The sequence below is a fragment of the Idiomarina xiamenensis 10-D-4 genome, assembly GCF_000299895.1.
Taxonomy (GTDB): Bacteria; Pseudomonadota; Gammaproteobacteria; order Enterobacterales; family Alteromonadaceae; genus Idiomarina; species Idiomarina xiamenensis.
This window is the reverse complement of record NZ_AMRG01000019.1, coordinates 1-40,810: the sequence shown is the minus strand read 5'-3', so window position 1 is coordinate 40,810 and position 40,810 is coordinate 1. Positions and strand designations below refer to the sequence as shown.

Genomic DNA, 40,810 nt, shown 5'->3' with positions numbered 1-40,810 from the left:
TGAGCTGTATTATTTTAAGGGGCAGTTACAGAATTCACTCATCAGTTCTGTATTCGTCACCTCGGTAAATATGGTTACCAAAGGCTATATATTATTGGAAGTCGACCTCGGGATGAGGAGCGCCCGGGCAGCGACCATGATTTTGTCTCGGTTATAGAAGATGATGCTCCTGCAGGAATCCTTACAGGAAGGAATACAGAATTAATGTTTGAGCTGGATCGTTCGCGAAGGAAACTAGGTTTGGGAAAAATCGATTTAATCGTTGCTAAACGTTACCGCTTTGAGGAGTCAAAGCCTCCGCCGGAGGACCTCGTGCCATATGCTTGTGCACGTGATGGTAGAATACTTTGGGAGCGAGCCGAAGGTTAATAACGTCTGGGAAGTCCAGTCTGAGGATGGGATATTAGTGGAATTCCCAGAGTTTCTAGACATCTTTAACGGTTGTAGGGTAGTGTTATCTAAACATTAGTTTTATTCTTTATTCTATAAAATTATCCGAAATCGTGAACATCACTCGAATTTGTATGATACTTTATTTATTAGTTAAAGAAGATGTGTAATATAAAATCAATGACTTAATCCAAATCTAGTATCAAACTTTATTCCTAAGTAACACCTTTTTATTAGTGTAAATAAATGTACGGCTCTTTGTTTAACGCGTTTGGGCCCGAACTCGCCACCTTAGTATTTTAACTCGCTCACGCTCTTGCCCATTTGACAAATTGAAACATTTTTGCAACATTTAACTGTGTATCATTACGCTGGTTGCGTGGTGTCTTACATTTTACAAAAATGACAAGGAGCAGCTTTATGAAGCTACTTATCGCAACAGTTTTCTCTCTTATGTCGTTCGTCGCTCTAGCCAGCCAAACGTTGCCGCCATGCTCAAATAATGTGTGTACTCAAGTAGAACACAACAAAGACTTAGAAAAGCTCTCGGTGCTGGTCTGGGATGATAAAGGACATATCCTGCATTCAAGCGAAGTGAATTTAGATAGAACCGCAAAATTAGTGCACAGTAACAGTGAAAATGGTCTTTTAAACGCCAATGACATAGATACCTCTAGTTCAAGTAACCCACCTGCTCCTTGTGTTTCTGGTGCTTGTTCGTCGTCGTCATCGACAACTTACACTACCGCTACTCACATTGTGACGGTTACCATCACTTTTACTTATGAAAACGGCGAGCTAGTCGGTGTGAGCACGAGTACGACCCGAGTTCCGCGTCGAGCTGCTGAGATAAGCTAATTGGGGATAGAACGCCAAGACAAGTGCATTAGCCCCTTAATAAAATGGGCACTCGTTAATCAGCGAACAAATTAGATACCCCTGCAATAGGGTATCTAATGTTTTTTTGCTGAAAAGAAGCAGTGATTGCTTGATAAGTTTTAGTGTCGACTGCCCATATCGTCATCTTCTGAGCTGCCTGCCAGCAAACGTGTAAGTTCTACGCAACTGACTATCTTGTTATTTTTTATGGTGAAATTAGCAAAAACCTCAAACGAGCATTGTTCTCCATCACTCTTTTCGATATCTACATGATGCTGAGTAAAAACGGTATCGTCTTCTGATGCCAGCGCGAGAATGTTCAGTATCATTTTCTTTGTATGGCGTTTCAGCAGTGCCATATGCTCGACAAACTGATGGTAATCCAGGCTAACGCCATTCACCCTTTGTTGATACTTTTCAGAAAAGTAATGCTCCAATAACTTTGCGTCGTGCTCTGGGTTTCCGATAACGTGCTGCAATGCGTTGATGACAAAATTGCGTGTGTTCATTTGTTCATACTCCTAATTGATCCAACGCATGCAGTATACAAAGTGAAACGCTAGGCCTATTATCGCTATTAAGACATTAAATATCTTTAAGTGGCCATTTTTGTGCATATCGAAGCGTTAAGCCATGTTCGGCAACATGAAACACCCTGGCATAGTCATTCGGCGGGTCAGTTTTATTGGTTGACGCGCGGAATTTTTGTCATCGAAACTGAGCAGGCACAGTGGACGTTAACGTCGGGGTCTCTGGGGTGGTTTCCTGAAAAGTTGGCTCATAAAGCTCGTGCGTTATCTACTGTGCAGGGCTATATCTTTCGAGTTAACTCGATGGATAATATGGCGTTGCATAATAAGCCTAAGATTTGCCGCATAGATTTTTTTATACAGGCAATTTTGCAAAAATTGACGTCTTTAGCTGTTGACTATCCAACTGAATACTTAGCACACCTCACAGAGTTATTGGCGTACGAAGCTATGCGCACTGCAGAGCTGTCTTTGTGTTTACCGTTGCCCGCTGATCGTCGTGCTCGCCATATTGCCGACGAGTTACTTGAAGAGCCTGCAAGCCAAAAAAGTCAAGCTGCGTTAGCCAACAAGTGGGGGGTGAGTATACGCACGTTAAGTCGATTATTTATGGAGCAAACGGGTTTGAGTTTTAGTCAGTGGCGGCAGCAAGCTAAATTGCTAACGTCGCTGCAATGGATTGATGCGGGATTAGCCATTAGCGAAGTTTCAGCGTTATGCGGTTATGCCACGGTTAGTGCCTACATTAAGGCATTTCGCGAGCGCTTTAGAGAAACACCGAGGCAGTTTCAAGTGAAAGTTAATTGATTTGTAAATAGGAATCAATTGCAATAACATGTGTTGCCTTTATGTTCTACATGGAATTGCTTATGTTTTCGCTATCGTTAAATCAATTTAAACGTGGTTCTCTGTGGCTGGCGATGATGGCTGTGTCGGGGTCGGTTTGGGCACAACAAACTGAAGCCGAACCGTCGATTGAGCGGATTGAAGTATATGCTGACTCTTATCGCACCACGGGTACCAAGTCGGCACTGACACCCTTACAAGCACCGATGAGTTATGAGGTTTACGACAGCGAACTATTACAGCTTAGGGCTGTAGACAGTGTCAACGAAGCGCTGCGTTATGTACCCGGGGTGACGCCTGAAAGCCGTGGTACGGTGACAATTTTTGACCAGTATAGTATTCGTGGTTTTCAAAGTTACCGGAATTATTACGATGGCTTACAATTGCCATATAACAACTTGTGGAACTTGGCTGCACAAGTTGATGCTTATGCGAGTGAGCGTATTGAGGTATTAAAAGGACCAACCTCGGTACTTTATGGTTCAGCACCTCCTGGCGGTATGGTTAATCAGGTCGCCAAATTACCATTGAGCACTGAACAAACCAGTTTGCGCTTACGTGCGGGTACGCAAAGTTTGGCGGAAATTGGTATTGATCATAATGGTATTAGCGATATTGCTGATTACCGTGTGGTCGCGTTAGCTCGTCAGCGCGATGGACAAATGCAAACTACCGAGGAAGAACGCTATTTGTTGGCGCCTTCGGCCACCTTTCAACTGGCAGAACGCACAAGTTTAAACCTCAACCTTTATTATCAGCGCGATCCTAGGGCTATACCGTCGACGCCATTACCTGCTGAAGGTACGGTATTAAACGCTGACTGGGGTCGCTTAGACAGTGATGCCTATGCCGGTGATGGCAACTGGAATAATGTTGACCGGAGCATCGGTATGGTTGGCTATAAGTTTAATCACCAGTTTGCTAACGGTTTAACTTTTTTGCAAAATTTTCGCTATACCGATGGCGAGTTATTACAACGCAATAGCTATCATTTTGCCCCAGCAGGACGCACCTTGACGCGTGCGGCTTATCGCACAGACGAAAGTATGAATGGCTATACCGTCGATAACCAGTTGGCGTTTGAGTTGAGTCATGGCGAGGTGACGCACGCGGTATTAGTCGGTGTTGACTACCAGACGTTAAATTCCGATGTACGCTATCGTGATACTTTTGGTGCGAATACACCCACTATCGATCTTGCTGCTCCCGATCACCATCAATTTGATATAGCGGCGCTAGAGGCCAGTTTTGCTTACGACCAACTGAACGATATAGAACAAACTCAGGTGGGTTATTACTTACAGGATGAGATCAGTGTTGCTAACTGGGTACTGCTAGCTAACTTACGCCATGACCAATACGAGAGTACAGACAAACAACAAGCGGCGGGCGCTGAAACGATAACCGATATCGATCAGAGTGAAACCAGTGTTCGTTTAGCTGTGATTTACAATTTTGAGAACGGTATTCGCCCCTATGTTAACTATGCCACTTCGTACGAGCCGACCTCTGGAGTGGACACCAACACCGGTGCGGCTTTCAAGCCCACTACCGCAGAGCAATTTGAGGTGGGGTTAAAGTACGCTGGAGAGCGAGTTCAAATTACCTCGGCTTACTTTGATATCACACAAGAGAATGTGGTGGTTAACACGCCTGATTTTATGCAATACACACAGACAGGCGAAGTGACTTCGACCGGCTTTGAGTTATCGCTTGCTGGCCAAGTCAGCGAGGATTTGGAGTTATTGGCAACCTATAATCATCAGGATGTCGAGGTGAGTGATAACCCATTAAACCCCAATTTAGTAGGAAAAACGCCTGTTTGGGTGGCCGATAAACAAGCGTCATTGTGGGCGACTTATTACCTTAATGACCGCTTTGATGTCAGCGCTGGTATTCGTTTTGTTGGAGAGAGCGCTCTGGATGCAGAGAATACCGCTACAGTGCCTAGCTATACGTTAGGTGATATCGCTATGACTTACCGGATTAATCCAACTATGCGTATTGGCTTGTCGGTTAATAATGTTACCAATGAGCGTTATGTGGGCGCTTGCTCCGACGCCACCAATTGCTGGATGGGCATGGAACGAACGGCAGAACTCACACTTAACCTTGATTTATAAAAGCGAACGCGCGGATGCCTGCGAGTCATCCGCACGTTTGGTGTTAATTGTCACCACCCGCTATTAGCTATAATCCGACGAAGTTTTCGGCATCTTGGTTGGTGCACCAGTCCCACGCCATTTGTGATAGTTCGGGTGCGCTGTCGGCATCACCGCGCGCCATTTTCCAATGTTCGTCACCTAGCGCTAAAATCTTTGCGTTAATGGTGTCTTGGTAGGTGCCGGTATTGGTTGGAAAGAACTGGTCGAGTTGCTTACGATTTTGTTCTGCGGTGACGTAATAGTCGTCGGGGTTATCTTTTACGCCGGCGATGGTCTTTGCCACCATATTGGTTTTTAGCACCATGTCTGAGCAACTGTTCCAGCGCGCTTGTAGTCGTTCACCGTGTTCAGATTGGTCGTCGTCATGGGGTGTTTTTCCCGGATTATCGTAAATATAATCCCATGGTTTATCCATCGATTGTTCGGGTGCGGTCTGCGCTTGAGCCGCGCCGCAAATGACCACTGTGGTAAAAGCGAGAGTCGTACAAAGTCGTTTCATTGGTCGTTTCCTTACAGGTTTCCTTACGCCTGTTGCTGACAATACGGCTGCTCATCTGGATGTTAATGGACGTCAGCATGCGTTAAGTCACTCTAGTAAAACGCCGAAAAGCCGTCAACGACGGCTTGGTTAAGGTTTGTAAAGTACTGATAACGGTGACCATTTAGTCAATCCCATCAGCCGCCTTGGGCGGCACATCTTTAATATATTGTTTACTCGTTAACGTCGTAACCCAGCGCCCGGAATCGCCTTGCACACGATAGGTTTGCTTTAGTGTGTAACTAAACAGCACGTTATTTTCGATACGCTGCCAAACTTGGGTCCGAATATCGCCATCTTGCGGTTGCACTGGTTTGTTGGCTGGTAATTGATTGATTAGGTTATCTTGCTGTATTTGCATCCACTGCTGCTCATCGGCGCTTACTTGAGCGGTCATTAAAAAAGCAAAAAAGGTTATCAAAATAGTCTTTAATCTCATAAAAATCCCCTGGTTACTGGTCGTTGAAAGCTGTCATCAATGGCGTGTTTAACCTTAATATTGCAGTAGTCGTTTAGGTTTTTGCCTGCGGCTAATTGCTGTCGTATGTCGTTCATCACGCTAATGCGCGCATCGCGTGAGCGCCGCTCGGTGTCACTTGCCGCTTGCCCAACGCACTTTAACCGTCGTGATTTCGCTAAAAAGGAAGGGATCATCGGCAATTAATCCTGTAGCGATCTTAGCCGTGGTCGAACATCCCGATAGGGTTATGATTATGATGAGGGTGGTCATCCGCCAAGTCGTCATCACTCGTTCACAACAAGACTAGCTGAGCGAAAATTGAGTAGCAGCCGTAGTTTGTGTACGCCGTTCACTACGACTGGTTGGCTGATAACGCTGACTGGTTGCGAGAAACTATCGACCAGCTCACGGGTAAACGGCATGATAGATTCGGTGTTGCGAACGGCAAGTGTTGCTGCACATAGCTGTCTATTGCAAGCTATGTTAGTGAGTGCTAACTCGTTATGTATGGTTTGAATATCAAGCAGCGTTTCTGTCAGTGCCAGTGTTTGTTCAAGCCCTGAGTTGTCATTAGCTAAGCGGTCAATTAACGCATTAAAGTCCGCTTGCCGTAAGGCCCGATTAGCCGCATCCAGCGCTAATCCCTGAGGGGCTGATAGCGTTAAGATTAGATTGTCTAAGACTTTATTATCATCAGTTTCTGTGCTTCTCTTTAGTGTTGGTTCAACAGTAATTTCTGCTTGCTTTTGGCCTAGTTTTAATGGGACAGAGATCGTGCTAGCGTTGTTTTTTGATTCATGAACGCTGACATCATTAGGGGCTTGTTCTGGTATAAAGAAAGCCAAAAAAATCGCTACGGCTAGGCACGCCACAATGGTAATTTTCTTCATAACTAATTTGCCGTTTAAAAAAACTTTCAGCACTAGCTAATTTCAATTGCTTCACGTTGCAGAAGAGCCACTGTGCCGCCGCAACAATCTTGAATTGTCATGGGTGGCCCGGTGTTGATACTGCACGAGTTAGAGCACTCGTAAGTCTTTCCATTGACGCTCACCCTGTCGGCGTATATCGCGCCTGAAAATAATGTTGGACCGAGTAAAAGGAATGGAGTTAGATGACGTTTATGCATCTTTAGCCTCTTTTTTTGTGGTGTCTCAAAGAACAACTGACCACAAACTGATTCCCTTCAGGCGCTTTTGACATGAACTAAACGATTAAGGATATAAAGTTGGCATTCTCCATTACTTGCAGTGAAATGGCGTAGCGTTGTTAGGCGATCATTAACGCCAAACCTGCCCTGTTTTTATCCGTCGCAGCGCCCGTTCAGCGGCTAGCTTGGCGGAACTGCGGCTAGCTTGACCACCCATTATTTGCACGCTAATGGTATCGTTTTCAAACCATACCAGTAGCGAGGGTTGTGCGGTGGTTAGCCAGTAAGCTTTATCACCGATGCCTTGCACGGGCTCACCGGCACGGCTGGCGCGCTCAAGCAGATAGTCATCGGTCAAATTGTGTTGCCAAGACAGGGTTAATTGAAACGGCTCTTCGGTGGTGTTGCTAAGGTTGAGGTCGTTTCTCACCCAGACACAGCTTGAATGCGAAGGCTCATCTTTTTCATCGACGATCTGTACCCCTTTTTTAGTGGGTATGTGATCAAGCACTTCTTTTTCGGTCAGTAGTTGGCAGGCGCGCGCCGATGATTGATTGGGTCGCATATCGGCAGATGACGAGACCGACTGTGCGATGGCGGTTGCAGTGAAAAAACCACTGCTGACAAAGACGCCCAACAATAAAACCTTGGCCAACATGCAATTGTCCTCCAGACGCGAGTTATACAGTTAAAGTTATCATTCTACCCTAGGGGCTTATATCGCCACTGGCAAGTTATCGGTGCAGTTTGCAAGCGTCTGCTGTTTGACAACTGCCGGCATTTTTTCGATGCTGTTGAGCCGCAAGCAAGGCAGTCGCCATTGTCGTTATCAGGAGAGTCGTGATGCATCCTAAACAAGGCTTTATGCAGCAATTGGGCATTCAATATCCGATCATTCAAGCGCCGATGGCCGGGGTATCGACCCCTGCATTAGCCGCCGCGGTAAGCAATGCGGGCGGCTTAGGTTCGTTAGGCTTAGGCGCCAGCAGTGTCGAGCAAGTTGAACAGCAATTGCTGGCAACGCGAAAACTTACCGATAAACCGATTAATTTAAACTTTTTCTGCCATCAACCGGCACAAGCCGACGCCGATAAAGAAGCCGCTTGGCTTCGCCACTTGCAACCCTTTTTTGCCGAGTTTGGCGCCACCGCCCCAAGCCATTTAAAACTGCCTTATTTAAGTTTTGATGAGCAACCCGAACTGCTGCAACTGTTATTGCAGCAGCGCCCCGCCGTGGTCAGTTTTCATTTTGGGTTACCGGCACAAGCCGCCATCGACGCGCTTAGCGACGCAGGCATCGTCACCATCGCTTGTGCCACCACGCTCGACGAAGCGCTAGTCGCACAGGCGTTGGGCATCGACGCGGTGGTCGCACAAGGAGCCGAGGCTGGCGGTCACCGCGGCGTGTTTAAGCCCGAAGACGGCGATTTAGAGTTGGGGTTAATGGCATTGCTGACGCAACTTAACGAGCAATTGCAAATACCGCTGATTGCCGCTGGCGGCATCATGAATGGTCAAGCTATCGCCGCGGCGTTGCAATTGGGAGCACAGGCCGTGCAGCTTGGTACGGCATTTATTTTGACCCCGGAATCGGCAGCCAAAGCGGGTCACCGACAAGCATTAACTGGTGCGGCTAGTGGTCGCACCGCTATTACCAGTGCTATTTCAGGGCGTCCGGCACGTGGCATCGTTAATCGCTTTTATCGCGAGGTCGATAGCCAGCAGGCGCCCGCGCTGCCGGCTTACCCGATTGCTTATGACGCCGGCAAAGCGCTGACTGCGGCAGCGCTGGCTAAGGGTAATGAGCAGTTCGGCGCGTATTGGGCGGGTCAGGCCGCGGCGCTGGCGCGGCAACTACCGGCCGCCGAACTGATGGCCTTGCTGGTTAAAGAATGGCATGCAGCGTCGAGGTAATACTAATGCCAATAAAGGTGGCAATAGCATAACCCAACACGCCCACCAGCATGCCGGGACTCACTAAGTGTCGCCAACCCTGTCCGGCGGCAATGGCTGCTGCTGCAGATGGCCCCAAAATGCAGGCGCTGGATGCGATCATCAGTTCTGCTAACGAGAACTTAAAGTAGGCGCCGACCACCACCAGAATAACAATATGCACGATCACCAGTATCGCTAAAAAGCCAACGATAGGGATGGCCGAGGCGGCCATAACGCTTAAATCGGCGCTGGCGCCGATGGCGGCAAAAAAGATATACATAAAGATGGTGCCAGCATGATAGTCAAAGCGCAGTTGGTCGCGCCAACGCTGTGGCGCAAAGTTGGCAAACAATAACGACAATACCGTAATGGCAATGATGAACATGCCCTCGACCGGGATCAGCGCGGCAATTGCGTAACCTATTGCGCAAATTACTGCGCTGAGGGTCAGGCTGGCAACCACGCCGGCTTCGGTGATGGTGCGTGGCACGGCGTCGTCTGGTCGCGCTTGCTGCTGTTGTTCGGTTAAGCTGGCATGGCTAAAACGGCGGCTAATAAAGTTGATGGTGGGCAACAGCATCAACGCGCCCAAAAAGAAAATGGCGCCGATGGCGTCGGCGGTGAGCGTCGATAAATACCAAGAAGAGTCGGTAAACCCCACCGCTTGCGCTGTGGCGACAAAGTTGGCGCTACCACCGATGTAACTGGCGCTGAGAACACCAACGATTTCCGATTCAAAGACACCGAGGTCGAGCACGCTTAAGGCTACGCCGGCGCCGATAATGGTCGCCACCACCGCTAGCGTAAAGGCGCCGAGCATAGCGCGGCATTCGGTTAATGCACGTTTAATATCGGCGCTAAACAGCAACAAGGGTATTGCGAGCGGTACGAGGACACTATTGATGGCATCGTAAACCGGTGTTTTGCTAGGTAAAACGCCGAGGTTGCCTAACGCAAAACTGAGAAACAATATGATCAGCGGTGCCGATATTTTTGCACCCCAACGCGTTTTCTCGCACTGATAACTAAACCAGACAATCAAAAAAATTAGCGCCAGTATTAATAGCACCGGTGGCGAGTCTATCATCACTGCTCCTTATACCGTGTGGCTAGCACACGGTGATTATTGTTATGAATGGCAGGTGTTGCGGGTTTAACTCACTTGCTGTAATTGCGTTAATGCGCTGTCGTCGATAGTCGCACCCAAACCCGGGCTATCGGATAGGCTGATGACGCCACCATCCTCGATGGGCGCATGCATGCCGCCGATAACCGGGTCCTCGGCTAAACAAAAACCGGCATCTAAGTCGATAAAGCAAATATTGCTTTTCGCCATCGCGAAGTGCGCTGCCGCGGTTAACCCTAACCGACTCTCGGCGAAGCAACCTATCATACAGCGAAGACCGGCTGCCTGAGCAAGGTTGTTGATTTTTATCGCGGTATCAATACCACCTGACTTAGCCAGCTTGATATTCAGATAATCGACGGCATCCTGTTTGATTAAGCGCAGTGCGTCGTGGTCGCTAAACACACTTTCGTCGGCGCAAATGGGGATAGGCGAGGCTTTTCGTAGTCGGGCGAAGCCGTCGATATCCCACGCCGCCAGAGGTTGTTCGACGTATTGCAGATTTAGCCCTTGCATCGCGCGAATGTTCGCCATGGCTTCGGCGTAATGCCAACCCTGATTGCAGTCGATGCGGATGGCGACCTCGTCGCCGACCGCCTCGCGCACCGCTCGAACATGTTCAACATCGATTAAGTCGGCGCGGCCGGTTTTGAGTTTGATCGCGCTAAAGCCCTGCTTGACCCAGCCAAGGGCAGCATCGACGGTGTCGCTGACGCGGGCTTGATTACCGATAGTGGCGTCGGTGACTAAACGGCGATGTTCGCCACCCAAGTAGCGGTAAAGCGGCAAGCCAGCGTGTTGCGCGCGCAAGTCATAAAGCGCCATATCAAAGGCGCTACGAATACAGCTTGCGGCGGGACTAAACTGTGTTAGCTGGCGCAGGCGCGCATCGCAGGCTAAGGCGTCCTGCTGTAGCAGCAACGGAGCGATTTCTTGACCTAAGGCATAGCTGCTTTGTTGGCTGTCACCGGTAATCGGCGACATTGGGCTGGTTTCACCCCAACCGCTAAGACCGTTGTCGGTGTGAATACGTACCACCACGTTACGCGCGGCATCAAGTACGCCGATTGGCGTTTTACAGGGTTCGGTCATGGCAATATTGAGTAGAGCCACGTCCACGGCGATGATTTTCATACGGATTACCTGTTGTTTATGATTATTATCGGGTGAAATTTGATTCAGCAATAAAAAACCGTGAAAAACAAAAATAACGCTGCTATATTCTCAAGTAAAGCTGTTTAATTGATTTTTGTCGAGAGGTTAAGCCGGTACTCTCGTTAACAGTTTCACTCACCGATAGCAGCGCAACAGGCTCAGTTCTGCCCGTAGCAAAGGGCAACGAGTGCTGCGCCACGAGGGATATGATAATGACAACAACAATGAAGTATCTGGCTCGCGCAATAGGTTATTCACTGTACAGCCTACCGGTTTTTGCCTTAGCGTCGCCGCTAGCACAAGCACAGCAAGTCAGCGATAACGCCGCCGAACAATCGGTTGAGCGTATCGAAGTGACCACCTCGCGGCGGGTGGAAACCATTCAAGAAGTTCCGGCGGCGGTAGTGGCTGCCGACCCCGATGATTTTTTAAAGCGCGGGATGACCTCGGTGACCGATGTCATCGAGCAGGCTCCAGGCTTTTATTTTAGTAGTGTTACTGGTCAACAAGGCCGCGGTAGCATCAGTGCCCGCGGTGTTACCCAGCAAGATGACTCGGCGGTGACGGCGATTTATCTAGACGATGTACCGCTGACCAGTAACAACAGTTTTGCCGCCGGTGGCCGCTTGTTCTTTGATGGCTTACTGGGCGACATCGAGCGGGTGGAGTTGATCAAGGGACCGCAAGGCACGTTATATGGCGCAACCGCGATTGCCGGTGCGGTAAGATATATTACCAAAGCGCCCGAATTGTACGAAGGTCGGGGACAGATAACAGCTGATTTTTCGCACACCAAGAACGGCGATATGAATCAGATGTATCGCGGCTTTTATAGCTTTCCGCTGATCGAAGATACGCTCGGTCTGACCTTATCGGCGTACTCGCGTGATGACGGCGGTTATGTTGACCAAGTCGATCCTGCTAATGGTAACGTCATCCGGGAAAATGCTAATGAAGCGGATGACCACGGTTATTCCGCCGATTTGCTCTATAAACCGACCGATAAACTCAGTATTCGTGTTAAAGGCTTACGCCAAGAGTCATCATTCGGCTTAAGCTCGGCGGTACGTATTGCTAATGTCGATAAAGAGGAAACCTATGGTGAGTTTAAATCAGACAGTGCTTACGGTAGCGATGAATTAACACAGACCTTATGGTCGGCTAGCTTACGCTATTCAATGGACTTCGCTGACCTTGATATAGTCAGTAGCCGTGCCGAGTACGAGAGTAACAACCAACAAGATGTGGTGTCGTTGTACGGTCCGTTGTTAGAGCAGGTCGAGGGTTTAGATCCGGGTACCATTACCTCAGCGCCGTTAAGCTTGGACGTTGGGTCGGAGAAGACCTCCCACGAGGTGCGCTTAACCTCGGTCAGCAGCGATCAGTTTGAGTGGTTAGCGGGCGCGTTTTATACCCACGAAGAAACTCAAAATAATCAAAACCTAGTCGGTATGCCGGGCGAGATCTTAGCCGTTTATGCTGCCTTTCCGAGTGACTATAAAGAATACGCGGCGTTCGGTAATGTCACCTATTATCTGCGACCCGACTTTGATGTCACCGCGGGCATGCGTATTTCGCGCACCGAACAGTCGTTGGTCTTTATTCAGGATGGTGTGCTGTTAGGCGGCGAGAGCGTGGAGAATTTGGATACCGCCAAAGATACCGTCGAGACGTACTTGCTAACCGCGCGTTATCGGCCGAGCAGCGACACCGCTTTTTATGCTCGGGTAGCCAGCGGTTACCGCCCCGCTTCGGCCAACCTGACGGTGTATAACCCATTCACCAACGAGCAGTTATCGCAACCGGTGGTCGAGCAAGACGACTTGTGGAGTTACGAAGTCGGTGTCAAGGGTTCGGCGTTGGACGATAAGCTCAGTTATGAAACGGCGCTGTATTACATTGACTGGAAGAACTTTCAAACCAATGTCACCTTTTTTGGTGTGACCACCGGTGGTAACGCCGATAACGGTATTACCGTCAAAGGCTTTGAGAATTCGTTAGTCTACCAATTTAACCGTGACTTAAGCTGGAATTTGGGTTTGTCATACAGCGATAGCACCTTAAACGAAGATGAGCCGACACTGTTTGGCGAAAAAGGTGCGCAGGTGCCGAACGTACCTAAATGGACAGTATCGTCGGGCTTACAGTATTGGTATTCGGTGTCTGATAACGTCGATGGTTGGTTATCACTGAACGCGCGCTATAAAGACGAAACGGTGTCGGCCTTTAGCAATGGTGACCCCAGCAATCCGTCGGTTAATGTTAATAGCGATGCGTATACGCTGGTTAACTTAACGGCTGGCTTTGAATGGCAGGATCTGTCGGTCAGCGTGTACGTGAACAACTTGTTTGACCGTCAGGCTTACACGCGCTACAACGCCACCGCGGTGTCTGGAACCGACGTGGTGGATATTACCGCTATTCCGTTACAACCACGTAAAATCGGCGTGTCCTTCAGTTATTCGTTCTGATCCACGTTGGTAGCCGCTATGCCTGCTTGCAGACGTTTTATAAGACTAAATCTTGAGTGTAAAACTTCTTATTCTGGATGATGGCATTGAACATGCGTTCTTCGGTCTGTTCGATCATGTCGTAAGCCGAAGCTTTAATACGCTTTTTGTCGTCGCTTTTGATCAATTCTAAAGCCAGTGTTTGCTGTTCGCCGGAATAGGGAAAAGCGTTTTGGGTTTTGATGTAAATCCAGTAAATGCGCATGGCGGTGTCTTCTAACTGGCGTATCCAGTCTGTCATTAACGGATAGCCAGCCGCTTCGCACAGCGCCATATTCAGTTCTTTGTTAGCTTTTAACAGCTTTAACGACGATTGGTCGTCGCGAATCGGCAGCAACTCTTGGATTTGTTTGTTCAGGGCATCAATTCTAGCAAAATCGGCCTTAGCGCCGGTCATCGAAATCGCTTCTGGCAGCAGCATTTTACGCAGCATGAAGTTTTGGCGGATATCAAACAGCGTTAACGGCGCTACTTGGGTGACCCGGGGCGATAAGGTAACCAAGAAATGCTGTGCCACTAAACGTTCCATCAAGTTACGTGCGATGGTACGGCTAATGCCAAAAGTCTCGCTGAGAATATTTTCTGACACTTTTTGGCTGGGCGGCAGCGTTTGCGTCACGATGGCATCCATGATCAGGCCATAAGGGTCGAGCTCTTCTGCGTTATCCATGAGGTTCTCTTTTTTGCTAAGCATGCGTTACTGATGGTGTTGCTGACTGCCTGCTGATCCTAAACCAGATAGTCAGCTTTCGCTATCAACAGCACCGTTATTAAGTCATTATGGCGGCTTTTTCATTATATTGCAGCCTTAATTTGTATTTTGGCTGTACAATTTGGTGGCGTTGTGCTGTAGTGACTACTAGCAGTACCGATTGATCGTTATGCAGTCGTTAAGCCTGTTGCGTCGCAACGCCAGCGTGGATTTAACGTTAACTCAATCGCCAATCAACAATAACAACAAGCATTTGCAACCTAAGTTGCAAGGAGAACTGCATGCAGATCGCTGATTTTACTGTAAGCACGTTGCCTGCCCGTGCCTGTCGTGCGGTGCTGATGGGGCTGATGTTGTTAACCCCAGCGGTTAGCGCCAACGCACAACAAGACGTGTCTTTTGAAGATATCGAAAGCTACATTGATGGTACCGTCGAGGCGCAACGCGCGGTATTAGAAATTCCTGCGGTGACGGTGTCGGTAGTGCATCAAGGGCAACTGATTTTTTCTAAAGGCTACGGCATTGCCGATAACGACGCCGACAAACCGGTCAACGCGGAAACCTCGTTATTTCGTATCGGTTCTATTTCTAAGTTGTTTACCTGGACTGCAGTGATGCAGTTACATGAGCAGGGTAAGCTGGATTTGGATGCCGATGTTAACCAGTATCTTGATTTTCGTATCCCTGACACCTTCGAACAGCCCATTACTCTGCGCCATATTCTGACGCACACCGCCGGTTTTGAGGACGGTGCGCTGGGTTATTTGATTCAGTATTACCCGAATAAAGGCATTGCCTTAGAACAGGCTATGCAAAAATACATGCCAGCGCGGTTAAATCCGCCGGGCAAAGTGTCGTCGTATTCTAACTACGCGACCGCACTGGCCGGATTGATTGTGCAACGCGTCTCGGGTGAACCCTTTAGCGAATACGTACAACGTCACATTTTTGAACCGTTGGCGATGCATAACTCAAGTTTCGAAGAGCCGTTGCCCGAGACCATTCGCGCTAATATGGTAAAAGGCTATATACGTGAGCAGGGCGTGTTAAGCGAGCAGCCGTTCGAGATGATCGATTCATTTAGCCCGGCTGGCGCCATGTCATCGTCGGCAAACGATATGGCGCGTTTTATGCTGGCGCATTTAAACAACGGCGTGCTAGATGGCCAGCGTATTTTGCAAGCCGATACCGCACAGCTGATGCACTCACCGTTATTTCATGGCGATGAGCGTTTAAGCGGTATGGCTTATGGCTTTTACGAAGAACACATCAATGGTCACCGGTTGATCGGCCACGGCGGTGACACCATGCAGTTCCATTCCAACTTATTGTTGGATGAAGAACAGCAGTTGGGTATTTTTGTGTCTTACATGACCACCACCGATAGTCAGGCTCGTGGTGCTTTTATCGAGCAGTTTTACGACCATTATTTTCCCTATCAAGATGAAAAGCTGACCGCGCCTGCCGACTTTGCCGAGCGTGCCGGACAATATGCCGGTAGCTATATTTTCTGGCGTCGTAACGACAGTACAATCGAAAAAGCGATGGGGTTATTAAGCGGCGGCGTCAGTGTGACACCCACGGCAGATAATACCCTACTAGTCGATGGCCCGTTTGATGCGCGCCAATATGTCGAGATCGACGACAATCTGTTTCGCCAAGTCGATGGTGATGAACTGATCGCATTTGTACCCGATGAACAAGGTCAAATGACGACCATGTATTACGATAGCTTGCCGTTTATGTCGTTACAGCGCACACCGCTGTTGGCGACTACGCCTTTTAAAGTGTTATTGCCGCTACTTAGTCTGTTGTTGTTCGTTCATGTTTTGATCAGTTGGTGCTATAAACGCAAGCATTACAAAACATTGAGCGGCTCGCAGCGTTGGTTGCGTCGCAGTGCACAGCTAACCAGTCTGGCTAACGTCACTTTTGTGGTACTGACCAGCGTGATTTTGATCAGCTATGGCGAAGCACTGTTTACCGGCTTTCCGTGGTTATTCAAAGCCAACTTGATCTTCCCTATCATTGCTAGCTTATTGGCGTTGCTGACGCTGGTGTTGTTGGTTAAGAGCTTAGTTGCTGGTGAGTTAAGTTGGGGGCGCAAGATTTATTATGGTTTGGTCACCCTAGCCGGCCTGTATATGCTGCTGTTCTATTATTATTGGAACATTTTAGGCTGGAATTATATCGCTTAGCCGATAACTTAACGCCGCACACAAAGCTGATACCTATTGCGGTATCAGCTTTTTTTGTTGGCTTGACTTAAGCGCCGGAGGGGGTAGATTAAGGATATTGAGTTTAAGGATATCACTGATGTTTAATCCCGCTGCCCGCAGGGCATTTGCACACACCTGTCCAACTTAAGCCGGTCGTATCAATAGCGCGGATACGGCCGGCCGTATTCGTGTTTTCTCTTCTTGTTGTTCGAATCTCAGAAACACCCTCTATAGCGCCTAGTTAATCTCAGAATTTAGCAGTGTGAAAAGGAAATAATCATGCAACCCTTACCGAGTATTGTGTTGTCCGAGTTGGACGTCTGTCGTATTGAACGTTTACTTGATGAAGATGTGATCAATGAACAAGTCCATGAGTTATTAGAGCAAGAACTCAGCCGGGCATTGGTGTTAGTCCCCAAGGCCATTCCACCCGAACGGGTGTCGATGAACTCGACCTTACGCTTTCGTATTGTGGAAAGCGGCGCTAGCTTTGAGCGCACCTTGTGTTATCCAAAGGATTGGCGCAATGCGCAGCAGCACCTATCAATTTTATCCAATGTGGGTAGCGGATTGATTGGTTTAGCGGAGGGTGACCGTATCTACTGGCCGAACCGCGATAGCCATTTTACGCTGGAAGTATTAGCGGTGCTCAATCAACCCGAGCGCAACGGCGATTATCATCTTTAACCCCGCCATCTTTGTTTTAATCAACACAACCATAGTGATAGCAAATGCAATCACCAGATCTGGCTAAACCTGCTAGATCTGGTTGATGGTGATGCTCGAACGCGATCAACGCTAGCCATCTGCTTATATTTAGAAAGACTAAAAACTCATTCCACTATTGATAATAACTATCATTTTCATTAGCATTTAAAGGTTAGCGCCCAAACTATCTTTTTTGTTGCCTTATAGCTATTAGTCACTGGAATATTTATGAAACGCTTATCTTTTAAAACTGCCATATTATCGGTGTCGGTTGTCAATTTGTTGATGATCACCCCTACTCATGCTGCCGATGAGCCGCAAAATAGTATTGAGAAAATAACCATTACCGGTGAAAAAACACGCCGCTCAGCGCAAGAAACAGCCGCCAGTGTAGATGTCACTACCTCACTGCAGATGGAGCGAGAAAACATTCAATCGCTATATGACATCATCAATAAAACGCCAAACGTATCATCGATGTATGGTAATCGAGGCTTCACGATTCGCGGTATTAGTAATGAATCCGGTGCAGAAAACCCATTAGCGTCTATATATATCGATGGTGTGCCATTACCCAACCAAATGACAGATACTGGCCCGAGCGATTTATGGGATGTTGCGCAAGTAGAAGTGTTACGTGGCCCACAATCAACGATTCAAGGTGAAAATGCGTTAGCGGGTGCGGTGGTGGTTAATACCAATGATCCGACCATGTATTGGGATGGACGTGCGCGAGTGCAATGGTCGGATCCTGATGATAAGCGGTTATCAGTGGCTGTCGGCGGTCCCTTGGTCGAGCAAGAGTTAGCATTTCGTGTCGCTGCCGACAAACGTCTATTTAAAGGTTTCATTTATAACCCGACTCGTGATGAATATATCGACGAAGTAAATTCGTTGTTATTACGCGGCAAGTTGCTGTGGACGCCGAAAGCTCTGGACGGTTTACGGGTGCTATTTAACTATACTCGCGACAAGCGCGATGGACCTTATATGTATAGTTACAATCATTTAAATGAGTCCGATAAAATTAATACATCGAACCGCGATACGAGCTCCGATGCGCTAACAGAAATGCTCTCGTTAAACGTTGATTATCAACTGGATGAGCAGTGGCTATTATCATCGGCGACTTCGTACAGCCGTCCTGACGTACAACGTGTTTATGATATTGATTTAAGCCCAGCAGATAACAACTATGGTTTTCAAGACAACCACTATAAAGTCTTTACCCAAGAGTTCCGGGCTAACTATCAAGGGCAAGCGTTAAACGCGCTGATGGGCGTGTATTTGTCACGACACGATAATCATGCCGCGTTGGCGACGCGCAGTAATATTGAAACCCCTATTCCTACCATTGCTGGTGTACTGCAAGGTTATGGACTGGATAGCGATACCGCTACAGCAATTGCTGTCAATTACGGACAAGCGCTGCCGCAGATACCGGTGGACTATCAATCCCTGAATGACAGTACATCGGAAAATCAGGCGCTATTTGTTGACGTAGACTATCAATTCAACGATGCCTGGACGCTGTTAGCTGGATTTCGCTACGACCATCAGCAGTATAGCTTTGCGTCGGATGTCGACTCTGACTTTGCCGGTACCTTACCCGATCCGACCTTTTTTGGTAGCGAAGGTAGCCAGCTATATCAACTCATTGGCGGTATCAACAATGCGGTTTTAGGATTAGTGGCTCAAGCTAGCGGTAGTAATCCCGAAACCGAGATCAGCACCGATACATTTTTACCCAAATTCGGTGTTCGCTATACGTTTGATGATGATAAATCATTAACGGCGACTTATCAGAAAGCATACCGCTCTGGCGGCAGTAGCTTAAATATTGCGCGTAGCGAAGTGGTTGCCTATGAACCTGAATATACCGACAACTATGAGTTAGCGTGGCGACAATTACTACCCAGCGTGGATGGTGTATTTAATGCCAACGTTTATTACGTTGACTGGAAAGATAAACAAGTTGTCGCTAATTTCGGTTTAAATTCCTATGACACGCATACGGTTAATGCTGGTAATGCGCACTTATATGGCGCCGAAGCGACCTTTAAACAGCAACTCAATAATGACATTAGCTGGTATTTGTCTTACGGCTATTCTCGCACCCAGTTTGACCATTTTGATACGGTTGTTGACGGTTCGATTACCAGCTATGCCGGTGAAGAATTTACCTTTGCTCCTAACCATACCGCTTCAGCAGGTGTTAATGTTTATATTACCGACCAAGTCAGTTGGAACGTTAATGCAAGCTATCGTAGCGAGGTTTATACCGCCATCGGAGCAAACCGTACCGAAGAATCATCACGAACAATCGTTAATACACGTTTAGCTTACGATAGTCAGAATTGGAGCGCGTATCTGTTTTCTAATAACTTATTTGATAACAGTTACATCCAATACCGATTTAGCGACGGCGTCAATGCCATCACCAGCGCGCCTCGCGTTGTGGGGGTTGGCGTAGAAGCGCGTTGGTGAGTAAAAACTAAGTGATCAGCCATAACAACCGCCGATATCGCTTTGTTGGCCTCGGTGAACTCGTCGCGCGTCACCAATAATGCGTAGTGCCGACATCACCACAATGCTAGCGATAGTTAAGGCAATCACCAGATCTGGCCATGCTTGCTGGGTCTGGTTGACGGCTATAGCGGATATAATAACGCCGACGTTCATGAGCATATCGTTGCGCGAGCAAATCCAGCTGGCGCGAATGTTAATGTCGCCGCGACGAAAGCGATATAGCAGGACAAAACAGATCACGTTCACTAACAGCGCAATGAGCGCAACTATTAAAATCATTTGTACTTGTGGTTGGCTACCCAGCAGCCAACGTTTTATCACATCAACGATGACGAGTAAGGCCAGCAGCAGTTGTAGTACACCATTTAAGGTGGCGGCGTTGGCTTTGTGTCGGAGCGTTTTACCAACTGCATACAAACTGACTGCATATACCAAAGTATCGGCCAGCATATCCAGCGAGTCGGCCAACAGTCCACTAGACTGAGCCAACCAACCAGCGACAAATTCGACCACGAACATCACGCCGTTTAACGCTAAGACTATCCATAATAAACGTTTTTGTGCGTTATCCATGGCTGTTTGGTTATTGACGCCACAACAACTACTCATATTTGACCTCGTTGGGATAGAAGTTATGATGGCGCTAGCATAAAGCTTCTAGTTGTTAGAGGGTCAAGCGTATGAGAATTCAGGCTGTGTCAGCGCAAACAGGGTTAACCGATAAGACCATTCGTTATTATGAGGATATTGACTTGTTGCCGACGGTGCCGCGTCAGGGCAATGGCTATCGAAATTATCGGCAGGAGGATGTTGAGCGTTTGCAGTTTATTAAGCGTTGCCGCGAATTACAGATCCCACTGGACGATATTGCAAATCTATTAGCGTTAAAAGCCGACCCCGGCCATTCCTGCCGAGAAGTGGATGACTTGGTGGTCAAACAATTACAGGCGGTCGAGCAAAAAATAGCAGCGTTACAGCAATTACAGCAGCAGTTGCAACAACTGTCGTTAAGCTGCCGGCAGCACCGGGTTGCCGATTGTGAAGTGCTAAAAAAACTATCGTTACACGACAACGAAGTTAAGACTTACTCAGCCGGATAATAATAGACCCGACTAATCAGCCCGTCGCTGAATTCATAAACGGTGACACTTTGTTGCTGCTCGGGTTTGCCGGCTTTTTCCCAACTGGCTTTTTCGATAGTGGTGACACGTTGTTTTGAGGCTTGAATCGATAGTAATTCGGTGCGGCAGCTCGGGCATTCGGTAAAGAAGGTGTTGACCACGTCTAACATGGCTTCTTTATCGGTCACACGCGGCTTTACGCCCTCGCCTTCGATGGCAAGCCATTGCACATCGTCACTCAACAAGCGGCCGATGGTTTGGCTATCGTGTTGATTAAAGGCGGTCAGCAGTTGTTGTACAGCGCGTTTATTGGCGTCGGTACTGGCTTGCGCTAACACAGGGGTGGCGATGAGCATGACCAGACCGAGCATCGCGGCTACAGGTTTAAACATGGTGGTTCTCCTTGCCTGAATAATTCGACCACAACTTGCCTATAAGCCTGTAAAAATAGCGCTTAATGCGCAATCAGTTTTGCACAGTTTAACGTTTAGCTGGTTAACTGGACATTGGATCGAGACTTAACAACAGCCGCTTAGTCGCCTTATTTTGTATGGCTGGAGAGCGATGTACTAAGCCGTTACCAGCGTTGCCCGGCCAAGCTTCGCCCTTCAATAGCATCACCTCGCCGCAGCTCGCATAACGCGGTTGCTCGGTCAATGCGGTCATACTCTGACGAGCGACATCGTCATTGGCTAACCATTCGGTGGCAGCGCCGTGATAGGTGCATAACCAACGACACATCAGTTTATCGACGTGAAATTTAGGGCACATAGCGTTATCTAAAACACGTAAGCGTAAACCAATGTTGTTCGCATCAAACAGTACCATCGCCATTGCCACCAATAACTGTACATCGTCGATAAGTTGGTGGCGCGCAGCGTGCTCGGGTAAGTGTCGTTCTAACAAGTGTCTGACGCTGTGTTCGTCTACTTGACGGTTTAACGATAACGGTGTTGTTTGGCACAGGTACTGAGCATAGTGCTGTAGCGGCGCGGACAATGAGCGCTGCCAACAGGCAGCATTGACACCGTCATCAAAAAACCGTGTGAGTATACTCACGTCTTCGCCGTGTGGGGCGTGCTCGGCAACGGTTTGGTGAGCAAGCATCATTGGATCTCCCAGGCTGGAAAGGGGTCATTCAACTGGCGCCAGCCGCTCGGTCCTTGCGCCAGCTCGTCGTCATTCAATAAGCAGGCGTCTAATTGCGCTATCACTTGTCGTTGATCGAGGTGTTGACCAATAAACACTAGTTCTTGGCGCATATCGCCGTAAGGTTCTTGCCAATCGGACATAATGGCGTTGATTGACGCGGCATCTTGTGGCCAACGGCTATCAGGTACTGCCGCCCAAAAGTAGCCAGCCGCGCCATAGCGCGCGATACCGCCGGCTTGATGCCATTGCCCCACCACTCGTGGGCGTGAGGCTAGCCAGAAGAACCCCTTCGAACGCAGCAAGCGACCTTGTTGCCACTGTTGGTGGATAAAGCGATAAAACTTATCAGGATGAAAAGGACGGCGGGCACGATAGACAAAGCTACTAATGCCGTATTCTTCGGTTTCGGGTGTGTGTTCGCCGCGTAACTCTTTTAACCAACCAGGGGCTTGTTGGGCTTTTTCAAAACTAAACCGTTGCGTGCCCAGTATGGCTTTTAACGGCACTTGACCGTGGCTAATCGGTAAGATTTCAACCGTTGGATTAAGGGCTTTGAGTACCTGCGTGACACGCTGTAAATGTTGTTCATCGACCAGATCGACTTTGCTGAGCAGGATAATGTCGCAAAACTCAATTTGATCGATTAATAAGTCGCTGATACTTCGGTCATCATCATCGCCTAAATGCTCGCCGGTTTCGTGCAACGAGCGAGCTTGTTCATATTCATTTAAAAAGTTGTAGGCATCGACCACCGTTACCATGGTATCTAAGCGGGCAATGTCTGAAAGACTTTGCCCTTCTTCATTACTGAAAGTAAAGGTTTCGGCTACTGGCAGCGGCTCGGAAATGCCAGTCGACTCAATCACCAGATAATCAAACTCGCCGCTGGCAGCTAACTTATCAACTTCTACTAACAAGTCTTCACGCAGCGTGCAGCAAATGCAGCCGTTGCTCATCTCCACCAACTTTTGCTCGGTACGGTTAATACTGACGGTTTTGTTGACCTCGGCGGCGTCAATGTTGACTTCGCTCATGTCATTTACAATCACGGCAACTTTGAGTCCCTCGCGATTACTTAATATGTGATTCAGCACGGTCGTTTTGCCGGCGCCTAAAAAGCCAGAAAGTACGGTCACGGGTAAAGGATTTGTCGCTGCCATGGGAGCCTCACCATATCGAATTGATTAATATGTTATAACATAACACATGCGTCAATGACGAGAGCATTCCTTTTTACTAAAATGCTGCTGCGACAATTTGTCACGTTCTCAGCTCAGCTTAGCCTTCGTATACTGCTATCACTTTGTTAAATCACTTCTATTATCAGGTTCTTATGAGTTCATCGATGTCGTTGTCACGGTCGCTATTGGCCGTGTTGTCACCGCTAGCGGTCGCCGTTAGCGGTGCTTTTTCTGGGGCTGCGATAGCCAATGATGCGGGTATTGATAGCATTGAGGTGATTGAAGTTCATGGTCAACGTCAGCAACGGGCTGACCGTTTGGGCAGCGCTGAGCAGCTTTTACAGCAACAAGGTGTCGACTTTTCGGCGGCGGGTGGTGTGTCTGCGTTACCGGTAATGCGCGGCATGATGGGGGACCGAGTCAAGGTGTTGGTAGACGGAGCCGACATAACCGCGGCTTGTGCGAACCAAATGAACCCGCCGCTATCCTATGTATCGGCTAATCAAATCGCTAACGCAAAAGTGATTGCTGGGGTTTCGCCGGTGAGTATGGCGGGTGACAACATCGCCGGCGTCATCAGCGTCAATAGTATTGCTCCGCAGTTTAATCAAAGTCAGTCGTTAACTTGGCAGTCCGGCTACCTTTCTGCTGGCTACCGAACTAACGGCGATGTGCGTTTGCTGGGGGCTGGATTGCGTATGGCTAGCGATAGCGTGAGTCTGGCCTACGATGGCTCCTATGAAACGGCGAATAGCTACGACGATGGTAATGGCGATAAGGTGTTAGACACGCTGTATCGCGCGCAAAATCATGCTTTAACCGGGGCTTGGCGTGACGATAAACAGCAGATCGCGGTTAAGTTGACGCATCAGTACATTCCCTATCAGGGTTATCCCAATCAATACATGGATATGACTAATAACCGTAGTGTTGGTGTAGTCACACAATATCGCCGTCAATTAACCGAGGGTGGCGATTTTCAGGCGCAATTGAATTGGCATCGCGTGAAACACGAAATGGGCTTTTTTACCGATGAGAAGCCCGGCATGATGCCGATGAATACCGAAGCCGACGATTACAGCTATCAATTACAGTGGCAGTTGCCATTGTCGAGCGCGCCTGGTGAAGAGCGTTGGTTACATCTTGGTCATGAGTTTTATGAATATCAGTTGGATGACTGGTGGCCGGGCATGGCCGATTCAATGATGATGGGGCCCAACGACTATTTGAATATTAATAACGGCAAACGTCGCCGTATCGCCGCTTACGCTGAACTGGAACAGAAATGGTCAAGCGCATGGCGGACGCAGGCCGGTGTACGCGTTGAACATGTCAGTACCGACAGCGACCAAGTGCAACCCTATAATCGTATGCCGATGATGGGGATGCCTAACATGGATGCGGCTGCGGCCGATGTTTTTAATGCCAGTGACCGCTCACAAGCCGATACCTTGGTCGATGTGACCCTAGCGGCTGAGTATCGCATCGACGACTATCAGCAACTGAGCATTGGCTTAGCGCGCAAGAACCGGGCGCCGAACTTGTACGAACGTTATTCGTGGGGACGCGGCGTTATGGCGACCACCATGATCGGTTGGTTTGGTGACGCTAATGGCTATGTTGGGCGTATCGACCTTCAGCCAGAAACCGCGCACACCTTGAGCTTGGGCTATCAGTTGCAAGATGTTAGCAATGGTTGGCAGTTACGCATCTCACCTTATTATACGCGAGTTAATGACTTCATTGATGCCGACGTGATCGGCGAGTTTTCACCCATGGGTGGCGACATGGGTGGTGGCATGGGTGGCAACATGGCGGCGAGCAATCGCAACACGCTGCAGTTCAGCAACTTTGATGCCACACTTTACGGCGTTGATGTTGATGCCAGTTGGCAATTTTGGCAGAGCAGTACCAGCGGCGAGTGGTCATTGCTGACAACAATTGCGGCGGTACATGGTGAGCGCGACCACAGTGACCAACCACTTTATCAAATTAAGCCGCTGCAAACGCAAGTCGCGCTGCAGCAACAACTCGGTGATTGGCAGAATAGTTTGAGCTGGCAGTGGCTAGACAGTAAAACGCGCGTCGATCCGCGTCGTTTAGAGAACCAGACGGCCAGCTATAGCTTACTGAATTGGACCAGCCAATGGCGTTACCAGCAATGGCAACTCTCGTTTGCTGTCACCAACTTGCTGGATGAGTATTATCAACAGCCATTGGGCGGCGTGAGTATTGCCGAGTTTAACCAGGATAGTAGCCAAGGTTTCACACAGCTAGCTGGCGCTGGGCGTTCGTTTAACTTTGCGCTGCGCTACAATTTTTAAGTATGCTAATAGCATTGCCGATACTGCTAGCCATTAGGGAGTGAACTGGGTGTTGCTATTATTGCTGTTAGCTTGGCGGCGTTCAATTAGGCTGCCACATTGGTTGGCGAGTTTGGTATTGATTGCTGAGGTACTGGCATTAAATAGTCTGATAGCCTTGCACGGCGCTGCGAGCAACCCCTTCAGCGCGATACTGCTGGTGCCGGTGGTGTTAGCGTTTATGCTATTACCGCTGGCGCATGCCAGCAGCATTCTGTTGGTTAGTGTGGCGGCACAGAGTATTCAATTAGCGTTACTTCCCGAGCACACGCTACATGGTCCACACGGTGCGGCGATGTTATCGCACTTCCGTGCCATGGTGCTGAGCTTTGTGTTGACCAGCGGCCTGATAGCGGTGGTGATCCGTTACTTTCGTTATCAAGTGTTTAAACGTGAACAGGCTATCGCGACCATGCGCGAACGTCAGTTGCGTGATGAGCAATTGTTAGCCATGGGCACCGCCGCGGCGCAACTGACCCATGATGTTGCTACCCCGACCCAAGCCTTACAGTTGCTAATAGAAGAAGCACGTGAGCAGCATCCGCAAGCTGATTGGCTAATGCCTATCGAACAGCAAACGCAACGCATCACCAACCATTTGCAGAGTTGGCGACGCATTGCCGACGACGTGCGTGAGCGGCGCCAGCGTCATTATGCCTTGACCGAGCTTTGGCCAGCATTACAGCAGGCGCTCAGCTTGGCGCGACCAGAAGCCAACATCGCTTGGCAGGCTAGCATTGACCAATCCAGCGACGCGGGTTTAGGTGTGCGTGCCGACGCGACCTTATTACCCGCGTTGACCAGCGTCATTATTAACGCCTGTGACGCACTGTATGACGGCGAGTATGAGACTACCGAGACTCCTCACCAGCTCGCTCAGGTTAACGTGACGTTACAACCTCATGCACAACAACTTTGGCTGCGGGTGGAGAACCCCTTAACATCGGCAGATGTTCAACAGCAAACACGGCTGCAGCAGTTGGGCCAACGAATGCTGACTAGCGAACACGGTTTTGGCATGGGAGCAGTGTTAAGTAATGCCACGATTGAGCGTTTTGGCGGACAGGTGAACTGGCAGCAGCTGATGAACGACAGGCCGATGTTGCTCACAACGGTGTGCTTACCGTTGGTACCTCACCAGCCGGTAGCTCGGAGTAACACATGACCAGGCTGGTTTTGATTGACGACGACGACGCCTTTCGAGACGTATTGGCGCGCCGCCTACAACATCATCAATATGCGATTCAAGCTTATGCCGACCCCGTGCAAGCATTGGCTCAGCCCGAATTATCAGTGCATGCGGTTTTACTCGATATGCGATTAGCCGATAGCTCAGGTTTAGATGCCATTGCGCCCTTACAACAGCATTTTCGCCCGCGCCACTTTATCATGCTGACCGGCTACGCTAGCATCGCCACCACGGTAGAGGCGATGCGTCGTGGCGCCACCGATTACCTAGCGAAACCGGTAGCGTTAACTGAATTATTGGCGCGCTTACAGCAAGACAGCAGCGTTCAGCGCGAGGCGCAGATAGACGATACCCCGATGACCCCGGCGCAAGTCGAGTGGGAGCACATTCAGAGAGTATTGCTGGCGCATCAAGGTAATGTCAGTGCGACCGCCGAGGCGTTGGGCATGCACCGTCGCAGTTTGCAGCGAAAATTACAGAAACATGCGCCATTTAAACGTTAAATTAACGTTTTTTGCTGAAACTTAGCTAGATTGTTTTATCATGGCAGTCACGTACAACATGGGTGACTTGTTTATGTCTGATCATCAATCTGTTAATCCTATTTTATCGCTCTATCAGCGCTTTCAACGTTATCCGTTTGGCAGCCGGTTATTTTCTTGGGTGTTTTCGCGTAAAGCGCCTTACTTCGCCAATATCAAGCCGTTGGTAACCCAATTACAACCGAACTACTGCGAACTAAAGTTTAACAAGCGCAAGGCGGTGCAAAATCATATCGGTACGGTGCATGTGATTGCCATTTGTAACGGTATGGAAATGGCTATGGGAGGCTTGGCCGAGGCAACCATTCCGAAACATTTGCGCTGGATACCGAAAGGTATGCAGGTGGATTACACCGCCAAATCGACCGGTAAACACATTCGCGTGGTCGCAGAAACGTCGCCTGAACAGTGGCAGCCCGGTGACCTGCCGGTCAAGGTGACCGCCTACCGTGACGATGGTACGGTGGTGGTGCAAGGACACATATTATTGTATGTATCAGAAAAGCCGACAAAGGCGTGAGGCGCAAGCGGATACGACTCAATAACCTTAGTGGCTATCTGGTTATTCTGCTTTGCTCGAGGTTAGCGTATAATTGGCGTTCGTTAACAGTATGGCGGTGACGTTATCAGAGCACCGCCTTGGTAGAAGGTTGTAAAACAATGAGTATACCTGCATGTCCACAATGCCAGTCTGAATATGCTTACGAAGACGGTCAGTTGTTGATTTGTCCTGAGTGTGGTCACGAATGGTCGCCGTCAGAAGTGGCGGCTCAGGCTGAGTCTGATCAGCCCGTTATCCGTGATGCGGTCGGTCATGTGTTAGCCGACGGCGATACCGTAACGGTTATTAAAGACTTGAAAATCAAGGGCTCATCGTCGGTTGTTAAAGTCGGCACCAAGGTTAAAAATATTCGCTTGGTCGATGGCGATCACGATATCGATTGTAAAATCGACGGCATTGGCGCCATGAAGTTAAAGTCCGAATTTGTTAAGAAGGCTTAAATAGCGAACGCTGTTGGCGGCACAAATGGCGATTGCGCCAATGTGCCGCTACCATCAATAAACTACCCGTCACCGTGAGTAGCAGTTCAGCTTCATGATTAATCAGCCCCATCACCAACAACACGATTCCTGTGCCGCCGATCAACGAGGGGTGTAGGCGATGATGGCGGCAATAACCACTGGGTAAGCTAAATATCGCAAGCAGCGCGATGGGAACGATAAGTAACAAGTGAAATCCATGATGATGTTCATCATGCAGAATGGCCACGTCAAAAAACACCACCAGTAGCGGCAACGCTAAACAATGGCATAAGCACAGTAACGATAACCAAGAACCGATTAAATCACGCATAGCAAATACTCCCTTCGTTATTGTTATAATATAACATTTTTGCTTGAGGGTAAATTGCTGCTTGCCCAGCACGCTAGCTTTAAACGCCAACATTGGGCATAGTAAAGTTTTTGTAAAAGCGACGTGGTAACGATGCGCATAGCTCGAATGATCGGTTGTGGCCTGACTTTACTTTGCCTAAGCAGTTGTCAATTAACGCCGCAGCAGGCGATGCGGGTGCTATCCAGTCAAGACCCTAGCGCCGCTGTCGAGAGTTTGGCAAAGCAACGGTTAAGCAGTTATCAGCAAAACCCACAATTATTGCTTAATGATATGCGGCAGTTGCAGCAAGCCATGCAGCAGTTGCAACAAGTTGTGGACGGTATTTGGGGTAAACAGCAAACGCCGGTAGCGACGCCTAAGCGCTATGTGAAATACACTCAAGATTATCATGCGCGGGCCGAGGTCGATTTTGAACAAGGTCGCTTGCGCATCGAAACCATTGCGCTCAAGCAGCCTCGTCAAGCGCTTAAGCAAGCCATAGTCACGACCTTGTTAACCTCGCAAAATTTAACCGCAGTGGATATTTTTACCGACGCCGACCCTAACGCCAGCGGACCGCCATTTTTGCTCGGTCAAGTGCGTGACCATGATGGCGTCGTGGTGCAATACCGGTGGCGTGCCGAGCGCTTTGCCGAGTACTTGATCAGCCAGCAATTGCAGCAATATCGGCAGCACGGCAAGGCGGTTTACCGGGTCGACATTGCGTTGGTTGCCGATCACCAACATTTACGTGAAAAGCAATATAGCGGAGCGGTTTTAACCGCCGCCCGACGTTATCAGATAGAGCCCGCGTTGATTTACGCCATCATTGAAACCGAAAGTAGCTTTAACCCCTATGCGGTTAGCCATGCCAATGCCTATGGTTTAATGCAAGTGGTGCCGAGTACTGCCGGACGAGATGTGTTTCAACGAATTAAAAAGCGTAACGACCAGCCGACGCCACAGCAATTGTTTGAACCTGCGACTAATATAGATATTGGCACCGCGTATCTGCATGTTTTGGATCGCCAATACTTAGTCAGCATTGAACACCCGAAAAGTCGTGAATACGCGATGGTATCTGCTTATAACGGCGGCGCTGGCAATGTGTTTAAAACCTTTGCCGGTAACCGCGCCGCGGCGGTTGCGGCCATTAATCGGATGATGCCGGCGGACGTTTATCAGCGTTTAAGCGCCAATCATCCATTATCGGAATCGCGCCGTTATCTATATAAAGTGATGAACAACAAACAACGTTATTGAGGTGAGTGATGAAATTATACGGCAGTTATACGTCACCCTTTGTGCGCCATTGTCGTATTGCACTGGCCGAGACCGAGCAGGATTACGAATTTATTCTGACCGATCACAGCCAAAGTCAGCAGTTGTCGGCGACTGCCAAGGTACCATTTTTGGATGATGGCGAGTTACGCTTGAACGACTCAGTCAGCATTCTGCGCTACGTCCGTGAACAAGCTGGCGAGAGCTTTTGTGCGGATATTGAAGATTTCAACTTGTTGTTAATGGTCAATACCGCGCTGGACGCGGTGGTCAACACGTTCTTATTGAGTCGCGAGGGTATCGGCGCTGAACAAAGCCAATACTTAGCGCGTCAGTATCAGCGTATCGAGAGTATTCTTGATCACTTGGAGCAACGTCGCTGGTCGCTTGAGCGTAGTAGCGGACGCCCGTTTAGCGACGGTCAATTGCGTTTAGGTTGCTTTTTAAGTTGGGGAGTTTTCCGCGAGCGTATCGATTTAAGCGAACGTGTAAACTTACGTCAGTTTTTACTGCAAATTGAAAAGTACGCCATATTTGCCGACACCGATCCACATAATGACTTCAGTGCTTAGCGACAGACAGCTAGCCGCTGCGTAAATCTTTCGCAAATTAGCCCGATTTAGATCCATATTGACGGTTCCGTGCGTAAGCTTAAGGTGGAGCTGACTGGTTTTTAGGCAGTCGGCTTGTCATTCATAACGCAAGGAGGAAGTCATTATGGCTAAAGCACCACAGACCAAGGAAACCGAACAACGCGCACATGCACGCGTCGATAAGGCTGCTGAGAAAGCACATGCTGCCGTCGACAAAGCTGCCGATGCGGCCGGTCGTAGCTCTGACAAATTACATGATGTTGCCGATGGCTTGAAAGAGCAGGCGCAGCATTTTGCTGAACAAGCCGGTCAACGTTCGCGTGATGTGAGCAATGCGGTTTGCACTTACACTCGAGAGAACCCGTTAAAAACGATCGGCTTGGCCTTTTTAGCTGGCGCCGTGGTCACGTCGCTTTGTCGTCGTAAATAACGGTATTGTCTTAGCCTATGTCTGATTCTTCAGAACCCAGCCTGCGAGGGCTGGGTAAAGGTTATTGGCAATGGCTGGGTAACTGGCTGGAATTGGCGCAGCTAGAGGGGCGTTTGGTCGTTCTGGCTGCGGTAAAAATGCTGGCACTCAGTTGTGCGGTGGCGGTGTTAGCCGTCACCGGTTGGCTATTATTGATTGCCACCATCGCCGTCGCCGCTTGGCAGCTCGGGTTACCCGTGGTGCCAAGTTTGCTTTTGGCTGGCTTGTTGTGTGTGGTGACCGGCTGGTTGTTATGGAATAGCGTCAAACGCAACGCGCAGCGGCTGCGTTTTGATGTGACCCTGCAAGAAGCGGGTTTAAAGCCACGAGAGGCCGAACAAGCCGATAATGCTAAACACGCCGATAGCCAAACCGAAAGCGATGGTGAGGCAAATAAGGAGCGTTATCGTGCTATGGAATAATGGTCGCCGCCAGCTACAACGCCAAGTCGCTCTGCAACAACAAAAGCTGATGATGCAGCGGACCGTGCTAAGTCACCAACAACGCCGTTATTGGTGGCGTAAAAAACGTCAGTTGGCGCGGCCACAAAGTATCGCTACCGCCTTTATTTTGGGTTGGTTGTGGCAGCGTCCGCGACATTGCAGTTCGACAAATAGTGACAGTTCAGATAGTTCATCCGAGCATGACAAACGTAATCAGCTGGGCACTTTGCTCGGCACCATCGCCTTTTCTGTCGCGCGTACCCGTATTATGCAGTGGTTTACGGCCAGTGATAGTAGTGATGATAGTGGTGGTGAGAGTAGTGATGAAAGTGGCGTTGCTGGTAGTGATGCGGCGAGCGACGAGATTTAACGGTTTATCTAATGGTTGATCATACCGGATTAAAAAGGGCGCTAACTTTCGTTAGCGCCCTTTTCAATATTAATTGGCATCCGTGCCAACCACTATCCTTTCATTAAAATGTTGTCGCTTAAGCGTCTTCGCCGGTCAGCTCTTGTAAACGAGCGCGTAATGCTTCATCTTGCTGCGCCTGCTGTACAATCATGTTGTACTCTTGCGGCGTCAAGCCAGCATCGTTGACCGCTGCGATCATTTCTTCCTGCGCTTTTTGCTGAATTTCTTGTGCTTCCTCAGCATTTTCGGCGTTCTGGAACTCATCGGCATATTTACCGGTGATATCACGAACATCTTTCATAGCTTCAGAAAACTTCAGCAACATCGCATCAGAAATCGGCTCAGCTTGCTGCTCTGCCTGTGGCATCGCTTGTTGCTGTTGCTGCGCATCCTGCGCCAATGCGGCGGTTGATGCGGTACCCATAGCGGCAACTGTGGCAATTGCTAATAATGTCTTACGCATAATGAACTCCTTGTTCGTCATGAAAATTGTCTTTCGCTGAAACATAATGCGATGCTCGTGCCAACCTTGGCAAAAAATCTGCAGAGACTCATAAGATCCTGATAGTTTTTAATATTTTCTTTTACTTACAAATATTTACAGAACTATTTTTAGTCCGGTGTATACTTTGGATACAGACAAAAAGGAGTCACTTGTGACAAAAGTATCCAGTCTTTTGCGGCGTCTTAACAATGGATTGCTGTCAGGCTTACAACTCAGCTTGCTGGTTTACGTGGTGCTGCCGATGCTGGTGTTATCGGGGTTAGCCATAAGCTCGGGCTTACAAGTCGCTAATGAGCAAGCCACTGAAAAGCTAAAAAGCGATTTAGAATTGGTTGGTCGTGCCATACGATTACCCATTAGCGACGCTCTGATGCGTGGTGATCTAGCCACGGTTAGCACCAACTTAGAATCGGTGTTTAGTATCGGCCGGGTGTACGGCGCGTCGGTCTACGATACCAACGGTGACTTGGTGGCTGCCGCCGGCATTGCCGAACCCGACTTAACCAATAGCCTGTTGTTTGAGGAGGTCGTGCGCACTGGTCAGCAGCAAGACAGTTATCGCTCGGTCGCTGGGCGTGACGTCTATTCGCATTTTTTGCCGATCATCGATCGTGGCGGGCGTATCAATGGCTTACTGCAAATCACCCGGCGTGCCAGCGATTTCGATCAACAGTTCCGGCAGTTATCGAATATTGCTTGGCTCAGTTGGGGCGTGTTTGCGCTGCTAACTATCGCACTACTGGTCTTCGGCCACTACCGTGGCGTTGGTCGTCACGTCGACCGTTTAGTCGAAACCATGCGCAAAGTCGCACAGGGCCAGCGCAGCGTACGTGCCGCTGAGCAAGGCCCACGCGAATTACGCGAAGTGGCGCGTGGTTTGAACGGTATGTTGGACAGTATGTTGCAGGCCGAGCAGGCGTTGCAGCAAAGTCAGGCACACGAGCGGCGCCTTAATCAGGCGCTGCGTGAAAAAGAGAAAATGGCGGCGATTGGTCGTGTCGCGAGTGGTGTTGCGCATGAACTGGGTGCGCCATTGACCGTTATCGATGGCCGCGCACAGCGCTTACAGCGCCAGCATCCAGACAGCGAAAGTCAGCGCCAACTCACCGCCGTACGCGGACAGGTACAACGCTTAACACGGATGGTGCAGCAACTACTAGCGTTCAGCCGTACACCAACACAGCAATGGCAACGCCTCTCGGTCAAACAGTTACTGTTAGCAGCACAACAACAGATAGGTTATGAGTACGATAGCGGCGCGGCAATTCACATCAATATGTCGCAAGATTATTACATCAATGGTGACCAGCAGCGTTTAGAACTGGCGTTAGTGAATATTTTACGCAACGCCTTGCAAGTCGCCGAGCAACGCATCGAACTGAGCTGTAGTCAGCAGCAACAACAGCTTTGCATCTGTTGTTGCGACGATGGCCCCGGCTTGCCAGAAAACCTCAGTGTTGACGATATGCTATCGCCATTTGTATCGACCAAAGCACAGGGTAAAGGTACCGGTTTAGGGCTAACCATCGTGCAGCATATTATCAGCGATCACGGCGGCGAATTACAGTTATCTAATCATGCCGCAGGTGGCTGCTGTGTGAGTGTTTGTTTGCCCAGTGCAGAGCAAGGAGCCGAACAATGAGTCGACAATGTCAGATTGCGGTGGTCGAGGATGACCCCGGCTTACGTGAATTATTATTAGAAGAGCTGGACGCCGAGGGTTATACCTGTGTCGGTTTTGAGTCGGCCGAAGCGTTTTTGCAAAGCGACAGCTTAGCCCCTATCGATTTATTAGTGAGCGATATACGACTACCGGGTATTTCCGGCATGCAATTGCTGCAACAAGTCAAACAGCGCAAAACAGCCCCCGCAATGCTGTTGATCACCGCCTTTGGTACGGTTAATCAAGCGGTCGACGCCCTTAAGCATGGCGCCGACGACTTTTTAACCAAACCGCTGGATATGGAACACCTACTGCTTAGCGTGAAACGCTTGTTGGAGCACCGCGCGTTGCGTGCCGAGGTCAGTCGCTATCGGCAGCTACAACAAGATGGGCCCGCAGGATTAATCGGTCGCAGCCGGTTGATGCGGCAATTGTACCGCCAGATCGAGCAAGTCGCGGCAGCCGATGGCAGTGTCTTGGTGTTAGGCGAAAGCGGAACCGGTAAAGAACTGGTGGCACGAGCCATTCACGAACTCAGCGCGCGGCGGCAGCAGCCATTTCTAGCGGTCAACTGTGCCGGTATTCCTGCTGAATTAATGGAAAGTGAGTTTTTTGGTCATGCCGCAGGCGCCTTTACCGGTGCTAGTCAAGCGCGCGCCGGCTTGCTTAAACAAGCCGATGGCGGCACCTTGTTGTTGGACGAAATTGGCGAAATGCCGCTACCGCTACAGGCCAAGCTATTGCGGGTATTGCAGGAAGGACGCCTACGCGCGGTCGGCAGCGATCAGGAGATCAGTGTCGATGTGCGTATCGTTGCCGCCACCCATCAGAATTTAGAGCAACAAGTAGCTGCCAAAGTCTTTCGTGAAGATCTATTTTACCGGCTCGAGACGTTCAGTTTGGCGGTTCCACCACTGCGTCAGCGCGGCGACGATATTGAGTTGTTGGCGCATCACTTTTTGACCCAGTTACGTGAACAGCAAGGCAAAATCGTCAGCCAATTCAGTCCTGCGGCATTAGATAAACTATACCGTTATCGTTTTCCAGGTAACGTGCGTGAGCTACAGAATGCTGTCGAACGAGCTTATACCTTCACCGAAACCGATACCATCGACGTCGAGCATCTGCCTAGCCGGATGCTCGAAGCCAGTGTTAGTGAAGCGGCGCTGAACGATACCACCGAGAGTGCTAGTAGCGACCATTGGCCGACTATGCAGCAGGTGCAAGACGACTATGTGGCGAAGGTAATGGCGCATACCCGTGGCAATAAAGCGCAAGCAGCCGATATTCTTGGGGTTACACGGCGCACGCTATATCGCTGGTTAGATCAGGACGACTGATCAGAATCTTCGGGCAACTCGTACTTGATTATCCAGCAAGTTGATAATGGGAGTGGCTATGAAGATTTTGATGGTATTAACTTCGCACGACAAACTAGGCGATAGCGGACAGAAAACAGGCTTTTGGGCTGAAGAATTCGCAGCCCCCTATTACACCTTTATCGATGCCGGTGCCGAGGTTACTCTGGCATCACCCAAAGGTGGCAAGCCGCCGATTGACCCTAACAGCCAGCAACAGGACGCGCAGACGCCAGCTACCGAGCGTTTGGACAAGGACGACGATGCGCAACAAGCATTGGCGAATACGTGTAAATTGAGCGAGGTATGCGCCGACGATTTTGACGCGGTATTTTATCCTGGAGGTCACGGACCGTTGTGGGATTTAACCAACAGCCAAGACTCAATTAAGCTGATCGAGCGCTTCTGGGAGCAAGGTAAACCGGTCTCAGCCGTGTGTCACGCTCCAGCAGTATTGTTGAACGTAAAAACGGCAACCGGCGATAGCATCGTACGCGGACGCACCGTCACCGGTTTCTCTAACAGCGAAGAAGCAGGCGTTGGGCTAAAAGACGTGGTGCCATTTTTGTTAGAAGATGAGTTAAAAGAAAAAGGTGGCGATTATCAGCGTGGTGATGATTGGCAGGCTTACGCGGTGCAAGATGGCTTGTTGATCACCGGGCAGAACCCGGCTTCTTCTGAGCAAACAGCCGAGCGGTTATTGGCAGTATTACGCAGCATGTCGTGATGTTAAAGCGTTAAAATAATCGTCTCGCCGTCGCTAACGGCGAGACGACCTAATCATTAAGTCGACTACCACAGTCGCTTGATCTCAATGCCTGCCATCAGCTCACGACCCGCCGCCGGTTCAAAGGCGCGTCCGCTACCTTGATTGACCACTACACTGCCAACATAGGTTTTATCGGTAACGTTATTAAGCCTTAACCAAGGGCTGATCTGCCATTGCTGGTCGATATACTCGCTGCGCAGTGCGACATCCCATACGGTACGTGCTGGCGCGTAGACACTGTTGTCATCGTTAGCCGCTACATTGGAGCGGAAGTCACCGCTCACACTCAGCCACAGTGGCCAAGTCGACCGCCCAAGCAGTTGATAATCCAATTGCATATAGGCGTTCCAGCGGGCTATCCCCGGCAGCCGACGTGCATCCAGTTCGCTCCCGGAAAACTCGGCATTCAGATAGGCTAAACTGGTGCGCAGCTGTAAGTTATCGTCGAGTTGGCCTTGCGCGCTGAATTCGCTACCGTAGCGGCGCGTTGCGGTAGCATTGCGATAAGTGGTACGGCCGTCGTTCGATTGGTCGACCAAGAGTTCGTCGTCGCTATCGATAAAAAACACCGTGGCGGCCGCTTGCCATCCGTTGTCAGCTTGCCACTTCAAGCCACTTTCGTACTGCTGATTGCGGCTTGGGCGCAAGCTACGATTGAGGCCGCTGCCTTGATTGCGGTATGCCAATTCGGTCAGCGTGGGGGTTTCAAAGCCCTCTCCATAGCTGGCAAACCACGACCAGTTGGCATTGATTTGATAGTGACCGGCTAACGCAAAGCTGGTTTCGTTAAAATCTAATTGTCCAGAATCGTCGGGGTTGCCAGGCATGATGTAGCGGTCGGCAACGCTGAAATCAATGGCGTTATAACGAGCGCCGAGTTGCCATTGCCAGCGCGGTGACGCTTGCCACTCCAGTTGTGCGAACAACTCGTGGCTGTCGACTTCGCCCGTTTCATCGCGGCGTAAATCACCGCGTACGCCGCTATCGTTGACGTAACCTAGGCGCTTATCGTCCTGCTGCTCAAGCGCCGCGCCGACACTCAAATGCCAGGCTTGTTCGGCATCCAATGCTTGCCGCCAGCGGCCATTGACCCCTTGGAATTCGCGACTGAGGTCGATGACGGCGCCAGAGTCGGCAATACCATCACCACGAAAGGGTAAAAATTGCACGATATCGCGTTGACCGCGCCAGAGGTTAATTGACCATTGTTGCGCTAAGTCTTGGTGCTGTAACGACAACGAACCCTGCCGATGACGGATCGACTTGCGGGTATCAAAATCAACTGCGCGCTGCACCGTTTGCTCGGCATTCTCGCGCCAAGCGGCAGGCGTTAACGCCGACGGATCTTGTAATAATGGTGCGTCATTGTCGTCATAACGCACAATCAATTGGGTGGCGTCGTCAAATTGCCGATACCAGCGTAATGCTAACTGCTGTCTAGCGGCACTGTTGTGACGGCGTACTCCCTGACTATTAAAGTCACTGGCGACCAGACGCAATTGTTGTTCATCGCCGACCCAATCGGCCTGGATTTGCGCTTTGTGGGTACGGTTCTCGCCCGCCATCAAGCGCGTAGTCAGCGCGGTTTGCTGCGGCGCTTGGCTGCGCATGGCCAGCACGCCACCGGCGGCGTTGCCGTAAACCCCAGCAATTGGCCCCTTAAGTACTTCTACCGTGCGTGGTTCGTCGAGCAAAATGCTCGAGGTCTGGGCTTGCCCATCGGGCATCGACAACGGAATACCATCGAGGGTTAACAACATACCGCGCACGCCAAACGCCGCCCGCGAGCCAAACCCGCGCAGAATCAACCGTGTGTCCTGTGCGTAATTAAAGCGCGAGTCAGCTTGTAAGCCAGGTATACCAGCGACCAGTTCGGCGGCGTCAATACGCAAGCCCGGTAGTTGTTGTTCGACATCGACCCGTTCGACGCTGGCGGCGCTGCTTAACCACGGTTGGGCTTGCTGCGTGGCGGTGATGACGATGTACTCATCGGCGTTAGCCGTGGTTTGCTCAGCAAAGGCTTGTTGGCTGGCGCTGGCGTAAGCGAGACTACCACTAAGCCCCAGCAGTAAGGCGTAACGACGATGTTTAGCGATGCTGCGGTGTCCGTTAACGGTCGACGGCATGGTTATCGGTCCTTGCGTAAATTTTGGCTTTAATAGCAATGCTTAAGCTTACTGCGGCGACTTCGGCTTGGTTCACTTGAGCGTATTTTCAGGTAATAAGTCGGCAATCTCTTCGGCAAACTTACGAAATGTTTGGCGTCGGTTGGTGGTCGCACGGTAGACCAAGCCGATATCTCGCGATGCTTCGCGGCCACTAGGTTGTAACGGGACTAAGTCGGTATCTTTTAGAATGCCTTGATCGATAGCCATCTGCGGAATAAAGGTCGCGCCTAAGCGGGCATCCGCCATTTGCACCAAACTGTGCAAGTTTGTGGCGGTAAATGGATTGATTTTACTGGAATCACTGAGTTGGCAAGCAGCCACCGCATGGCCAGTTAAGCAATGCTCTTTTTCTAATAAAAAGATGCTGCGGTCGGGCAACTGGTCATAGTCGACGGGTTCGTTTATGGTCGCTGCCAGACTTTTGTGCATGACTAATTTAAACGGATCTCGTCCCAGCACCCATTGTTGATTACCTTGAATATCCATCGGGAGTGCCAGAATCAACACATCAAGCTCGCCGTTACGCAACGCTTGAAGCAAATTGGCGGTGGTATCTTCGGCGATATTCAGTTGTAACTTCGGGTATTTTTCTTGAATACGCTTACTCAACTTACCTAATAAGAAAGGCCCTATGGTGGGAATGCAACCGAGCCGTAATGGCCCTTCCATTTGATTGCCCTGACTTTGCGCATAATGCAGCATTTCTTCCGCTGAAGTAATGATTTGGCGGGCTTGCTCGACCACTTGTTCGCCCATTGCGGTAAACAAAAAGCTCTTATGATCGCGCTCAATTAACTGACACTCCAACTGCTCTTCGAGGTTTTGAATGCCACTACTCAATGTCGATTGGCTGACATGGCAGGCTTGTGCGGCGCGATTGAAATTTTGATGCTGGTGCAGCGCCAGTAAGTAGCTGAGGTTTTTTAAACTGGGTAATTTGCTCATGATCGTCTATGGCCGTCCTGATTGGTTAATTCGATTGTTGTAATTGCTTTTATTCGTTTTATCTAATCATAGCGCATGAGTAGACTTGTCGTCGAACCGTTCAACAAACCCTGACAAAAAGTTAGGGAAAACTGATTCAATAAGGAGCGAAAGCTTATGTTAACAGTAGGTGACAAATTACCCGAATTTAGCGTTGTAGCCGCGAAGCCTGGTTTCAATATGCCGGAAGAAAATGGCGAAAGCGCTTTTGAAACCATTAACCAAGACAGCTTTGCCGGTAAATGGAAAATCATTTTCTATTATCCTAAAGATTTCACTTTTGTGTGCCCGACCGAAATTGTCGAGTTCGCGAAGTTAAACGAAGAGTTCGCTGACCGTGACACCATTGTTATGGGCGGCAGCACCGACAACGAATTCGTTAAGTTGGCATGGCGCCGTGAACACCCTGACCTTGACCGTCTAAATCAGTACTCGTTTGCCGACTCAGGTTCGTTGATCGATGGCTTAGGCGTTCGTGATAAAGCAGAAAACGTCGCCTTACGCGCAACCTTCATCGTCGACCCACACAACGTGATCCAGCACGTTTCGGTAAACAACTTAAACGTTGGTCGTAATCCAACCGAGATCTTGCGCATTTTAGACGGCTTACAAACCGACGAACTCTGTCCTTGTAACCGCGCGGTTGGCGGCGACACGCTATAACCCTTGTTGTTCATGGACCCCGGTCAGCATCGATTGCGGCGATGCTGACCAACCCGATGACCTAGATGAATTGAGGAGTGGTTGTAATGAGTATTGCGGACTTTAAACAAAACATCGCCGATCATAGCAAAGACACCAAGTTGAACTTATCGAGTATCTTTGGCAACGTCGACACCTCTGGCATGAGCAAAGAGCAGTTCTATGGCACCGCGCTCGCATTAGCTTATAGCTTAAACTACCCCAGCTTAACCCAGGCGATAGAAGCCGAAGCTGACGGTGAAGTCGGAGATAACGTTGTCGCAGCGGCTAAATTAGCGGCGTCGCTGATGGCGATGAATAACATTTATTATCGCTTCGTGCATTTGGCCAGCGATAAGCAATTCGCCAAAATGCCAGCCGGTTTGCGTATGAACGGCATGGCGAATCCGGGGGTGGATAAAGCCGACTTTGAATTGTATTCATTAGCCGTTTCGGCGTTAAATGGCTGCGGTATGTGCATCGATGCACACGTGAAAACCCTGTTAGATCACGATGTCAGTGCCAACGTGGTGCAGCATTCGGTAAAAATGGCCGCCGTGTTAAACGCCGCCAAAACCGCGCATCAGTTGTCATAAGCGAATTATTACTCGCTTGTCATGAAAACGTCACGGTAGCGCGTTAGTCTACCCAAGCTCTAACCCTAGAGCGGTTGTCCCAACTTCTGTGTTTACCCTTCGGCCCGCCATCG

40 protein-coding genes are annotated in these 40,810 nt (G+C 49.5%); 24 read left to right on the top strand and 16 right to left on the bottom strand.

All coding sequences use genetic code 11. From position 1 onward, the window contains the following. The first annotated feature begins 810 nt into the window (after positions 1 to 810). Complete coding sequence (locus tag A10D4_RS14135; RefSeq protein ID WP_156812161.1) at positions 811 to 1,248, top strand: hypothetical protein; 438 nt, start codon at positions 811 to 813, stop codon at positions 1,246 to 1,248. 140 nt (positions 1,249 to 1,388) lie between these two features. On the opposite strand, the gene A10D4_RS12225 is transcribed toward A10D4_RS14135, so the two are convergent. Then, positions 1,389 to 1,778: a nuclear transport factor 2 family protein gene (locus A10D4_RS12225; protein WP_008489869.1), complete on the bottom strand. Its 390-nt coding sequence runs from the start codon at positions 1,776 to 1,778 to the stop codon at positions 1,389 to 1,391. Positions 1,779 to 1,868: 90 nt separating this feature from the next. Between A10D4_RS12225 and A10D4_RS12220 the strand changes: the two genes are divergently transcribed. Together A10D4_RS12220 and A10D4_RS12215 are read left to right on the top strand one after the other, a co-directional pair. After that, positions 1,869 to 2,606 carry an AraC family transcriptional regulator gene (locus A10D4_RS12220; protein ID WP_008489868.1) on the top strand — a complete coding sequence of 246 codons (738 nt, stop codon included), beginning with the start codon at positions 1,869 to 1,871 and terminating at the stop codon, positions 2,604 to 2,606. A gap of 62 nt (positions 2,607 to 2,668) precedes the next feature. Continuing rightward, positions 2,669 to 4,768 carry a TonB-dependent siderophore receptor gene (locus A10D4_RS12215; protein WP_008489867.1) on the top strand — a complete coding sequence of 700 codons (2,100 nt, stop codon included), beginning with the start codon at positions 2,669 to 2,671 and terminating at the stop codon, positions 4,766 to 4,768. A gap of 67 nt (positions 4,769 to 4,835) precedes the next feature. Here A10D4_RS12215 and A10D4_RS12210 read toward each other — a convergent pair whose 3' ends face one another. The 4 genes from A10D4_RS12210 to A10D4_RS12190 form a co-directional block, all read right to left on the bottom strand. Next, on the bottom strand, positions 4,836 to 5,309 hold the full coding sequence (locus A10D4_RS12210) for a hypothetical protein (protein ID WP_008489866.1): 474 nt from the start codon (positions 5,307 to 5,309) through the stop codon (positions 4,836 to 4,838). A gap of 163 nt (positions 5,310 to 5,472) precedes the next feature. Beyond that, positions 5,473 to 5,787, bottom strand: a complete 315-nt coding sequence (locus tag A10D4_RS12205) for a hypothetical protein (RefSeq protein ID WP_008489865.1) — start codon at positions 5,785 to 5,787, stop codon at positions 5,473 to 5,475. Between the two features lie 305 nt (positions 5,788 to 6,092). After that, positions 6,093 to 6,698 (bottom strand): hypothetical protein, encoded by a 606-nt coding sequence (locus A10D4_RS12195; RefSeq protein WP_156812160.1) that lies wholly within the window; start codon positions 6,696 to 6,698, stop codon positions 6,093 to 6,095. 390 nt (positions 6,699 to 7,088) lie between these two features. Then, positions 7,089 to 7,616, bottom strand: coding sequence for a hypothetical protein (locus A10D4_RS12190; protein ID WP_008489862.1), 528 nt, complete (start codon positions 7,614 to 7,616; stop codon positions 7,089 to 7,091). A gap of 185 nt (positions 7,617 to 7,801) precedes the next feature. Here A10D4_RS12190 and A10D4_RS12185 point away from each other — a divergent pair, with 185 nt between their 5' ends. Beyond that, a complete protein-coding gene (locus A10D4_RS12185; RefSeq protein ID WP_008489861.1) occupies positions 7,802 to 8,872 on the top strand; it encodes an NAD(P)H-dependent flavin oxidoreductase in 1,071 nt (356 codons plus the stop codon). On the opposite strand, the gene A10D4_RS12180 is transcribed toward A10D4_RS12185, so the two are convergent. Next, entirely contained in the window at positions 8,844 to 9,980 is a 1,137-nt protein-coding gene (locus tag A10D4_RS12180) for a DUF819 family protein (protein ID WP_008489860.1), read from the bottom strand. The two genes, A10D4_RS12185 and A10D4_RS12180, sit on opposite strands and share 29 nt — an antisense overlap. Positions 9,981 to 10,046: 66 nt before the next feature. Next, entirely contained in the window at positions 10,047 to 11,153 is a 1,107-nt protein-coding gene (locus A10D4_RS12175) for a mandelate racemase/muconate lactonizing enzyme family protein (protein ID WP_008489858.1), read from the bottom strand. Between the two features lie 233 nt (positions 11,154 to 11,386). On the opposite strand from A10D4_RS12175, the gene A10D4_RS12170 reads away from it, so the two are divergent. Further along, positions 11,387 to 13,645, top strand: a complete 2,259-nt coding sequence (locus tag A10D4_RS12170; protein ID WP_192811531.1) for a TonB-dependent receptor — start codon at positions 11,387 to 11,389, stop codon at positions 13,643 to 13,645. Between the two features lie 37 nt (positions 13,646 to 13,682). On the opposite strand, the gene A10D4_RS12165 is transcribed toward A10D4_RS12170, so the two are convergent. Continuing rightward, the gene (locus A10D4_RS12165) at positions 13,683 to 14,354 is read right to left on the bottom strand and encodes a GntR family transcriptional regulator (RefSeq protein ID WP_008489856.1); all 672 of its coding nucleotides are present in this window, start codon (positions 14,352 to 14,354) and stop codon (positions 13,683 to 13,685) included. Between the two features lie 323 nt (positions 14,355 to 14,677). On the opposite strand from A10D4_RS12165, the gene A10D4_RS12160 reads away from it, so the two are divergent. The 3 genes from A10D4_RS12160 to A10D4_RS12150 all read left to right on the top strand — a co-directional run bounded on the left by A10D4_RS12160 (position 14,678) and on the right by A10D4_RS12150 (position 19,810). Then, positions 14,678 to 16,594 carry a serine hydrolase domain-containing protein gene (locus tag A10D4_RS12160; RefSeq protein ID WP_008489855.1) on the top strand — a complete coding sequence of 639 codons (1,917 nt, stop codon included), beginning with the start codon at positions 14,678 to 14,680 and terminating at the stop codon, positions 16,592 to 16,594. A gap of 300 nt (positions 16,595 to 16,894) precedes the next feature. Further along, entirely contained in the window at positions 16,895 to 17,302 is a 408-nt protein-coding gene (rnk, locus tag A10D4_RS12155; protein WP_008489854.1) for a nucleoside diphosphate kinase regulator, read from the top strand. A 249-nt stretch (positions 17,303 to 17,551) separates the two neighbouring features. Next, the gene (locus tag A10D4_RS12150) at positions 17,552 to 19,810 is read left to right on the top strand and encodes a TonB-dependent receptor (protein WP_008489853.1); all 2,259 of its coding nucleotides are present in this window, start codon (positions 17,552 to 17,554) and stop codon (positions 19,808 to 19,810) included. 15 nt (positions 19,811 to 19,825) lie between these two features. On the opposite strand, the gene A10D4_RS12145 is transcribed toward A10D4_RS12150, so the two are convergent. Then, a complete protein-coding gene (locus A10D4_RS12145; RefSeq protein WP_008489851.1) occupies positions 19,826 to 20,461 on the bottom strand; it encodes a cation diffusion facilitator family transporter in 636 nt (211 codons plus the stop codon). 71 nt (positions 20,462 to 20,532) lie between these two features. Between A10D4_RS12145 and A10D4_RS12140 the strand changes: the two genes are divergently transcribed. Further along, positions 20,533 to 20,952 carry a MerR family DNA-binding protein gene (locus A10D4_RS12140; RefSeq protein ID WP_008489850.1) on the top strand — a complete coding sequence of 140 codons (420 nt, stop codon included), beginning with the start codon at positions 20,533 to 20,535 and terminating at the stop codon, positions 20,950 to 20,952. Here A10D4_RS12140 and A10D4_RS12135 read toward each other — a convergent pair. From A10D4_RS12135 to zigA, 3 genes are all read right to left on the bottom strand, one after another. Continuing rightward, a complete protein-coding gene (locus A10D4_RS12135) occupies positions 20,937 to 21,365 on the bottom strand; it encodes a nuclear transport factor 2 family protein (RefSeq protein ID WP_008489849.1) in 429 nt (142 codons plus the stop codon). The genes A10D4_RS12140 and A10D4_RS12135 overlap by 16 nt on opposite strands. 103 nt (positions 21,366 to 21,468) lie before the next feature. Next, complete coding sequence (locus A10D4_RS12130) at positions 21,469 to 22,083, bottom strand: DUF1826 domain-containing protein (RefSeq protein WP_051002123.1); 615 nt, start codon at positions 22,081 to 22,083, stop codon at positions 21,469 to 21,471. Beyond that, complete coding sequence (gene zigA, locus A10D4_RS12125; protein WP_008489847.1) at positions 22,080 to 23,285, bottom strand: zinc metallochaperone GTPase ZigA; 1,206 nt, start codon at positions 23,283 to 23,285, stop codon at positions 22,080 to 22,082. Before zigA ends, A10D4_RS12130 begins: the two co-directional genes overlap by 4 nt. 173 nt (positions 23,286 to 23,458) lie before the next feature. Between zigA and A10D4_RS12120 the strand changes: the two genes are divergently transcribed. The 5 genes from A10D4_RS12120 (at position 23,459) to A10D4_RS12100 (ending at position 28,402) form a co-directional block, all read left to right on the top strand. Continuing rightward, on the top strand, positions 23,459 to 25,630 hold the full coding sequence (locus A10D4_RS12120; RefSeq protein ID WP_051002122.1) for a TonB-dependent receptor: 2,172 nt from the start codon (positions 23,459 to 23,461) through the stop codon (positions 25,628 to 25,630). Positions 25,631 to 25,679: 49 nt separating this feature from the next. Next, positions 25,680 to 26,834 (top strand): sensor histidine kinase, encoded by a 1,155-nt coding sequence (locus A10D4_RS12115; protein WP_008489845.1) that lies wholly within the window; start codon positions 25,680 to 25,682, stop codon positions 26,832 to 26,834. After that, complete coding sequence (locus tag A10D4_RS12110; protein WP_008489844.1) at positions 26,831 to 27,361, top strand: response regulator transcription factor; 531 nt, start codon at positions 26,831 to 26,833, stop codon at positions 27,359 to 27,361. The genes A10D4_RS12115 and A10D4_RS12110 overlap by 4 nt, the downstream gene beginning before the upstream one ends. Before the next feature lie 73 nt (positions 27,362 to 27,434). Continuing rightward, positions 27,435 to 27,920 carry a hotdog fold domain-containing protein gene (locus A10D4_RS12105; protein WP_040502954.1) on the top strand — a complete coding sequence of 162 codons (486 nt, stop codon included), beginning with the start codon at positions 27,435 to 27,437 and terminating at the stop codon, positions 27,918 to 27,920. Between the two features lie 140 nt (positions 27,921 to 28,060). After that, the gene (locus A10D4_RS12100; protein ID WP_008489842.1) at positions 28,061 to 28,402 is read left to right on the top strand and encodes a zinc ribbon domain-containing protein YjdM; all 342 of its coding nucleotides are present in this window, start codon (positions 28,061 to 28,063) and stop codon (positions 28,400 to 28,402) included. Here A10D4_RS12100 and A10D4_RS12095 read toward each other — a convergent pair. Further along, a complete protein-coding gene (locus A10D4_RS12095; protein WP_008489841.1) occupies positions 28,389 to 28,754 on the bottom strand; it encodes a MerC domain-containing protein in 366 nt (121 codons plus the stop codon). The genes A10D4_RS12100 and A10D4_RS12095 overlap by 14 nt on opposite strands. Positions 28,755 to 28,886: 132 nt before the next feature. Between A10D4_RS12095 and A10D4_RS12090 the strand changes: the two genes are divergently transcribed. The 5 genes from A10D4_RS12090 (at position 28,887) to A10D4_RS12070 (ending at position 31,931) form a co-directional block, all read left to right on the top strand. Next, complete coding sequence (locus A10D4_RS12090; RefSeq protein WP_040502945.1) at positions 28,887 to 30,038, top strand: murein transglycosylase domain-containing protein; 1,152 nt, start codon at positions 28,887 to 28,889, stop codon at positions 30,036 to 30,038. 8 nt (positions 30,039 to 30,046) lie between these two features. Next, positions 30,047 to 30,628, top strand: coding sequence for a glutathione S-transferase family protein (locus tag A10D4_RS12085; RefSeq protein WP_008489839.1), 582 nt, complete (start codon positions 30,047 to 30,049; stop codon positions 30,626 to 30,628). Between the two features lie 145 nt (positions 30,629 to 30,773). Next, positions 30,774 to 31,079, top strand: coding sequence for a hypothetical protein (locus tag A10D4_RS12080; protein WP_008489838.1), 306 nt, complete (start codon positions 30,774 to 30,776; stop codon positions 31,077 to 31,079). Between the two features lie 17 nt (positions 31,080 to 31,096). Beyond that, the gene (locus A10D4_RS12075; RefSeq protein WP_008489837.1) at positions 31,097 to 31,540 is read left to right on the top strand and encodes a phage holin family protein; all 444 of its coding nucleotides are present in this window, start codon (positions 31,097 to 31,099) and stop codon (positions 31,538 to 31,540) included. Next, positions 31,527 to 31,931, top strand: coding sequence for a hypothetical protein (locus tag A10D4_RS12070; RefSeq protein ID WP_008489836.1), 405 nt, complete (start codon positions 31,527 to 31,529; stop codon positions 31,929 to 31,931). Before A10D4_RS12075 ends, A10D4_RS12070 begins: the two co-directional genes overlap by 14 nt. A 118-nt stretch (positions 31,932 to 32,049) precedes the next feature. On the opposite strand, the gene A10D4_RS12065 is transcribed toward A10D4_RS12070, so the two are convergent. After that, positions 32,050 to 32,436, bottom strand: a complete 387-nt coding sequence (locus tag A10D4_RS12065; protein WP_008489835.1) for a DUF4168 domain-containing protein — start codon at positions 32,434 to 32,436, stop codon at positions 32,050 to 32,052. A 193-nt stretch (positions 32,437 to 32,629) separates the two neighbouring features. Here A10D4_RS12065 and A10D4_RS12060 point away from each other — a divergent pair, with 193 nt between their 5' ends. The 3 genes from A10D4_RS12060 to A10D4_RS12050 are packed head-to-tail and all read left to right on the top strand — an operon-like array spanning position 32,630 to position 36,226. Beyond that, on the top strand, positions 32,630 to 34,120 hold the full coding sequence (locus tag A10D4_RS12060; RefSeq protein ID WP_008489833.1) for a sensor histidine kinase: 1,491 nt from the start codon (positions 32,630 to 32,632) through the stop codon (positions 34,118 to 34,120). Beyond that, positions 34,117 to 35,481 (top strand): sigma-54-dependent transcriptional regulator, encoded by a 1,365-nt coding sequence (locus A10D4_RS12055; RefSeq protein ID WP_008489832.1) that lies wholly within the window; start codon positions 34,117 to 34,119, stop codon positions 35,479 to 35,481. The genes A10D4_RS12060 and A10D4_RS12055 overlap by 4 nt, the downstream gene beginning before the upstream one ends. A gap of 58 nt (positions 35,482 to 35,539) precedes the next feature. Continuing rightward, positions 35,540 to 36,226, top strand: a complete 687-nt coding sequence (locus tag A10D4_RS12050; protein ID WP_008489831.1) for a type 1 glutamine amidotransferase domain-containing protein — start codon at positions 35,540 to 35,542, stop codon at positions 36,224 to 36,226. 65 nt (positions 36,227 to 36,291) lie between these two features. Here the strand turns inward: A10D4_RS12050 and A10D4_RS12045 are convergent, their stop codons facing one another. Both A10D4_RS12045 and A10D4_RS12040 read right to left on the bottom strand, forming a co-directional pair. Then, positions 36,292 to 38,394, bottom strand: a complete 2,103-nt coding sequence (locus A10D4_RS12045) for a TonB-dependent receptor family protein (RefSeq protein WP_008489830.1) — start codon at positions 38,392 to 38,394, stop codon at positions 36,292 to 36,294. Between the two features lie 72 nt (positions 38,395 to 38,466). Beyond that, on the bottom strand, positions 38,467 to 39,381 hold the full coding sequence (locus A10D4_RS12040) for a hydrogen peroxide-inducible genes activator (protein WP_008489829.1): 915 nt from the start codon (positions 39,379 to 39,381) through the stop codon (positions 38,467 to 38,469). A gap of 156 nt (positions 39,382 to 39,537) precedes the next feature. On the opposite strand from A10D4_RS12040, the gene A10D4_RS12035 reads away from it, so the two are divergent. Together A10D4_RS12035 and A10D4_RS12030 are read left to right on the top strand one after the other, a co-directional pair. Beyond that, positions 39,538 to 40,083, top strand: a complete 546-nt coding sequence (locus A10D4_RS12035) for a peroxiredoxin (RefSeq protein ID WP_008489828.1) — start codon at positions 39,538 to 39,540, stop codon at positions 40,081 to 40,083. 86 nt (positions 40,084 to 40,169) lie between these two features. Next, on the top strand, positions 40,170 to 40,697 hold the full coding sequence (locus tag A10D4_RS12030; RefSeq protein WP_008489827.1) for a carboxymuconolactone decarboxylase family protein: 528 nt from the start codon (positions 40,170 to 40,172) through the stop codon (positions 40,695 to 40,697). Positions 40,698 to 40,810 lie beyond the last annotated feature (113 nt).

Coding starts and splice junctions, on each gene's coding strand:
- A10D4_RS14135 (WP_156812161.1), top strand. CDS start 811: ATGAAGCTACTTATCGCAACAGTTTTCTCTCTTATGTCGTTCGTCGCT.
- A10D4_RS12225 (WP_008489869.1), bottom strand. CDS start 1,778: ATGAACACACGCAATTTTGTCATCAACGCATTGCAGCACGTTATCGGA.
- A10D4_RS12215 (WP_008489867.1), top strand. CDS start 2,669: ATGTTTTCGCTATCGTTAAATCAATTTAAACGTGGTTCTCTGTGGCTG.
- A10D4_RS12210 (WP_008489866.1), bottom strand. CDS start 5,309: ATGAAACGACTTTGTACGACTCTCGCTTTTACCACAGTGGTCATTTGC.
- A10D4_RS12205 (WP_008489865.1), bottom strand. CDS start 5,787: ATGAGATTAAAGACTATTTTGATAACCTTTTTTGCTTTTTTAATGACC.
- A10D4_RS12195 (WP_156812160.1), bottom strand. CDS start 6,698: ATGAAGAAAATTACCATTGTGGCGTGCCTAGCCGTAGCGATTTTTTTG.
- A10D4_RS12190 (WP_008489862.1), bottom strand. CDS start 7,616: ATGTTGGCCAAGGTTTTATTGTTGGGCGTCTTTGTCAGCAGTGGTTTT.
- A10D4_RS12185 (WP_008489861.1), top strand. CDS start 7,802: ATGCATCCTAAACAAGGCTTTATGCAGCAATTGGGCATTCAATATCCG.
- A10D4_RS12180 (WP_008489860.1), bottom strand. CDS start 9,980: ATGATAGACTCGCCACCGGTGCTATTAATACTGGCGCTAATTTTTTTG.
- A10D4_RS12175 (WP_008489858.1), bottom strand. CDS start 11,153: ATGAAAATCATCGCCGTGGACGTGGCTCTACTCAATATTGCCATGACC.
- A10D4_RS12170 (WP_192811531.1), top strand. CDS start 11,387: ATGACAACAACAATGAAGTATCTGGCTCGCGCAATAGGTTATTCACTG.
- A10D4_RS12165 (WP_008489856.1), bottom strand. CDS start 14,354: ATGGATAACGCAGAAGAGCTCGACCCTTATGGCCTGATCATGGATGCC.
- A10D4_RS12160 (WP_008489855.1), top strand. CDS start 14,678: ATGCAGATCGCTGATTTTACTGTAAGCACGTTGCCTGCCCGTGCCTGT.
- rnk (WP_008489854.1), top strand. CDS start 16,895: ATGCAACCCTTACCGAGTATTGTGTTGTCCGAGTTGGACGTCTGTCGT.
- A10D4_RS12150 (WP_008489853.1), top strand. CDS start 17,552: ATGAAACGCTTATCTTTTAAAACTGCCATATTATCGGTGTCGGTTGTC.
- A10D4_RS12145 (WP_008489851.1), bottom strand. CDS start 20,461: ATGAGTAGTTGTTGTGGCGTCAATAACCAAACAGCCATGGATAACGCA.
- A10D4_RS12140 (WP_008489850.1), top strand. CDS start 20,533: ATGAGAATTCAGGCTGTGTCAGCGCAAACAGGGTTAACCGATAAGACC.
- A10D4_RS12135 (WP_008489849.1), bottom strand. CDS start 21,365: ATGTTTAAACCTGTAGCCGCGATGCTCGGTCTGGTCATGCTCATCGCC.
- A10D4_RS12130 (WP_051002123.1), bottom strand. CDS start 22,083: ATGATGCTTGCTCACCAAACCGTTGCCGAGCACGCCCCACACGGCGAA.
- zigA (WP_008489847.1), bottom strand. CDS start 23,285: ATGGCAGCGACAAATCCTTTACCCGTGACCGTACTTTCTGGCTTTTTA.
- A10D4_RS12120 (WP_051002122.1), top strand. CDS start 23,459: ATGAGTTCATCGATGTCGTTGTCACGGTCGCTATTGGCCGTGTTGTCA.
- A10D4_RS12110 (WP_008489844.1), top strand. CDS start 26,831: ATGACCAGGCTGGTTTTGATTGACGACGACGACGCCTTTCGAGACGTA.
- A10D4_RS12105 (WP_040502954.1), top strand. CDS start 27,435: ATGTCTGATCATCAATCTGTTAATCCTATTTTATCGCTCTATCAGCGC.
- A10D4_RS12100 (WP_008489842.1), top strand. CDS start 28,061: ATGAGTATACCTGCATGTCCACAATGCCAGTCTGAATATGCTTACGAA.
- A10D4_RS12095 (WP_008489841.1), bottom strand. CDS start 28,754: ATGCGTGATTTAATCGGTTCTTGGTTATCGTTACTGTGCTTATGCCAT.
- A10D4_RS12090 (WP_040502945.1), top strand. CDS start 28,887: ATGCGCATAGCTCGAATGATCGGTTGTGGCCTGACTTTACTTTGCCTA.
- A10D4_RS12085 (WP_008489839.1), top strand. CDS start 30,047: ATGAAATTATACGGCAGTTATACGTCACCCTTTGTGCGCCATTGTCGT.
- A10D4_RS12080 (WP_008489838.1), top strand. CDS start 30,774: ATGGCTAAAGCACCACAGACCAAGGAAACCGAACAACGCGCACATGCA.
- A10D4_RS12075 (WP_008489837.1), top strand. CDS start 31,097: ATGTCTGATTCTTCAGAACCCAGCCTGCGAGGGCTGGGTAAAGGTTAT.
- A10D4_RS12065 (WP_008489835.1), bottom strand. CDS start 32,436: ATGCGTAAGACATTATTAGCAATTGCCACAGTTGCCGCTATGGGTACC.
- A10D4_RS12055 (WP_008489832.1), top strand. CDS start 34,117: ATGAGTCGACAATGTCAGATTGCGGTGGTCGAGGATGACCCCGGCTTA.
- A10D4_RS12050 (WP_008489831.1), top strand. CDS start 35,540: ATGAAGATTTTGATGGTATTAACTTCGCACGACAAACTAGGCGATAGC.
- A10D4_RS12045 (WP_008489830.1), bottom strand. CDS start 38,394: ATGCCGTCGACCGTTAACGGACACCGCAGCATCGCTAAACATCGTCGT.
- A10D4_RS12040 (WP_008489829.1), bottom strand. CDS start 39,381: ATGAGCAAATTACCCAGTTTAAAAAACCTCAGCTACTTACTGGCGCTG.
- A10D4_RS12035 (WP_008489828.1), top strand. CDS start 39,538: ATGTTAACAGTAGGTGACAAATTACCCGAATTTAGCGTTGTAGCCGCG.
- A10D4_RS12030 (WP_008489827.1), top strand. CDS start 40,170: ATGAGTATTGCGGACTTTAAACAAAACATCGCCGATCATAGCAAAGAC.